This is a genomic window from Frankia sp. Hr75.2 (assembly GCF_949319125.1).
GTDB classification, from domain to species: domain Bacteria; phylum Actinomycetota; class Actinomycetes; order Frankiales; family Frankiaceae; genus Parafrankia; species Parafrankia soli.
Genome location: NZ_CASGGV010000210.1, coordinates 1 through 57671 on the forward strand (window position 1 = coordinate 1; position 57671 = coordinate 57671).

Here is a 57671-nt window from a genome sequence, read left to right on the forward strand (position 1 = left end):
TCGGCGTCCGGCCGGTTCCTCGCCCCGATCTCGCTGAAGGCCACGGTGCCGGGCGCAGTGCAACTCGTCGAGGTCGACGGCTTCGTCTGGATCAATGATCCCTACGGGCGACAGGCCGCGGTGATCGACCCAGCTGGCCGCACGACGTTGTTCGAGAAGTACCGCGACAGCAGCACGGTCCCGCCCACCCTCCCCCACAGGTCCCCCGACATGCCGATCGGTGCACCCGGCGCGCCCCCACCGACGGCAGCGCGGGAGAACACGGGCAGCGCGAGAACGTCTGCCTCTCCGTCATCTTCCCCTCCTCTCCCTCCGGCACCGCCGTCGTCTGCATCACCGCCACCGGCCACATCGCCACCGGGTACACCGCCGCCTGCCATGACACCGCCTCGCACGACACCGCCTGCCGCGGTGCCGCCGCCCTCAACCGCCCCGACACTGTCGACCACCCCGCCGGTGTCCACCACCCCGCCGGCCGGCTCGCCACCAGGCTCGCCTCCCCCGACAGAACCGCCACCTGCCGGCCCGTCCAGCGCCCCACCGGCCACGACCACACCAACGACCACGCCCCCACCCCCACCGCGAACCACAGCGCCGCCCACCACAGAGCCCCCCACCACGGAGCCGCCGGCGACGACACCCCCGTCGGCGACGACATCCCCGCCGACGACTACCGAGCCGCCGGTGACTAGTCCGCCGACCAGCCAGCCGGCGCAGCGACCGGGGGTGCCCACCGCGTCCGTCCAGGCAGGCTCGGGTGAGCTGACCGTGTCGGTGGTGCCCGGCTCCACCGGCGGGGAGGCCACGAGCTACGAGGTGGCCATGGACGGCACGGTCGTCGGGGTGCTGGCGGAAGCGGGAACCGTGACCGTGCCGGTCGACGACTGCGATCCACATTCTGTGCAGGTCGTCGCGGTCGGCCCGGGCGGCCGATCCGATGCCGTGTCCGCGAGCGGGCGGGGCTGCGTCGCGCCCGGCCCGGTAATGCACCCGAAAGCGATCAGCGCCCAGGTGCCCGACCCGTCCATGCTTCATTTCGACGTTTCCTGGGAGCCCCCGCTGGATTCCGGCGGCGGCGAGATCGAATACGAGATCACGTTCAGCTACGTCCTGGCGCTGCCTGACGGGGACGCCCCGGGCACGGATGTCTTCACCACCGACGAACTCTCCTGGCCGGTCCCCTTCAGTCATCACATTTCCACCTGGCAGCTGACGGTGGCAGCTGTCGGGCCAGCCGGCAAGGGGCCCCCGGTCGAGGTCCCGCTCGAGCAGGAGTAGTCGGAACAGGCCATTCATCGCTAACCGCGACAGCAGACGGGGGAACCATGGCGGCACCGGACCGAAAGCGGACAGAACAGTTTGCCGAGGCCTTTCACGAGCTGACTGACAATGTCAACACCGTGGTGTGCGGCAAGCGGGAGACCGTCGCCCTGGCGGTCGCCTGCCTGCTGTGCGAGGGCCACCTCCTCGTCGAGGATGTTCCCGGAGTCGGCAAGACGGTCCTGGCCCGATGTCTGGCGGCGTCGGTGGGCGGCTCGGTGCGGCGGCTCCAGTTCACCCCCGACCTGCTCCCGTCGGACATCACCGGCACGCTGGTGCTCCGGCGGCGGGACGGCTCCGACGACCTGTTCGAGTTCGAGGAAGGCCCGGTCTTCGCGAACGTCGTCATCGCCGACGAGATCAACCGCGCCGCGCCGAAGGTACAGTCGGCCCTGCTCGAGGTGATGGAGGAACGCCGCGTCAGCATCGCGGGCGTCAGCCACCCCGTCCCCCGGCCTTTCCTGGTCGTGGCCACCGAAAACCCGGTCGAGATGGACGGCACCTACCCGCTGCCGGAGGCGCAGCTCGACCGGTTCCTGATGCGGGTTCGGCTGGGATACCCGGACCACCAGGCCGAGCTCGACGTCCTCGCCCGTTGGTTGGAGGGCCGTACTCCGGAAAAGCTGGTGCCGCGGCTGTCAGCCGGCGATGTGACCAGGCTCGCCGCGGTCGCACGCGCCCAGCACATCGATGCGCAGGTGCGTTCCTATCTGGTCGAGCTGGTCGCTGCTACCCGCTCGCTGCCCGACGTCCGGCTCGGGGTGAGCCCGCGGGGCACCATCGCGCTGCTGCGCGCCGCGCAGGTCCGCGCGGCGTCCCAGGGGCGTGAGTTCGTGCTGCCCGACGACATCCAGAAGGTGGCCGATCCTGTGCTGGCCCACCGGCTGATCCTGACCACGCAGGCGGCGATGGCCGGTGTGACCGCGACCGATCTGATCGAGAAGGCCCTGTCCGACGTCCGGCCGCCATCAGCACCTGGTGGCGTGCGGTGACCGGCCCGACGCGCCGCGGGCTGACCGCGCGGGGATGGGGCGTCGCCCTGACCGGTCTCGTCGCCGCGGCCGGAACGCCGGCCACGGGCTACTCGGCGCTGGCGCTGTGGGCGGTCGTATGCCTTGGTGCGCTGGCCGCGGCGGTGCCGGTTGTCTGGCGCCCGCCGAGCATCACAGCGCGAACCGGCCGGTTTGCCCCGGAGGTCGCAAGGGGCTCGGTTGCCGCGCTACCGATCATCGTGACCCCGGCCGGCCGCGGGGCCGCACGACGAGCCACCGGCATGACGCTGACGATCCAGGTCGGCGACCAACGGTTCCAGTGCCCCGTGCCGGCGGTGCGCGGCGCAGCCGCCTCCACCAGCGCAGCCGCCTCCACAGACACGGTCGTGTCCACCGGCGAAGTCGCAGGCAGTGAGCTGGTCCTGTCGCTGATCCCGCGGCGACGCGGTGAGCACTGGATCGATGCTCCGTTGATCACAAGGCAGGACGTTCTCGGTCTGTGTCGCTGCGAGCGGGTGACCGGCGAACGCACAGGACTGACCGTTCTTCCCGCGGTGCACGGGCTGCCCTGGATGGAACGGCTTGGCGGTGACGACGGCGAGCGCCTGTGGAGCAGATTCCGGCCGTACGGCGATGCCTTCCACACTCTGCGGGGCTACCAGTGGGGTGACGACACCCGGTGCATCCACTGGCCATCCTCCGCCCGCGCCGGAACCGTTCTGGTGCGCCAGACCGTCAGCGAGAACGATGTGCGGCTGCTCGTCGTCCTCGACCAGCGGCCGGATGTCTATGTCCATCCGGCCGCGGATTTCGAGGAGGCCGTGGACGCGGCTGCCTCGGTTGTCGCCGCGCATCGGGCCGCCGACCGGATCGAGCTGCGCACGACCGGAGGGCTGCGGGTTCGATCACGTGCGGGGCATACCGCCCTGCTACGACGGCTGGCCGACCTCCCGCCGCTCGGCGGCGCCAGTCCGCGCGTCGCCGCGAGCCGCAGCCTGGGGTCCCGCCACGCCGGTGGCAACGACCCCGGCGGCAAGGACGCGGGCGGCCGTCACGCCAAAGATCATGATCTTATCGCCGTGTTGGCAGGCAGGGGGCCCGGCCCGTCCGGGGCAGCCGGTGCGCTGGTCCTGGTGACTGGGCGTGGTGAGATCGGCCAGGGCCGGCTACAGGAGATCGCGCTCACCAGGTTCCGCAGAGTCGTGGTGATCCAGGTCGGCACAGCAACGGGAACAGCGGCCACGGCGGCGGGCACGGGAGCTGGGGCAGCCACCGCGGAGATCGTCCCGCTCGGTCCGCCTGGTGTCACCCCGGTGCTCGTCGTGACCGCGGACACGGCCGCCGGCCTGTCCACGCTCGTTCCGCTGTCGGCCGCGGCCGAGACGCGCGGATGGTGAGCCGCGGTGGCCGCGAGATCGTGCCGCGCCTGGCTCTGGCCGCCGTCGCCGGGTTCGCGTCAGGGACCGTGTTCCTCGACGCCTTCCCGGCGGGAATCTGGTTGGCACACGTGGCCGCCGCGGCCCTCCTTCCCCCGGCCGTGGTCGCCGTCCTGACCATCCGGTCGGGTCGGGTGCCCGTGCGGGTGCTCGTGTCAGTTCCGTCCTGGCTGGTGGTGACACTCGGGGGCGCGGGAGTCCTGCTGTTCCGCCACGACGGCTCCTCCTGCGGCCCAGTCGGCCCGGTCTGCGCGGCTGCCGGTGCGGCGGTCGACGGCTGGGAGCGCATGCTCGACGTGACGCTGCCCGCGCCGCCCACCGCGGACCTCGTGGTCGTGCCGTTCGTGCTGACGGCACTCGCCGCCGGGCTGTCCGCCGAACTGGCTGTGCGCACGACGGCGCGACTTGTGGATCTCCTTCCTCCGGCGATCGCGCTGGTGGCAGCGGTGTTCGTCGTGGAGCCCGACAGGTCGACCGGTGTTGCCGGCGCCGCGGCGATCGCCACCGCCGGGCTGCTGGGCACGGTGGCACGACCCCGGCGCCAGCGGTGGAACCCGCCGCAGCCCGCGGACGGGGTGACCTCCACCGAGGCCTGGACCGCCGTCAGTCCCGACGCGACGGCGGGCAGTGGCGTGCGTCCCGGCGGTATGCGCGCGGTCCGGTCGGTCGCGCCGGCCGTCTCGCTGCTTGCCCTGGCGGTCGTGCTGGCTCCGTTCCTCGCCGGCGCGGCCGACCGCACACCTCTCGACCCGCGGGACGGACGCCGCCGTCCGGCGCACCTCTCCACTGCCGCGGATCCCCTGGCCTATGTGCCGCGGTGGCTCGCCGACCCGCGTCATGTCCTGTTCGAGCTGGTCACCGAGTCGGCCGACCCGGTGGCGGCCCCGGTTCGCCTCGCCGCGTTGGATCAGTACGACGGCAGGGCATGGTCCTCCGGGGACGAGGGCTTCCTGCGGGTCGGCATCGGCATCCCCGAGCCGGGCGGCTTCGCGGCGGCCGGCGGGCGTGATGAGTTCGAGGCCGGGGCGGAGGCCGAGTTCGGGGCCGGGACCGGGACCGTGGTGCAGCACATCACCATCAGGGGTCTTGAAGGCCCGTACCTGCCGGCGATCGACCGCCCGGTGCGCGTCGAGCGCAGCGGCGGGCCGCTCTGGGTGGAGCCGACAACCGGCATGCTCGGCGTCGACGGCGCGGCGCTCGGCGCGGTCACAGATGATCCCAGCTACAGCGTCGTGTCGGTGCCGGGACCGTCGCCGCGCGCGTATGCCGGCGGTCTGGCGCTGCTGACGGCCGCCACGACCGGGGAGGTCGCCCCGTTGATCCAGCCCGCCCCGCCGACACCGAGCGTGCTCGTCGACATCGCCCGGACGGTCACCGCCACCGCCCGCAGTCCGTACGAGGTCGCCTACCAGCTCTCCCAACATCTCAGGTCGAGCTACGGGCTGAGCCGTCCGCTGCCCGAAGGGCGGTCCCTGGGCTACGCGTCCGGCCAGATCGAGGCCTTCCTGACCGACGGCGGATGCGGCGGGCCCGAACAGTTCGCCACCGCGTTCGTGCTGGGTGCCCGCGCACTCGGCCTTCCGGCGCGGCTCATCGTCGGCTTCGCGGTGCCACCGGCGGACCACGACGGTGTGCGGCGGGTCCGGGGAGAAGACCTCCTGGTCTGGGGTGAGGTGGCGTTCACCGGCGCCGGATGGCTGCCTTTCCATCCCACGCCGGGCGTCGCCAGCTGTGAGGTCCGCGAGGCCGCCGCGCACGGCAGCGGTGCGCCACCCGCCACCAGCCCCGCCGAGCGGCCGGTACCCGACGATCCGCCGCCTCCGCCGCGCGACCAGCCGCCGGACGAGATCGTCCCGGTCACCCCGCTCCGGCCAGCGCCCAACCCGTGGCCGTGGTGGCAGGTCCTCATCGCGGCCGCCGGAGGGGTGATCGCCGGGTACCTTCTGGTGGTCATGGCGGCGCCGGCGGTCCGGCGCCGGCACCGCCACCGGCACGGGGTCGGCTCCCAGCGACGCCGGCTCGTCGCCGTGTGGGAGGACTTCCTCGACGACCTCGACATCCGCGCGGCCGCGGTGCCCCGCAGGGCGACACACCACCGCGTCGCCATGATCGGCGGCACGATCGCGGGCAGTCCGCGCAGCGCCCGTGCGGCCGACGGGCTCGCGGACGCGGTCACCGCAGCACTGTTCAGTACCCGCGACGTCGGCGCGGACGAGGTCGCCGCGGCGCACCGGCACCTCGCCGACTACCGGCGTGCCTCAGCCCGGGGCGATGGGAGGACCCGGCTCCGCCGGCTGCGCAGCCGGCTGGCACCGCGCCGGATACCCGGCCGCCGTCTCCTCTACCAGCGCTTCGACCAGCGATCGGCTCAGTCGGCGCAGACGCCGCGGTAGTCCATCCGGATCTTCCCGCTCTCCTGGGTCGGGGCCCAGTCCGGGTGGTCCAGAACGGGGCGCAGCACCTCGCACGCCCGCGTCCGCCAAGGGCCGAGATCGACGGACCAGATCGCTGCGCCGGACTTCGTGGCCGTCACGACAGATCTGGTGCCGAAGAAGCCGAAGGCGACCGTATCGACAGTGTCCTCCGGTACCGAGAACCGCATCATTCTGGACAGTGCAGTTCCGTCCACCGCAAGCACCGCGACCGACGCCTGCCCGACCAGTGCGGCCAGCATCGACCCGTCGCCGCTGAACGCCAGCGCGCCCAGTCCCGCGGTTTCGACCTCCATGCCTTCCAGCTGCGGCCCACCATCGAACTCGTCGATCACCAGTCTGCCTGAGCCACCGCCAACGACCGCGAACCCCTCCCCGTCCGGCTGGGCGACCACGGCACCCGCGTCGGGCAGGTCGACTGCCGGGCCGTCCGTCCTCCCTTCTGCCACGTTCACCCGCTGAACCCAGCGCGGTGGCAACCGATAGATGAAGTCCCTCGCCAGCAGATGGCTGCCATCCGCGCTAAACGCCATAGCCTGGACCGAGATGAAATCCGTGTCGACCTCGACCGTGCGCACCTGTTGGTCGGCGAGCCGGCACAGATGCACGGCGCGCCCGTCAGCAACCGCGAGGACGTCCCCGCCCGGTGCCAGCGCCGCCGGTCCGTCGAGGATGTCCTGGCCCGCGATCCGGCACTCGCGCCGCTTATCGCCATCCCAGACCGCGTGGATCCGATTACGGGAGGTCACGAATGCCCGGCCGGAAGCACTGAACGCCGGCATCACGTCCGCGTCGCCGCGCCAGATGACCTCGGCGCCGCCCGGCCCGACCTCGAGTACCGCATAGGGACGCGGACCGCCCGGAGGACTGTCCCCGGCCAGCTCGACGGCGGCCCGCGAGCCGTCCGGGCTGAGCGCGACCTTCTCGACGGCCGCCCCCAGCCCCGATGGCCAGGCGACCGGCGTGGCCGGCCCGAAGGTCCCGGTGACGTCGAGGACGAAGATGTCACTCCCCGTGACGACGAGGGTGTCCGGGTCCGCGAAGATGGTCCTGCCCACCTCGGGCAGTCTGATCCCCGATCTGATGCTCGTGGGTTCGGCGGAGGTGTCCCACACCTCGATGGTGTTGTCGTCCGTCGTCACCACCAGGCGGTCGCCGGCCGGGGCGAACTCGACATCCCGCAGACTGCCCGGCTCGAACGACCCGAAGGTGGCGAGCCGCTGGCCACTGACCGGGTCCCACAGCACCAGCTCGGTCTCGCCGGCTGACACGACCCTGGTTCCGGCCGCGTTGAGAGTCCGTTGAGCTCCACACCGTCCTGTTCCACACCACGCGGCCGGGAGCGGAAAAGGAAGCGGAAGAGAAAGGTCACGCTGCTGCTTTGACAGCGGGTCGAGCGCGATGAATCCGTTGGGCGTGCCGACCATTATCTCCCCGCCGGGCAGCGGATCGATACCCCTGATCTTCTCTCGCACCTCAAACCGCGCCACAAGGGAGAAGGTCGCCACGTCCACTACGTCGATCGCCTCGCCATACGCATCGATTCCCGACACGATTAGCTGGGTGCCGTCGCGGCTCAGCTGGGCCGTCCCCCCGCTGCTCACCTGCCCCTTCTGTTCCTCGATCTCACGGCTCTCGATGATCTTCCCGGTGGCCGCGTCGATGCGCCACAGCATCCGGTTGCTGTCCATCGCGAACAGCTGTCTGCCATCGCGCGAGAACACGACCGACGACGCGATCTGAAGCTCCTCGGCCAGTTCCAGCGGCCCCCAGACCGCCGCTCCGGTCTCGAGGTTCCACAGGTAGAGATCGCGTTCGGCGGTGACGGCCAGCAGGCTGCCATCCGGGCTCGCGGCCACGTGCCTGGCCCCCGTGCTCGGCAGGATGCGCCGCACGCCGGCCGCGTCGAAGGCGTCGACCAGCGCCGCCCTGGCGACTGGCAGGTCGGCCTTCCGCACCGCGCCGAGCGCGAGAAGCAGGCTGCCGGCGAGGTCGGTGCCCAGCGTGTCGCGGGCCCGTTCAGCCAGCGTCGCAGCCTCCTGAGCGCGCCGGTTGGCCGCCGCATCCTGCGTTCGCCGCAGGCCGTACACCCCCAGCCCGGCGAGCAGGATCGTCACCATGGCCGCGGAGATGCCCGCAAGTACGCGGCTGCGGCGGACGACGCGCTGGCTTTCGGCCACGTACGCCCGCTGGTGGTCGCTGGCGGCGAGCACCAAGTGGCGGTCGAGCTCGGCGAGCAGTTCGACGGCCTCCCGCAGCTCACGGCCGCGCAGATGCCGGCCCCGGCCGCCGTCGGGCCAACCCATCGCCCGGCCGTTGAGCTCGGCCTGCCGGTGGCTCAGCTTCCAGTCGACCATGACGGCGGTACACATCGCGCCCTCCCAGCCGTCCCGCGGGACCCACATGCCGGTGATCCCCGCGACCGGATCGAACTCGCCGGTCAGCAGGGCAAGGTCCGGGTCGCGGTAAAACAGCGGCACGATCCGTTTCTTCTGGGCGACGGCCTGCGCGATCTCCCAGCGGCAGTGGCGGGACTCCAACGAGGCTGGGCTGACCAGGAAAACCACAGCATCGAGCGTGATCATTTCGGCCTGGACGACCTTCTTCCACTGCTCAGCAGGTGGCAGGCTGCGCGTGTCGAGCCACACCTTCTGGCAGTACTGCTCGAGCTCGTCGACGACGGTCCGGAGAAATTCCGCGTCCGCACGCGCATACGAAATGAACACCGACGGCCCGCTGGACTCCGCGGCGACGTTCCCCCGCACCGATACCCCCCGCTCTCATCGCATCGCCCGTGACAGTGCCTCGCTCGGCCGGCCGGGCGGGATGGATTTCCAGCCGACCTCACGAGCGGCGATCCGGCGGCCGAACTGACGAAATAATCAGGCTCTTCGCAGTTGACCGGAACCTGTAGTCGGACGACTACAGGGCTGGCGCTTGCAGGGTGACGATCTGCGGCCCGGCTACGTCGCTGGGAGTGCGGTCGGCGTGGCGCTCGTCGCCGAAGAGCTAGGTCAGGGCGTTGCCGATACCCAAGCCGCGAGGCTGCCATACGGCTTGCGGCCACACTGCCTCATCGCCGACCGCAACTGCTAGTGATCGACCGAACACGACTTCCGGCGTACTGCGAAGAGCCAATAATCAGCGGCATGGCGGCGCCAGCAGTGCCCCTCGCGCGGAGGCCCGCTGAGCTCAAGCGCCTCGAGTCGGGACGTGATAACGTTGCGCGCTCATGGCGTTACAGAAAGTCACTCGACGTTCTCAGGCCGGAAGCTGAAACACGTCCTCAACGCGGCAGGTGAACCCCGGCACCGGGTCCTCGTAGGAGAAGGCCCTCTGCTCGGACTTCTGACCAGGGGCGAGTGCCTGAACAGTGACCATTCCGATATCGATCTGCCGCCCATCGGCCGCATCAAACGCGATCGTGATGACGTAGTCGCCCTTCTGCGAGCCGTGGTTGGTCACGGTGACCTCGACGCTCATCCACCCGGTCGCCGAATCGACCGTGCAGGCGGTAATGGCCACGTCGTCGCTGCCGTCGATATCGGTAACCGCGGCGCTTGACGCCGCCGTGCCCGCCGTCCTGGTGCCAGCCGTCTCGCTTCTCGTGCTGGAAGCCGCGCCAGAAGTGCCTTCCTTGGCGGAGCAGCCAGCAAACGCGACGGCGAACCCAAGCAGGCCAGTCACCGCGAGACCACGCAAACGACACATTCTCATCTCCTGGGCTACAGTTGACCGGCACCTGGCTTCGAGTAGACCCTCCTCAACCCGCCACGGGCACCGTCAGCAGGTCCGCTGGTAGGAAAGGTCGGAAATGAAATGCCGCCATTCCGTCTCGGTAAGACCTCGCCCTGCCTTCCGGCATGCGAGCGCGACGGCGTCCGTGTTCGAGAGTCGAACATCTCCGGTGTTCCACAGCGACACGTCACCATTCTCCCCGCCGGTCGCCAACGTGTCGCCCGACCTGTCGAACTGAAGAGTTTCGACTCCGGAGCCTCCTAGTTCGAGTGGACCTCCGAGCCGGTTGGGGGCCACGGGATCAGTGACATCCCAGAAAGCGACCGTCCCACCAGAGCTTCCGACAGCCAACACGTCGGTAGCGGGATCGAACGCTATCGCGGAAGCCTGCCCGTCTCCGCCGATGATCAGGTCACCGATCTGCCTTGGCCGACGCGGATCGCCGATGTCCCACAGAACGACGTCGCCATCGATCGTTCCGACAGCCAGAATGTGCCGAGTGTCGTCGAGAGCGAGTGAGCTGACCCAGACCTTGGGGTCCAGGTCAGCCCCACCCACCCGGGCCGCACGCTCCGGATCCTCAAGACTCCAGAGGGTCGTGGAACCGTCGGCGCTTCCGGTTATGAGGAGTTTTCCGTCCGAGCTGAAGACGAGTGCGTTGACGAAATCGCTCTCCTGGACATGGCTGCCCACCAGGAGCCTCGGGTGTCTCGGCTCACGCATGTCCCACAGATGCACGACGCCATCGTCTCCTCCGGCCGCCAGCAGCGTTCCCGAATCGTTGAACGTCATCGACAGAACCGCCGCCGGCAGGGCAGCCTCCAGGACTGCCTGCGGATTATTCGCCATCACGACGTCACTCATGCGGCGCGGATGCGCGGGGTCCGACACGTCCCAGAAGGCAATAGACCCGTCGATCCCGCCTGTCGCCAGTATCGGTCGTGAGCCATCGAAGGCTACAGTCGTCACGGCACCCGGCTGCCCCATGCTGAAGCTGCTCAGCCGACGCGGATGCGCCCGGTCAGTCACGTCCAGAAGGACGACCATGCCATCGCCGCCCCCAGAGGCGAGAACGGTGTCACCGGCGTTGTACGCAACCGAATAGATCTTCTTCGTACTACTGGCGATCGGGCCGGCACGACGTCGGGGATCGTGGACATCCCAGAGAATGGCGGAGCCGTCGTCTCCCCCGGATACCAGCCTCGTGCCGTCGGGACTGAAAGCCAGCACGTTGAGGGCGCCTACCTGACCCACGAACGAGTCTCCCAGACGACGCGGGTGCGCCAGATCACCGATATCCCAAAGAACAGCAGCCCCGTCAGCGCCGCCCATCGCGAGCACCGAACCGTCGGAGCTGAAAGCCAGCACGTTGGGGGCGCCTACCTGACCCACGAACGAGTCTCCCAGACGACGCGGGTGCGCCAGATCACCGATATCCCAAAGAACAGCAGCCCCGTCAGCGCCCCCCGTCGCGAGCACCGAACCGTCGGAACTCATGGCTATCGTGCTGCTGCCACCCTCCTGCCCCGGGAGCGCATCGGCCACGCGGCGCGGGTGCACCAGATCGTGAACGTCCCAGAGCGATATCTGGCCCTTCGCGCCGACCATAACCAGGTGCGATTGCCTGAACGCGATCGACGATGGGCCGCCAGACTCCTCCGGCGAAATCTTTCCGACCTCTCTGATGTGAGCCGGGTCGCCGATGTCGAGAAACGCGACAGTGCCATCCAGGCTGTCAGCGGCCAGTCGCGTCCCGTCGTCGCTGACGGCTATCGAGATGACCATGCTCGTGAGGGACCGAAACGGGTCGTTCTCGTCCCCGATGAACAACGGCTGCCCGAGGACGCGAGGATGAAGCGGGTCCGAGATCCCCCACATGGTGATGGTCCCGTCCTGGCCTCCCGCGACCAGTGTTCCACTGTCGTTGCCGAACGCGACTTCGGAGACACCACCCGTGTGATTGTCGAGGGGCCCGGCGACCTGCCTCGGGTCGTCCGGGTCGCTAATGTCCCACAGGAATGCGGATCCCCCGTCAGAGCTGGTCGCGAGGGTGTGGAGATCGTCGCTTAACGCGAGCGACCGGAGTCGCCCCGCGTGACCGACAAGGCTCGAATGCAGGAGAGGCACGCCTGCCAGGCCACTCAGGAGTTCAGACCGCGTCCGTTGGCTCGGGGAGATCTTGTCTGCCGCGACCTCCAGGCGGAGCGCCGCCCTCGGGTCGGTCGTCTTGGTAGTGTCCGCGCGAGCGAGCAGACCATCGGCGATCGCCGCCAGCCGCGCCTTTCTGATCGCCGACTCGCGGTCTGCCGCGCTTCTCCAGAGGACAAGGCCGGTACTGCCGAGTATAATCAACGAGGCGAGAGCGACCAGAGACGCCTGCGTCCGTCTACGACGCCATTTCCCACGTCGCACGCCAGCTTCAAGAAATTGTCGTCCAGCCGCGCTCAGGTCGGCTGTCCGGACGCTTCGAGCAGCAGTGGAAGCCCGGTCCAGGTTCCACAGGAAGCTGGCCGACTCATCGTTTTCGACCCATTCCGTGGCCGCGTCCTCGACACTCGCCTGCATCTTTACGCGGGCCGCCGCCTCCGTGAGAGCCGTCGCGAGCGGAGGCCAGTCCGTGAGGATCTTGGCATGGGTTATTTTGGCCCGTGGCGGACCATCGTCCGCGCTGACCGTCACCAAGCGTTCGTGCACGAACTGGTCTAACTCGACGCGGGCCGTGGACGAGAAGTCCGCCAGGTCGACGGAACGGCGGGTAAACCGCCCGCCGACATCCACCGAAGCCATACGCAAGAGATTGGTGAGCACCTGCTCGGCCGAGCGGCCACTGGCGGCGCGAGCGGCCGACAGGGCACGGTCGGCCTGTCGCGACAACGCTCCCCGGACACCACCGAGCAGCTCGTATCTGTCGGCTGACAACGTCTGGCCCTGACCAACACCGTCCGCGAGCCGTTCGAGTACGAACGCAAGAAGTGGGAGCGCGTCGCCGCTTCCGGTGTCCTCGACGATCCGCGCGACCAAGCCGTCGGATATCGACATGCCAGCTACTCTCGCCGGCTCCGTGACGACCAGAGGCAGCTGCTCTGTCGAAAGAGGTCCCAGGAGCGACGTGGCAACCGGTACTCCCACGCTGGAGGCCAGGCTCGAAAGCTGGTCGAGGTACTCGGAGCGCAGGGTGATGACAACATGCAACTGTCCGCTCGACATTGCGCTCCCGAGGACGGCGGCAAAGCGTTCCAGCTCGACTCCGGGACGCTGCAGCAGCACCTCTTCCGCCTGGTCGACGAGGACCAGGAGCCGGCGAGCTGGCACGGTGGCCGCGAGAAGCTCGTCGACGAGCCCGTCGAGCCCAGTTCCGGCGTCCAGAGACTCGGCCACCGTGTCGAAGGTCCAGGGAAGACCGTGCTCCTGCCCCTCCGCCGCGAGCACCCTCGCCAGTGAGGTGCGAGGGTCCGCTCCTGCGGCGAGCGACGGAAGAACCCGCCACGCGCTGTCGGAGGCCAGCGTGGGAACCAGGCCCGCGTGCATCAGGGAGGATTTCCCGCACCCCGAGGGCCCGATCACGGCGAGAAGGATGCCGCGACCGGTCTCCGCGGCCGCGCGGAGCCGCTCCGCGAGTTCCCGGGTCTCGGCACCACGCCCGAAGAACACTCTCTCGTAGCCGGCGTCGAAGGCACGCAGGCCAGGATAGGGAGAGCGCCCCGGTGACCATCTGGCCGCTCCGCCGGGCGTGAGACCGCGCAGTGCCTCGACGAGGTGGGAGCGCGCCTTGACGGGATCCGCGTCCAGATCGGCCCACTGTGTTCCGGAGGAGATCAGACGGTGGCTGGCGTTCTTCGCCGCGCGCACCGGAAGAATTCGTACGCCGTACGCGCCGGCTATTCCGAGCTCGGCCGCGCACCATGGCGACGAGACAAAGGCCGGAGTTACGAGGCAGACAAGCGCGTCCGCGCGACGGATCTCGGCGTAGAGGCGCTCACGCCATGCCTCGCCGACCCGCAGCCCGACCTCCAGATCGTGCGCGAGGAAGGCGGTGTTGCCTGACACGCGCAACCATCTGAGGACTTCCTCGGCAGTTTGCCGGTCTTCGAAGGCATAGCTGATGAAGACGTGTGCCATCTGCAGGATCCCCCGTAGCTGCGAGAACGCCCCGGCCGTTCACCCAGCACTCAACATAGGCATCTCACTGTCAGTATGGCATGGTGTGACTTCGTATGGCGAGCACTCGACGGGATTTGCCGTCCAGGCGCGGTGGCCCGGCGGGTCCGCTGACTCTGGGGCAAGCTGGGCTTCCAGCAGCCGTGCAGCAGCGTTCACCCGCTCGGCATACTCGCTTGCACCCACCCGAGAGTGGTCACCCACAGGCAGATAACTACTACTATCTACGTCGCTAGGTCACGTCGAGGCCGCTCCAGGCGCCGGTAGCTCAGCGTCACGTCGAACTCGAAGTTGCCAACTGCGTTGGGGGCGTAGTCACTCGGCGATACGCGAAGCCAAGCCGCGGCAGGGTCGTCGACCATGCGAAACGGAGTCACTTCAGGCTGCGGGCGTGGCGACGTCCACAAACTAACCATAACGTAACGGTAGAGTTGACCGACCTGTCGGATGGCCACTCCCGTCATATGGGCGCGGGAACAGGTCAGCGGGTCCGTGGCGCGTCGATCGCGGGGCGGATGGATCGCAGAGTCACCGCGTGGTAGTCCTGATCGACGACTCGCGCCAGTGCCCACGCTGACCGGGATGTCGACCATGACAGTCCTGTGAACCCGCCCGAGCCGGAGCACGCCGCCTCCACAACGTGACGGCGCCACAGTTCTGACAGCCCTCGCCGGGCCGCCGGGCTCGAGGCAACCGTCCAGACACCGCCCAGGATGACGGGCACGTAGATCGTGATCTCCTTGGCGACGGCCTTCACGCCGTGTTTCGTCGCGGGGACTCCTATGCGGCGATGGCCTCGGCGGCGACCTTCAACGCGGCGAGGCGGTCGGCCCGGGACTCGCCGAGGACGGCGCGGACCTCGGCCAGCCGGGTGGGGTCAAGCGGGTAGCTCCGGGTGGTCTTCTCGGCGCGCATCGTGAGCAGGCCGGCTTCACGCAGAACCTTGAAGTGCCGGCTGGCATCCGGCGCGGATGTTCCGGCGATCTCGGCAAGTTCACCGGCGGTGCGTTCGCCGCCGAGCGCGAGTCGGAGCATCGCCCGGCGGCGGGGGCGGGCCAGGACGCGTAACGCGGCGTCAACCTGGCCCGGCTCCAGCTCCGGGCCAGGTGGGCTGCCAGGAGTCACGGCTGTCGACCCAGCACGCCGAGGAGCCGGTCCTGCAACGGGGCGTCGTTGGGTATCGCGACCTGCGGACCGATCAGACCGAACGCGGTCGCGGACGACGTGCCCTACCGGTGAGTGCCTGGCGTTGGGCGGGGGAGTTGGTGGTCACGGCTCCAGGTCTGGGCGGCGATTTGTGTGGCGTCCCAGGGTGAGCCGAGGGGCGGGGTGTAGGAGAGGTCGTCGACGGTCATGCTGTGGAAGATCGCAGTGGCGTAGGTATCGACGCGTTTGGCTTGTCGATGCTGGCCATGATCGCGTGGGTGTCACCCATGGAGTGCAGCAGATGCACCCCGTCAGCCGGACCGAGACTGTCGGACGGGGCGGCGGGGGTGAGCAGGTCGCCAGGGTCGGCAAGGCCCGCGATCGGGGAGACGGCGGGCAACGCCCCCGTTCCGATGATCAGTTTGTCGTAGGGCAGGTGTTCTTCCTGCCCTACGGGGCCACGCAGTGCGAGGCGGTGGCCGGTGACGTCGATGCCGGTGGCCCCCGTGTTGACGCGTAGTTGCATGCCGGTGGCCTGCAGGTCGGCGTGGGCGCGGTGGGCGAGGTTCGACCACTGCCTGACTTCGCCCGGGGCGGTTCAGTCGGAGGGTGCGCAGGCCGAGGGGCGGGCCGTGGAGTACCAGAACCTCGCCGTGGAGCTGGGCTGCGGCGGTCCGCGCGCAGCCAACCAAGGCATGGCGGAGTGCCGGCCACTCGGCGAGCCTCCGCTGGGAACTACACCCCTGGCCGCCGAGCGGCTCAATCTCTCTGAACCGTAATGCACCTTCGGCGGGGAGGCCAGCGATGGTGGCTCTCAGGAACGTCCGCCGCTGCAGCGGACGGTCATCGGCCTCGACTTCGCACATCGCCGCAGGTCAGGGATACTTTTCCCGCCCGGCAGAGCGTGCCGAGCTACGACTGACGCTAACCCTGTAGCAACGTCCGCGGACGGCGGCAGAACAGAGGATCGCCGGATATCTAGATCGGCGACCCGAAGCCGCAGGTCATCGGGCTGTCGCAGTGCCCGCAGGCCATTCGCCAACGCCTGCTCGATATCCAAAAGCGGACGGTCATAAATCGGCATCTGCGCAGGTCGACGGGGGTATACCCTGGACCGTCCGCCGTTTTTGCATCACGGTCGGTTGCTACACCCGTTGCTACATAACGATCTTCAGGCGACCTAATTGATCTCAACGGAGAGGCAAAAGGCCTGGTCAGAGGTGGTGGGCAGGGGCGGGGTCGAACCGCCGACCTTCCGCTTTTCAGACGGCCGGTCGTGCGGGTGGCCGGCGCGGCGCCGCAGCGGGACAGCCAGTACAGGCCCGCTACGAGCGGCTCATGGCGTCGACGACGGCAACATCGGCCAGCCGCCGGATCCGCCGGACCTTGCCACCTCCCAAGGAGCGACGGACCAACTACGTGCTCAAGCCCACGCCGAAGCAAGTTGCGGCACCAGCGCATGGAGTGGCTGCGACAACTCACATCGGCTCGGTGGGCACGCCGGCCCGGGGCCTGTGCTGGCGCGGGATCCGGGCCGGCGTCGGGGGTCAGCGCGAGCGGGACATGCGGTCGGGGCGCAGAACCAGCTCGACGCCGAGCAGCTCGATGCGCGGGGCGCCGTCGCCGTCGAGCACCGCGACGTCGCAGTGGGTGTGGACGCCGTCGATCCCGCGGGCGTGCACCACCCCGCGCGCCGGCTCGCGCAGCAGGCCGGGCCGGTGGATCCGGCACTCGCGCACGGCGACGGGGATGGCGCCGCCGAGCGCCCGCCACGCCCAGAGGCCGGCGAGCTGCATCCCGCCGTCGAGCGCGGCGACGTCGAAGTACCAGCCGTCGCCGCCCCACGCCAGCTCGTCGACGCCGACCACGGTCCCCTCGGCGCCGTCGGGCGACATGCCCATCAGCCAGGTGATGGCGTGGAAACGCGGGCCGTGGAAGAGCGCGCCCTGGCCGTAGATGCGGTCGCGGTGGCGCGCCGACTCCTCGGGGTGGTCCACCAGGCCGGCGGGCGTCGGCCACCGCTCGCCGGACGTCGGCGGCGACCGGTCGGGCCCGAACCTCGCCGAGTAATGCGGGACGCCGCCCTCGCCGTCCACTCGGAGCAGGGTTTCCCCCGGCTGGCGGCCGGGCGCCGCTACGACGGCGAACCGGTGGCCGCCGCGGGCCAGCTCGGGTAGCGCGATCTTGCGCAGGACCCGCAGGTCCCGCAGTGTCACGCCGGCGGCGGCGGCGGGGCTCAGCGCGAGCGCGCCGCGGGCCAGCCAGTCGAGCGCCATCGCCAGCGGGAGGACGGCCGTCCCGGCCGGGCTGTGGTCGACGAGCCAGGGCTGCGCGCCCGCGTGCACCGCGAGCTCACCGAGGACGCCCGCGGCCGGGCCCCGCCCGGCCCCGCCGATCACGCTCGCGTCACAGCTGGCGATCATGACGCGAGTCGACCCGGCGGCCGTGGCGGGAGCGCCGTCCGGTGCGCCCGTCAGCTCGTCGGCGAATGCCTGTGCCCCGCGGGGCAACGGGATCGGCGGGATGCCGCGCCGGGTGAACGCCTCGGCGAGCAGGGAACCGACCATGCCGCCGGCCCACGGTCCCCAGGCGATCGACCGCACCAGGCAGTCGGGATGAGCGGCCTGGTACGCCGAGGCCACGTGGTCGAGGGTCGCGTTGGCCATCGCGTAGTCGCTCTGGCCCGGGTTGCCGAACCAGCCGGCGACCGAGGTGAACAGGCAGAGCAGCCGCAGCGGGTCGCCGGCGAGCTCCGCGAGCAGGACGCGCAGCCCACCGACCTTGGTGTCGAAGACCCGGGCGAAGTCGTCGTCCGTCTTGTCGACGATCAGCCTGTCCGCGAGCGCCCCGGCGCCGTGGACGAGCCCGTGCACGGGACCCCACTCGCGCCGCACCTCGTCGAACGCGGCCGCGACGGCACGCTCGTCGCGGACATCCAGGCAGTGGTAGCGGACGGGCGCGCCGATCTCGGCCAGCGCCGCGAGCGTGGCCCGGACCTCCCGGACCGCGAGGATCTCGCGGGCCCGCGCCCGCAGCCGCGCCGGGCCGCCCGCGGTGCCCGACACCCGGGCCAGCTCGCGGACGAGTGCCCGTTCGTCGCGCGCCCCCGCCAGCCCCGGCGGCTCGTCGGCCAGCGCCGTCCGGCCCAGCAGAACGAACCTGGGCCGGTGCCGGCGCGCCAGCTCGACGACGCCGGCGGCCGTCACCCCCCGGGCCCCACCGGTCACGGCGATCACCGTCTCCGGGCCGATCTCCAGCTCCGTGCGCGCGGCGTCCGCGGGGAGCATGACCGGTACCAGGCGCGTCCCGTCGCCGCGCAGTGCCACGACGGGCGTGTCGCCGCCGCGGAGCAGTTCGGCGGCGACGACGGCGGCGACCGCCGCCGGCGACCGCCCCGCACGCTCGCAGTCGAGGGCCTTCACCGCCACCGAGGGCCACTCCGCGGCCGCGGTGGTGGCGAGCGCGGCCAGGCCGCCCAGCCACGCCCGGTCGCCACGCGCCCCGCCGAGCCCGAGATCACCGCCGGTGTCCTGCACCGTGACGAACACGGCCGCGCCCCGGCCGCCCGGGTTGGCGTCCTCGGTGAGGCCGGAGCCCGCGACGGCGCGGGCCCAGTTGAAGGCGTCCCGCTGGACCTCAAGCATGGCGCCGGTGGGAGATCCGTCGGTGGCGGCGGTGTCCGGGCCGGCCAGACCACCGAGCAGGACCACGCCGCCGCGGGCGCGGGTGAGAACGGCCGCGGGCCGCCTGCCGACCGCGAGCTCCGCGGCGACGCCCGCGTGGGTGAGCTCGTCCACCAGGGCCGCGCCGACCCCGCTGCCGCCGTCGACGACTGTCAGTGGACGCCCGCGCAGCCCGCGCATGGCCAGGCCGGGTGCCGACGCCTTCTCGAGGCCGGCGACGAACCTGCTCAGGCGAAAGGGGGCACCACCGGCCGTCCCGGGGGCGGCGGTGGCCAGCTCGGGGCCAGCGCCAGATGAGTCCGGGCCCGCGCCGGGCGAGCCGGGATCGGCGTCCGGCGAGGCGGGGCCGGTGCCGGGTGACTCCGGGTCGGCGCCGGGTGTGTCGCCGCCGCCCGGTGAGCCCAGGCGCTGCCGGATCAGCTCCACGACCTCGCCGAGGGTGCGCAGCGAGGCGAGTTCGGCGATCGCGTCGGTCTCGCTGACGTCGACCGCGACGTCGCCGACCTGCTGACGCAGCGCGGAGAGGATCTCGACCTTCTTGAGCGAGTCGATGCCGAGATCGCCCTCGAGCTCCATGTCGATGTTGAGGACTTCCTTCGGGTAGCCCGTGCGCTCCGAGACCACGTCGAACAGGAGGTCCGTCACCTCCTCCGGGGTCATCCCGGCCGGCGCCGGCCCGCCCTCGGGTTCCGCCGCGGGCGCAGGCCCAGTAGCCGGTGCGGTCGGGGCGGCACCTGCCGGTTCCGCCGGCGCAGGACCGCCAGTCGGTGCGGGCGTGGCGAGTGCCGGTTCCGCCGGCACCGTCGGTGCCGGCCCGCCCGCGGTCGGGGTCGGCGGTGCGGCCGTGGCCCAGCCCCCTGTCTCCGCCGGCGCCGGCGTGGCCGGTGCTGGCGGCGGTGTCGGCATGGGAGGAGGCGGAGCCGGCGTGGGCGGCGGTGCCGTGACGGCGAAGGCAGCGGCCGTGGAGGGGCCGCGCGGCGCGGCAGAGGGTGGCGCGACAGTGTGCGGCGCGGAGGACTCGGCCGGTCCGAAGCTCACGCCGTCCACGACCCGCGGGTGGCTGTGGGGGCCGTCGGTGGGCGGTGCGCCGGCCAGCCAGGAGCACACCGCGCCGGTCACGCGCAGAAACTCCAGGTGCGCCTCGGTCATGAGCTGCTGGTAGGAAGTGTGGGCCGCCGCGGTCTGCCGGTGGGTCTGCTCGACCGCCTCCGGCCACCCGGGCGCCAGCCGGAGCGTGGGCGGCTCCCCCGGACCGGCGGCCAGGGCCGGCGGAGCCGCCGACCCCAGTGCCGATGTCGGGCCCGATGTCGGACCCGGTGCCGGCGGCGACTCCGGTGCCGGCGGCGGCGGTGCCGACTCCGGTGCCGGTGCCGGACTCGGGAAGGGGGCCGCGCTCATCACTCCGGGCGTGTCGCCGTCGGGTGGCGCCATTGCCTCGGCAACCTCCGCTCCCCCGCCCGCCGCACTCCGGCCCGCGGTGTCCGCACCTTTCACAGCCCCGGGATCGACCCCGCCCCCGGACCCGGCCCCGGCCCCGGCGTCCGCCTCCGGGTGCACCCCGGTCGGCCCGGTCTCGGCCGCCAGCCCGGTCTCAACCGTCGGCGGCGCGGGCTCGGTCGCCGGTGCCGGAGCGGCGGAGGTCACGTGCCCGTTGGAACTGACGTCCGGATGTACGGTGCCGGGCTCGTTCCAGACGAAGCCGTTGGACGAGCGGGCGTCCCCGGACGTCTCCTGGACAGCCGGGGTGGCCAGCAGCTCGGGCGACGGGTAGTAGCGCCCGTAGTTCGATCCGTCGATCTTCACGGTCATCACCGGCTCCCGTCGCTCGGGTACGCCCCGGGCCGCCCAGAGGCGGTCGAGGTCGAGATCCAGGCCCAGGGCGGCCAGCCGTCCCAGCGCCGACATCAGCGTCGCGTCGCCGTCCTGGCCGCGGCGTTCCAGGCTGATCGCCGCGTGCTCCCGGCCGTCGAGGATCTGGTCGACCAGGCCGGTGAGCGTGCCGCCGGGGCCGACCTCGACGAAGGTCCGGACGCCGTCGGCGTACATGGCCTCGATCTGGTCGACGAACCGGACCGGGGTGGTGAGCTGGTCGACGATGCGCTCGCGGACGGCCCACGGGTCGCTCGGGTAGGGACGTCCATCGGCGCCGGCGTAGACGCCGAACCGGGGGGCCCGGATCTCGAGGTCGTCGACGAAGCGGCGCAGCGGATCCCGCGCGCCGTCGAGCAGGGGGCTGTGGAAGCCGGCGGCCGTGTCGAGGCGGCGGGTGGTGATCCCGGTGGCCGCCAGCCGCCGGGCGGCGGCCACCACTCCGTCCGCCGTGCCGGAGAGGACGACCTGGCGCGGCGCGTTCAGATTGGTCATCCAGACGTCCCGGCCCAGCTCACCCTGGGCCGCCTCGCCGGCCCCGGCCCCGGCCCCGGGCTCGGGCTCGGGTGCGCCGAGGGCAGCTGTGACCTCGGCGGGCGTTGCCACAGCGGCGAGCATTCCGCCGGGTGCCGTGGCGGCGGCGTCGCGGACGAGCTCGCCCCGGCGGCGCGCGAGCGCGACCAGGGACGCGGCGTCCAGGACGCCGGCGGCGCACAGCGCGGCCAGCTCGCCGAAGCTGTGCCCGGCGGCTGCGCGGGGCCGCACGCCGACGTCGGTGAGGGCCGCGAGCAGGGCGAGCTCGTGCACCGCGAGTGCCGGCTGCGCCCATTCGGACGCGGTGAGCGCGTCGCGCTGGGCGGCCTGCTCCGCTTCGCTGAACACCGGCGGTGGGAACACCATGTCGGCGACAGTGCCTCCGACGGCAGCGCCTCCGGCGGCAGCGCCCCCGGCGGCAGCGCCGTCACCGAGCCGCAGGACGCCGAAGCGGTCCCACACCTGGCGGGCGGCGGGATGGCGTAGTGCCAGGTCCCGGCCCATCCCGAGATACTGGCTGCCCTGCCCGGGGAAGAGGAACGCCAGCCGGTCGCCGGCATCGTCGGCGGGCCGGCCCGCGTCGACCTGGTAGTGGACGCCGACGGGGTTCGTGAACGACTCGTCCGGACGCCGCGCCACCAGGGCGGCCGCCTGGTCGAGCCGGGCCGCGAGCTGCCTGGTGCCGACGGCCGCGACGGCGAGCCGGACCGGCTGACCGGGGTCGAAGCGGTGCTGGCTGGCCCAGGCGAGCGCCGCCGTGCGGCCGGAGTCGAGGGACCGGTCGTCCTCGTCGGGCAGGTCGACCGCGCGCAGCGCGTCGAGGATCTCCTGCGCGTTGGCACCGCTGAACAGCACCAGCTCGCTGCCCGCCGCCACCGGTCCGGCCGCCTCGACGGGCCCGGCGCCGTTCAGCGCCGCACCGGTCGCGACGGACCCGGTCGCGACGGACCGCGTCAGTGCCCCGGCGGCCGGCGGGGAGCCGACCATCACCGGGGCCGGGGAGCGCGGGGCCTCCTCCAGCGCGATGTGGAAGTTGATCCCGCCGAACCCGAAGCTGGAGACCGAAGCCCGGCGCGGATGATCCGCGGGCTCGGCCCACGGACGTCCCACCGTGTTCAGGTAGAACGGGCTGGTCTCCAGGCCCAGGTCCGGATTCGGCTCGGTCACCTTGATCGTCGGGGGCAGGGCATGGTGGTGCAGCGCGAGGACCGCCTTGACCAGCCCGGCCGCGCCGGCCGCCGACTTGGTGTGCCCGACCTGCGACTTCACCGAGCCGAGCGCGCACCAGCGGTGGTCGCTGCGGCGGGCGTCCCCGAAGACCTCGGTCAGCGCGGTGACCTCCGTGCGGTCGCCGACGACGGTGCCCGTGCCGTGCGCCTCGAGGAGCTCGACGGTCGCGGGGCTGTAGCCGGCGTCGAGGTAGGCGGCGTGCAGCGCCCGGATCTGGCCGCCCGGTGTCGGTGCGTAGATCGCGGAGCCGTGGCCGTCCGAGGACGCGCCGATGCCCCTGATCACCGCGTAGATCCGGTCGCCGTCCCGCTCGGCGTCGGCGAGCCGCTTGAGCGCGACCATCGCCACGCCCTCGCCGAGCAGCGTGCCGTCGGCGTCCGCGGCGAAGGGACGGCAGTCCTGGGTGGGCGAGAGCGCGGGCGTCCGGCAGAAGCTGACGAAGGTGCACGGGTTGTTCAGGGCGTCGACGCCACCCGAGATGATCATGTCGGCGCGGCCGAGGGCGAGCTCGTTGACCGCGGCGGAGACGGCCGCGAGCGAACTGGCGCAGGCGGCGTCCACCGTGTAGTTCACGCCGTGCAGGTCGAGCCGGTTGGCGACCCGCCCGGCGACGATGTTGCCGAGGCCGCCGGGGAGCGTCGCCTCCTGCCAGCGCGGATAGTCCTTCATCATGTAGTCGCAGATGTGGTCCGCGTCCGGGTGGGAGAAGCCGAGGTCGCGCAGCGAGCGGTACCACATCGGCCGGCCGAGCCGGATGTAGATCTCGCTGAGGAGCTCGAGGTTGCCGCTGCCGAGGATGATCCCGAACCGGCCGCGGTCCGCCTGCTCGTAGCGGTCGCCGAGAGCGTCGCGCAGCGTCTGGTCGGCCACCTTGAGCGCGAACAGCTGGGCGGTGTCGGTGGCGGGGATGATGCTCGGCGGGATGCCGAACTCGGTCGGGTCGAAGTCGACGAGCGGCAGGAAGGACCCGCGGCGCACGTAGGTCTTGTCGAGCACGGACGGATCGGGGTCGAAGTAGTCCTCGGGGAGCCAGTGGGAACGCGGGACGTCGGTGATCAGGTCCTCGCCGCGCAGGATCGAGTCCCAGAACCCGGGCGCGTCGGTCGAGCCCGGCATGATCGCGCCGACGCCGACGACGGCCACAGGCACCTGCGGCGACGTCCGCACCGCGGTGGTGGTTGTCATGTCTGGTGTGCTCCTCTCGTCACGGGCGCGAGGCTCAGCTGGGCTCGGGCGCGAGGCGCCGCGGCGGGAACACCGGCTCGCCCACCGGCAGCCCGCAGGTGCGGAACTGGTGGGCCCGGGTCACCACCGCGGCGCCTTCCAGCAGGTTCAGCGCGATCTGCACGACCGTGCGGTTGGCGGGCTCGGCGAGGAAGCTGCCGGCGACCCAGCGGTTGAACGCCCCCATCGCCGGGCCGCACCAGATCTGGTAGTCGGTGCGCCGGCTGCCGTCCCCGGCCAGCGCCCACCGGCCCGAATTGCCCAGGTACCAGCGGAACACCAGCGCCATCCGGTGCTTGGGATCGCGCCGCGCGCGGTCGACCTGGCCGGGGTCGCGGGTCTGCCAGTACTCGGCCGTGCGCCGCCAGACGTCGTCCAGCGCCATGCCGAAGACGTCCCGTTCGAGCTTCGCCCGCTCGGCGCCGACGATGTCGTCGAGGCCCGCGTGCCGGCGGTAGGCCTCGTAGAGGGTGCCCGCCCGGTTGGCGAACATGGTGCCCCGGTGCAGGACCTGCACCTTCGCCCCGAGCTCGAACATGTCGGCCGCGGGCGCCATCGCCACGTCGGCGATGTCCGCGCCGGCCAGCATCGCCTTGGCGTCGTCGGACTGCCCCGACTCGGCACTGAGCTGATTGACCGACCCGGTCAGCACGTAGGCGGCGCCGAGCGCGAACGCCCCCGCGACGCCCCGCGGCGTGCCCAGGCCACCGGCCGCGCCGATCCGGGGGGTGGTGCGCAGCCCGAACCGCTCGACCACCCTGTCCCGCGCGGCCTGCACCGCCGGCAGCAGCACGGCCAGCGGACGTCTGTCGGTGTGCCCGGCGCTGTCGGCCTCGACGGTGATGTCCTCGGCGACGGGCAGCCCGGCCGCGAGCTCGGCCTCCTCGGCGCTGAGCTGGCCGGCGTCCACCAGGACGCGCAGCAGCGGCGCGGGCGGCGGCGACATGAACAGCTCGGCGACCTCCGGGCGGGAGATCTTCGCGAAGACCCTCGTCCGGCGCACGACGCTGCCGTCGGGCGCGCGCCGCAGCCCGGCCGCCGCGCACCGCACCACCGCCGGGGTGAGGGTCATGAACGCCGACGCCGACACGCACGGGACGCCGTGGCGCAGCAGCATCTCGGCGGTGCCGTTCTCCAGGCGTGCGTCGCCCGGCGAATGCAGCAGGTTGACACCCCAGTTGGGACGGCCGCCGAGCGCCCGGGCCAGGGTGGTCACCGCCTGCTCGACCCGGTCGAGGGGCAGGCCGCCGGAGCCGAAGAAGCCGAGCATGCCCGCCCGGGCCATGGCGATCACCAGGTCGGTGGTGGCGATGCCGGTCGCCATCTCGCCCGCGATGTAGGGGAAGCGGACCTGGTGCGCCTGGGTGAACGCCCGGTCACCGAGCCACTCCGGGTACACCGGCGGCAGCATCCCGACGACCGTGGACGTGGCCGGTCCCCCGCCGGCGACCTGGCCACCCAGCCCGGCGCCGAGCCCGCGGCCCGGCACCGACAGCACGTGCACGGGCTGCCGGATCTGGCGGGCGCAGGCGAGCAGCCCCGGTCGGTCGAACGCGGCCGGGTACGGGCCGGGGATCCAGACCAGCTCGGCCTCGGCCGGCGCGACCACGGTCATCGGGACGGCGGTCATCGGGACGTCCTCGTGACCGGCTCGCGGACGGACCGCCGCTCGCGTTCCCGACGGGCCCGGGCCAGTGCCTCGAGCCCGTCGCCGGTCGCGGTGGACGGCCGGGCGTCGGCCAGCTCGGGCTCTACCAGGTCACCGACACCGAGGGCGGCGAGCAGGTAGTCGCGGTCGATCCGGCGCCCACACGGGCGCTCGCCCAGGACGGTGCGGGCCCGGGTGTCGTCGAAGGTGTGCCGGTGCCGCAGATAGGAGGAGAAGCCGGGCAGCAGGTCGACCATCCGCTCGACGCGCGTCTGGTCCGCGGGCGGCTCCGGGACGGCGACCAGGTGCGCGGGGAAGAAGCCCTCGAACAGGTCGATGATCTCCGGCAGCGTGACCTCGGTGTCGCCGACGATGTGGTAGGTCGCGACACCGGCGGGCCGCGCGACGGCGGCGGGCTGCGCGTGGTCGGCGATCCGCACCATGTCACGGGCCGCGTCCTCCACCGCCATCACGTTGAGTCGCGCCAGCGGGTCACCGACCACCCGCACGGTCGGGCGCGGGGCGCCGTCCAGCTCCTCGGGGGTGAGCGTGACCTCGGCGGCCATCGAGACGATCATCATGACGGCCCGCGCGACCACGTCCAGGGTGTGCGGCGGGAGATCGGGGCTCGGCGGGAGGTCGGTGAGCAGCAGGCTCGGGCGGAACACCACCGCCGGCCGGCCGTGCCGGGCCGCCCACTCCCGCACGAGGACCTCGCCGTCGTGCTTCGACCGCTCGTAGGCGTTCTCGAAGCCCTCCGACGCGTCCAGGTCGTCCTCGTAGACGACCCGGGCGGACCGCGCACCGGCCACGAACGCGGTGCTGACATGGAACAGCGACGGGCGGCGCGGGCCGGCGGTGACCAGGTCCAGCACGTGCCGGGTGCCGTCGACGTTGGCGCGGTGCAACTGGCCGGGATCGCCGGCGAGCGCGGTGTCCGCCGCACTGTGCCACACCGCGTGGACGTTCTCGGCCAGCTCGCGGAACGCCCGGGCGTCGAGTCCGAGCGCGGGCTGCGCGACGTCGACCTCGACGACCCGGATCCGGCGCGGGAGGTCGGCGAGCAGCGCCGGGCCGGCGCCGGTCGCGATGAGGAAGCGCCGGACCCGGTCGAGCGCGTCGGGCGAGCCGGCGTGCGCGAGCAGGATCAGCCGGCGCCCCCGGTCGAGCAGCTCGCGGACGAGGCGCACGCCGAGGAAGCCGGTACCTCCCGTGATCGCGACCGCGCCACCGGCCGCCCGCGGGACCGTGCCGCCCGGCGCCTGTGCCGCCTCGTCCGCTCCCTCGTCACCCGCCGCCCGCGGGTCCGCGCCGCCGGTCGCATCCATACCGGTCACCCCCTGCCGGTTTGACCACCCGACGGGCACCGGGTCGTCGACCGACCCCACCCCGCCGCCAAAGGCACCGTCACGCACCGCTGCATTTTCCTTACGAGCAGTACCCACTCCGGCCTCGTGCGTACCCGCGCGGGCGGAAGGGACGGTTCGCCCGCGCGGGTCGACGGGGCGGGTCAGGGACTAACGCCGGGCGGCGGCGTGGGCCGGGGCTGGCGGGGGCGGCGGGGTGTGCGCCAAGGGTCGGCGCGGGGCGCGCGGGCGGATCAGCGGCGCGCCGCCTCGGCGCGGGCGACGACGCCGACGTCCGCCTGATCGGTGAACAGCCCGTCGATGCCCGCCCGCAGGTAGGTCACCTGCTCGTCGATGCCCCGGCCGAAGTCGCTCGGGCTGGTGCCCCGCCGCAGCTCCCCCGGCAGGAACGAGTTCTCGGCGCGGAACGTGTACGGGTGCACCAGCAGGCCGGCGGCGTGCGCGTTCGCGACGAGCGGTGTCGGTGCGCCGAGTTTCCCGTCGGTGCCGACCGGGATGACCTGGCCCTTCTCCGGCCCGATGCCGTTGGCGTAGGCCGCGATCGCCTTCAGGCCGGCGGGCGTCACCAGGTCGGCGTACGTCCGCGGGTCACCGGCGGCGACAAGGTCGTAGGGCGCCCCGCTCGCGCTCAGCAGCTGGACGGCGGACGTCCGCAGCCCGAGGCGGCGCAGCTCCGCCAGGTTCGTCGTCTCGAAGGACTGGACGAACACCGGCGCGTTGCGCGTGTTCAGGCCGTAGCGGTTCAGCAGGTCCAGCAGCCGCTTCTCCAGCGGGAGTCCGGCCTTCTGGAAGTACGTGGGGTGCTTGGTCTCCGGGTAGACGCCGATCTCGCGGCCGAGCTCCGCCGAGAGCCGCTTACGCAGGTCGAGAACCTCGATGAGGGTGGGGATCTCGAACCGCCCGTCGTACATCGTGTTCTCCTGCCGGATCGCCGGCAGCCGCTCCTTGGCGCGCAGCGTCCTGAGCTCCGCAAGGGTGAAGTCCTCGGTGAACCAGCCGGTGACCGGGATGCCGTCGAGCGTCTTCGTGGCCTTGCGGGCGGCGAACTCGGGCCGGTCGGCGACGTTCGTCGTGCCGCCGATCTCCGGCTCGTGCCGGCAGACGAGCTGGCCGTCCTTCGTCGCGACGAGGTCCGGCTCGACGAAGTCGGCGCCCAGGCGGGCGGCGAGCTCGTAGGAGGCCAGGGTGTGCTCGGGCCGGTAGCCCGAGGCGCCGCGGTGCCCGATCACCAGGATCCGGTTCCCCCGGCCCTGAGCCGCCGCGGACGGTGCCGCCGCCGGCGCGGCCACCGCCGCCGCTGACGCGGCCGGCGCCGTGGCCGCGACCAGCGGCGCGGCGGCGAGCCCGGCTATGAGACCACGCCGGCCCACGCCGCGCCGGCCGTTCCCGGTGCTCGTGCCCGTCCCAGCGCTCGTGCCGGTACCGGTGCTCGTGCCTGTCTCAGTGCTCGTGCCGGGCCCGTCCGGGCCGGGGAGATCCACCCCGCGAGACGCCACAGATCCTCCAACGCGGCGGCGGCGGCTCTCGCCGACGGCGCGTGCACCCAGCGAAGCAATCACCGCGAACGGCGGCATAGATCGAACATTGACCGGCGTGGTCGAACTCCGGTCCAGCCCGCGAACCATCGGGGTGGGTCAGGCCACGCGAGGGCGACATTCTGGTGAACTCCCGGTGCCGTGTCGCACGAACGACACGGCCGCGCCGCCTGATCCATGACGATCACCCCGTGCGCCCGATCCGTGACGATCACCCCGTGCGCCCGGCCCGCGTTCTCGGAATCGCGCTCGCCGTGCTGCTACTGCTGGCGGGGGTCGTCGTGCTCGCCGTCGTGCCGCGGCTCGGCGGGTCCGGCGGCGAGCTCACCACCGTCCGTGCCCTGGTGGGATCGGAGAAGCGGTCGTTCCTGAACGATCCCGACGTCACCAAGGCTCTCGCCGACGCCGGGTACCGGCTCGAGGTCGACGTCGCCGGCAGCCGGGACATCGCCACCAACCGGGACCTGACCGGCTACGACCTCGTCTTCCCCGCCAACACCCCGCAGGCCGACCGCATCCGCCGCGACCACGGCGTCACCCGGTCCAGCATGCCGTTCTCCTCGCCGATGGCGATCGCGACGTTCCGGCCGATCGCCGACCTGCTGACCCGCGCCGGGGTGGTGCGGGCCGAAGGCGGCACGTCCTACTTCGACATGCGCGCCTACCTGGATCTGGTGGCCGCGGGAACCCGCTGGTCCGACCTGCCGGGCGCCGACGCCGTCTACCGGACGGACCGCTCGGTGCTCATCGGGTCGACGGACGTCCGCACGTCGAACTCGGCCGCGCTCTACCTCGCACTCGTCTCCTACGTCGCGAACGGCGACGAGGTCGTCACCGACGCGCGCACCGCCGACCGGATGGCGGATCTCGCCGCCGGCCTGTTCCTGCGCCAGGGCTACCTGGACGCGACGACCGCCGAGCCGTTCGACGACTTCCTCTCCATCGGGATGGGCAAGGCCCCACTCGTGATGATCTACGAGGCGCAGTTCCTGGAACGGGTCCGGGCCGCGGACGGCTCGATCACCCCGGACATGCGTCTTCTCTATCCCACCCCGACGATCTACGCCCGGCACACGGTCGTCCCGCTCACCGACGCCGGGAACGCGGTCGGGACGCTGCTCACCACCGACCCCGAGCTGACCCGGCTGGCCGTCCGGCACGGGTTCCGGCCGAGCGACCCCGCCGCCGCCGGCGCGGAGCGCGAAGCGCGCGCCTCGAGCGCGGCGACCGGCCCCGCCGAGCTCGTCGACGTCGTCGAGCCACCCAGTCAGGAGATCTCCGAACGCATGATCGACCGCATCGAGGCCCGGTACGAGGAGGGGGCCGGATGATCCGGCGGGGCCGGATCATCCGGCGGGCCGCAGCCGGGCTGGCCGCACTGCTCGTGGCCGGGGCGATCGCCACCGCCTGCTCGGGCGGCGGTGACGGCGGTGACCCACCGCCGGGACGTCCTGGCGGCACCCCCGGGGCGCTGCGGGTGCTCGCGGGCTCGGAGCTGCGCGATCTCGAACCGCTGCTCGACGAGTTCAACGAGCAGACCGGCATCGAGGTCACGATGGAGTACACCGGAACCCTTGACGGCGTCGACCGGATCGCCGCGCGCGACCCGGCGGTCGACGCGGCCTGGTTCGCCTCCGACCGGTACCTGCGACTGGCCCCCGAGGGCAGGAACGCGGTCATCGACCGCATGACGACGATGATGTCCCCGGTGGTCATCGGCGTGCGCCCCGAGCTGGCGCGCCGCTTCGGCTGGGTCGGGAACCAGTCCGTCACCTGGGCCGACGTCGCTGCCAGGGTCTCGTCGGGCGAGCTGACCTACGCGATGACGAACCCGTCGGCGTCGAACTCGGGCTTCTCCGCCCTCGTCGGCGTCGCCGCCGCGCTCGCCGGCACGTCCGACGCGCTGACCCTGGACGACATCCGCCCGGCGGAGCTCACCGCGTTCTTCGGCGGCCAGGTGCTCACCGCCGGCAGCTCCGCCTGGCTGACGGACGCCTTCGCGACCACCGGCACACAGGCCGGGGCACAGCCCGGCGCACAGCCCGGGGGCCGGGCTGGCACACAGGGCGGGGGCCAGATCGGGGGAATGATCAACTACGAGTCGGAGCTGCTGACGCTGAACGCCGGCCGGCTGCGCTCGACGCCGCTCACCCTCGTCTACCCACGGGACGGGATCATCACCGCCGACTACCCTCTGCAGCTGCTGCGCGGCGAGCGGCGCACCGAGTACGAGCGGCTGGCCGGCTGGCTGCGCACGCCGGAGATACAGCGGCGCATCACCGCGCTGACCCACCGCCGCCCCGTGACACCGGGAGTACGCATCGACCCGGCCCCGTGGCCGGTGCGTGACCTTCCCGCCGAACTGCCGTTCCCGGCGACCCGCGCCGTCGCCGACCACCTGCTGAGCTCCTACCTGGACGAGTACCGCCGCCCCAGCCACGCGATCTTCGTCCTGGACGTCTCACCGTCCATGGAGGGCGAACGACTGGCGCTGCTGCGCACCACCCTCAAGGGGCTCGCCGGGACGGACGACAGCCTCTCCGGGCGGTTCACCCGGTTCCGCGGCCGCGAACGCGTCACCCTGATCACGTTCAGCGGCGCCGTGCATGACACCCTCGAGTTCACCGTCGACGACCCCGAGCCGGGTTCGGCCGGCCTGACGGCGATCTCCGCCGCGGCCGACGGGCTGACCCTGGGCTCCGGCACGGCGATCTACACCGCGATGACCTCGGCCTACTCCTACGCCGAGACCGCGGTACGCCGCGAACCGGACTTCCTGACCTCGATCGTGCTGATGACCGACGGGGAGAACAACCAGGGGGTCGACGCGGACGCCTTCCACTCCTCCTATACGGCCCTGCCCGGGACTGCACGGGCGGTGCGGACGTTCACCGTGGTGTTCGGCGACGCCCGGGTCGAGGAGATGCGCGACATCGCGCAGTGGACCGGCGGCGAGATGTTCGACGCGCGGTCGTCGTCGCTGCCCGAGGCGTTCCGCGAGATTCGCGGGTACCAGTAGCGGCGCCCCGGGGGGCGGCCCCGTACCGCGTCCACGCGGACTTCAGCGAAGGCCGGCTTGATTGTTCCGGCCCGCCTGCGCTTCGGCGGGTGGTCGCCGACGGGATGTCGCCTGCGCCGATCCGGGCACGAGCAGCACGGCGTGCGCGGCGCTCAGCGTTCGACCCCGTCGGCCTTCTCGCGGTAGTCGGTCGGCACGGCGCGGGCCGCCGGGTGCGCCCGCCCGGCGGTGCCGGCGGCGAAGGCCCGGAGCAGGTTCGCCGTGACCTGGGTGGTGAAGGCCCGGGGCGCCGGGCCGTGGACGCCGGGACCGCAGACGTCGTTGAGGGCGCACACCCAGGCGCTGGTGCCGGCGTCGAAGACACCGGCACCGGAGGGCGCCGTGTAGTAGGTGACGTCGGCGAAGTCGGGATCGTCCCGGCAGGTCACCGGCGAGTGACCGAGCACCTCGATCTGGCCGGGGGTTGGCACCGATGCGTCGACCCGGTCGTACTCGGGCCCGATCATCCCGGGGATGCGGTCGCCGGTCGCGGTGCCGGTGCCGGCCAGGAGCCAGTGCCGGGGGTTCCACACCGTCATGTCCGCGTGGGCCGGATTGCACTGGTACATGCCGCCGGTCAGTGAGCTCTCCGGGTCGGCGTTCGGTGGGGAGGGCCGGTTGGCGGTGATCCGTGAGTTGTCGACCCCGTACAGTGGGTCCTCGGCGGCGATCTTGTATCCGGCCTGGGTCCGGTTCGGCCCGGTTGGCGACGCCGACAGGCGGATACGGCGGTACACCGCGTTCGCGCCGAGGAACGCGATGTTCACCCCGCGGTCGCGTGCCGCCGTCAGCGCCGCGCGCATCTCCCGGCTGTAGTACTCGTCATGACCCAGGGAGATCACCGCGCGGGCCCCGTCGAGCAGGTGCGGGTCGGCGTGCAGGTCGATGTCCGTCGCGTACCGGACGGGCAGGCCCAGCCGCTCGGCGAGCATCACCAGCGGCTGCTCGTTGCCGGTGAAGTCCGCGGCGCCGTCCCCGAAGTCGTAGGGCCGGTCGAAGGAGACCACCCTGGCACGGTCGGTGAACCGCCCGGACGGTCCATGGTAGAGGCTGTAGCCTCCCCCAGGCGTTGTAGGCCTGCCAGGTGGTGACCGCGTTGAGGATCACGATCCGGCCCGGCTGCGCCGGGCCGCGGACGGTCAGCGGGACGTAGGCCTGCCAGCCGTCGGCGTCGTCCAGCCGGATCAGGTAGTCGCCCGCCGGCCAGGACGACGTCGCGAACGTCGTCGTCTGCCGCCATGACGTGGCGATCGTGTTCGTTCCCGGTGCCGGGCCCGGCACCGGCTGCCGGACGCCCGGCAACGGGCCCCGATGCTCGACCAGCCGGCACCCGTGACCGTCGTACCAGCCGACCCGGAAGACCGACACCGTGAGCGTCTGCGCCGTGGTCGACGAGAACAGCCGCACCGGCTCGCCGGGCGCGACGCTGGTCCGGTCAAACCAGCCCTCGACCTGGTGGGCGGTTCCCAGCCGCGCGAGCCCGCAGTCTCCCGGCAGCTTCGCGTTCTCCGCGCGCACGTCCAGACCGCCACCGGCATCCGCGCCGGATGGCCGGGCGGCTCCGCAGGCTGTGAACGCACCGCACAACCCCGCAACCGCCGCAGCGGCCGCGAACATCGCCACACCGAGCCGCGGCCGGCGACGTCCCGGTCGGCAATCGACGACAGCCCGCACGGGCCAGATCTCACCAAGCGTGGCCGGCGGTCACCGACAGCGACACGCGTTCGCCAGGCCGTTCGTTCTTCTCCTCGACCAGGGAGAGCGGCTCGGGGCGGAAGCCGTGACGGGCGCTGATCGCAGTCCCTGGCCGCGTGACCATCCGTTCGCCGCTGGTGTGCGAACCGGGGCTGGACGGGGCATCTCTGTCTGGTCCGGGGCGCCGGCGGAAGCGCACAAGGAGCGACGGACGGGGACAGCGATGGAATTCGGACCGCACGCCAGACATGGCCGGGCAGCGGAACTGCTCGTCTGCCTGCTCGCGCTGATCTCGTTCCTGGTGGCAGGCGCGTCGAGACAGGCCGGGGCGGCGTCCGGGGCGGTCGCGGCGGGATCGGTGGACGTTCCCGACGTCGTGTCCCGGGTCGAGCCGTCGGTCGTCACGATCATCGCCGGGTCGGAGCTGGGCAGCGGCGTCGTCTACCGGCAGGACGGCGTGATCGTCACCAACCAGCACGTCGTCGCGTCGGCCTCGAACGGGTCGGTGCAGGTGGCGTTCGCCGACGGCCGGCGGATGGCCGGGGACGTCCAGGCCGCGGACGAGATCAGCGACATCGCGGTGGTCCGGGTCGATCGGACCAGACTGCCGGCGGCGACATTCCGCCAGCAGCTTCCGCGGGTCGGCGAGCTGGCCGTCGTCATCGGCAGCCCGCTGGGGCTGGAGAACAGCGTGACCGCCGGTATCGTTTCGGGGCTCAACCGCATCCTGCCCGCCTCCGGCGGTGGCGGGGGCAGCCCGGCGGTCGACCTGATCCAGACGGATGCCGCGATCTCCCCGGGCAACTCCGGCGGGGCGCTGTTGGACGGTCAGGGACGCGTGGTCGGCATCAGCGAGGCGTACGTACCGCCGCAGAGCGGCGCCGTCTCCCTCGGATTCGCCATCCCGTCGGCGACGGTGGTCGACGCGGTCCGACAGCTCCTCGCTACCGGCAAGGTGCGGCACGCCTTCGTCGGCGTCCAGCTCACCACCCTCCAACCCCAGATCGCCGCGACCCTGGGGCTGGACGTCGACAGCGGGGCGCTTGTCCTGGACGTCACCGACAACAGCCCCGGGCAGAAGGCGGGGCTGCGTCCCGGGGACGTGATCCTGTCCTTCGACGGCAAACCGGTCTCCTCCGCGGAGGACTTCAGCGCGCGGCTGCGGGCGGTCGCCCCCGGGGACACGGTGGCCCTGGGGATCGACCGCGACGGGAACAACCGGCAGATCCAGGTCACGGTGACGGACCAGCCGACCTGAGCGTGCGCCGATCTCGCGGAGGTGGCCGCGGCATTTCCGCGAGCCGCCCAGCACCCGCCCGGACTCAGCGCCGCGTGGATGCCGCACGTGCCCCGACCGGGTCCGCTCACGGAGGAGGGCCGCTCGCCCAGAGGTGCCGGTCGCGACAGCGTGAGCTGGGCCGCCGCGCACCGTCGACGGGGGGCGCGACCTCGGCTCCCGCGTGGCCGTGGGTCGGGGGGCCGTCCCATACTGTTGCCTCCGGCGTGGCCTGCGGGCCCTCACCTCCGCGTGCGTCGGCGGTCAGAAACGCGAAGAGACCACCAACCGGACACGGCTGGATCAACCACCTGTATCCGGTGGTGATCCTCCGGAAGGCGCCTGCCACGGTGTTCCGTGGATCGGGCAGGATGTTCACAGACAGCGCCGCCCGGCGCGGGACGAGACTAGAGATGGTGACGACCTACCTGCTGGGCCTGGTATCCGCGGTGTGCTTCGGCGTATCCGCGGTGATCCAGCAGCGTGTCGCGTTCCACGCGCCGCCCGAGAACGTGCTGCGGCTGAGGCTGCTGCTCTGGCTGGTCCGCCGTCCGCTCTGGGACGTCGGCGTGTGCCTCTCGGCGATCGGCACGTTCGCGGCGGCGGCCGCGCTGGCCCGCTCGACGATCGCGTTCGTCGCCCCACTTCAGGTGTGCCAGCTGCTGTTCGCGCTGCCACTGGCGGCCGTCTGGGCCCGAAGACGGGTTCCGCGGCGCGACTGGGCCGCCGCGACCGCGACAGCGCTCGGCCTGGCGACCTTCCTGCTGGCCGGGGATCCGCACCAGGGTGATGTCGACGCGGCGACGACCGTGGGCTGGATCCTCACCGGCGCGTCGGTGGGCGGCCTGGCCATGTGGGCGGTGCTCGGCACCCGCCGGCTGGACCCGGCCCGCCGCGCCACCATGCTCGCCGGCGGGGCCGGCCTGCTCTCCGCGCTGCAGGGGGCCCTCGTCGGCGGGGTCGGCAGGCTCGTGGAGACGTCCGGGATCGGCGCGCTGCCGACCTCGTGGCAGACGTACGCGGTGGTCGTGGTGGCGCTGACCAGCGGCCTGCTCCTGCAGAGCGCCTACGAGATGGCCCCGCTGCCCGCCTCGCTGCCGGCCGCCGTGAGCATGGAGCCCCTCGCCGGCGTCGCCATCGGCGTGTTCCTGCTCGGCGGGATGCTGCGGGTCGGGCCGCTCGCCGTCGCCGGGCAGATCGCCGGCCTGATGATCATGATCTTCGGGGTGCGGACGCTCGCGACCTCGCCGCTGGTGACCGGGCAGCTGTCCCGGCTGCGGGCCCGTCAGTCGCAGGGCCAGCTCTCCCGGCTCGAGGACCTGCTCCACCGCGACCTGGAGACGCTGCGCACCGACCTGAGCCGGGGGCGCCGCGCCAGCACCGACCGCGCGCAGCGCCGGCAGTGCCGCCGCCTGCACAACGACCTCGACCGCATCCACTGCGAGCTCGCGAAGCTGGTCGACGACCGCGACCGGCTCGACGCCCGCATCCACTCGCTGCACACCGCCAGCGCGAAAGCGGCCACGATCTCCGGGCACGCGGCCGGCAAGGGCTCGGTTGACCCGGACTCGCCCGGGAAGCGCCCGGCCGGCAAGAGCCCGGCCAGCAAGAGCCCGGCCAGGAAGGGCTCGGGCGGCGGGGGCGCGGCCGGCGCCAGCAAGAAGGCGGCCGACCGGAGCGCGGCCCGCGGCCGACGCGGGCCCGGCGGAACACATGAGGCCAACGGCCACTCCGGGCATCCTGGCCTCGGGCAGCCAGGTCACCCTGGGCAGCCGGAGCTCGCCGGGCATGCCACCGCGGGGCGGCCGGAGGCCGGACCGCCCCGGGGGACGGCGCCGCGGCCCCGGCGTGCCCCCGGGATGGAGTCACGCCCGCGGCGGGCGGCGACCACCGCCCGCCTGCCCCGGGAGGGCCGGCCACTGGCGCGGGCCGCCGGCCCCGGCGGCGTGCAGGGTCAGCCGGGCGGCGCACCGGGCAACGGGCCCGGCCCGAACACGGGAAACGGCCCGAACACGGGAAACGGCGCGAGCAGGGGAACCGGCCCGAATGCGGGCGCCGGCCCGCGTACGGGTACTGGTGCCGGCCTGGGCGACGCGGCGGACGTCCTGACCGATCACGAGCTCACCGAGTCGCAGCGTTCCCTGGACGCGCGGGCTGATGCGCTCCTCTCCCAGGCCGAGCAGCTCTCACTGAAGGCCGACACGGTGCTGCGCTCCATGGTCCACTGATCACCAGGCCCTCTGACCAGACCTATCCTTGAGACACTGTGAGTCGGATCACGTAAACGCGGCGTGATGCGGGGTCGCCATTCGCCGGGGCGTTAATTGTATGCTGCAGCCAATTGCCGACCACGTTAGCCGTCGCCGGTCGACGCCGGCGGTTCACGAGACACCGCGGCCACCGACGGCAGGGAGAGCTCCGCGAGCATGGACGAGACAGCGACCACAGACAGCAAGGCACCCGGCGGCAGGGCGCCCACGATCGCCACCGCCCCACACGACACCCCGATCGAACGTGAAGAGCAGGTCGCGCAGCTCGCGGATGATCTGGCCCGACTGATGCGCGGGCTCACCCGCGCCCGGGCCCAACTCCTCGCCAAGGCGCGCCACGACGTGGAGTGGGCGGCGCAGATCCTCATCTCGCACCTGGCCGCGGGCGGCCCGATGCGCCTCGGCGCCCTCGCGACCTCGGTCCAGTCCGACCCGTCGACCGTCAGCAGGCAGATCGCCGCGCTGGTACGCACCGGCTACGTCGAGCGGCGCGCCGACCCCGACGACGGCCGGGCGGTGGTGCTGTATGTCACCGAGGCCGGCGAGCAGGTCTACCGGGATCATCTCCAGGTTCGCAACGAGCGCTACCAGGGCATGCTCGCCCGCTGGAGCAGCGAGGACCTCGTCACCTTCGCCACCATGCTGCGCCGGTTCGGTGACGACATGGAGGCCCACCAGCCCGCCTGGACGACGAAGCCGACCAGCGCGCTGTCCGGAATGACAAGGACCCAGGACGCCCACGACGCACCCTCGGGCCACACCGGCACGGGTCCTTCGACCAGGGAGGACTGCCGATGACCGCCGAGACCGTGGCGCCGACGCCCGCGGCACCGAGCGGGGGGATGACCCACCGGCAGATCATGACGATCGTCACCGCGCTGCTGCTCGGGACGTTCCTCGCCGCGCTCGACCAGACGGTGGTCGCGACGGCCATCCGAAGCATCGGGGACGACCTGCACGGCCTGTCCGCGCAGGCCTGGGTGACGACCGCCTTCCTCATCACCTCCACCGTCACGACGCCGCTGTACGGCAAGCTGTCCGACATCTACGGCCGCAAGCCGTTGTTCATGCTCGCGATCTCGATCTTCATCGTCGGCTCGGTGCTGTGCGGGATCGCGTCCAACATGTACGTGCTCGCCGGGTTCCGAGCCCTGCAGGGCCTCGGCGCCGGCGGGCTCTTCGCGCTCGCGATGTCGATCATGGCGGACATCGTGTCGCCGCAGCAGCGTCCCAAGTACATGGCGTACTTCATGGCGACGTTCGCGACCTCCAGCGTGGCCGGTCCGGTCATCGGCGGCTTCCTGTCGGGCCGCGACAGCGTGCTCGGCCTCGCCGGCTGGCGATGGATCTTCTGGGTGAACGTCCCGATCGGCCTGATCGCCCTGGTCGTCGTCAACAGGGTGCTGCGCCCGACCACCCAACGGGGGTCGACGAAGATCGACTGGTGGGGTACGGGCGCGATCGTGGCCGCGGTCGTCCCGCTGCTCCTGGTCGCCGAGCGCGGCCGCGAGTGGGGCTGGGTCTCGATCGCCTCGATCGCCTGTTATGTGATCGGCGTCGCCGGCCTGGCCGGCTTCGTCTGGGCCGAGCAGCGGATGGGTGACGACGCGCTGATCCCCCTGCGGCTGTTCCGCATCCACACGTTCTCGGTGAGCTCGGCGCTCTCGATCGTCGTCGGTATCGGAATGTTCGGCGGGCTGGCCGCGCTCCCGCTGTACCTGCAGATCGTCAAGGGCGCGTCGCCGACCAAGGCGGGCCTCCTGCTGCTCCCGCTCATGCTCGGGGTCATGGCCGCGTCGATGACGTCCGGACGGCTGACGGCGCGCAGCGGCCGGTACCGCCGCTACCCGATCATCGGATGCGTGGCGCTGCTCGTCGCACTCGGCCTGCTGTCGTTCGTCGGCGCCGACACCCCCCTGTGGCAGACCGACCTGTACATGCTGCTGTTCGGCGCCGGGCTCGGGCTGAACATGCAGACCCTCGTCCTGGCCATGCAGAACTGCGTCGCGCCGCGCGACATCGGCGTCGCGACCGCCTCGGCGACCTTCTTCCGGCAGATGGGCGGCACGCTCGGGACGGCGATGTTCCTCTCGATCCTCTTCGGTGCCGCACCGTCCAGGATCGCCGACGCCTACTCGGCGGCGGAGGGCACCCCGGAATTCGCCGCGGCGGTCGCGGCGCACCCGGACCAGCTCCAGCAGGTCACGTCGAGTGGCTCGCTGGACGACACCGGTTTCCTCCAGTCCATCGAGAAGGCCATCGCCCACCCGTTCATGGTCGGTTTCTCCGACGCGATGGACGTGATGTTCCTGGTCGGCGTCGGCGTGCTCCTGCTCGGTCTGGTGCTGGCGCTGATGCTGCGCGAGGTCCCGCTGCGCACCATGTCCGGCCTCGAGGCCGCGAAGGCCGAAGCGGCGAAGAACGAGGCCGCCAGGCTGGCCGAGACACCTCGGCCGGCGGGGCCCGCGGGCACCACCGACTCGGCCGGCCTGGCGGAGTCGGCGGGTATGGCCGAGTTGGCCGACGTGGCCGAGCCAGCCGGTGTGGCCGGCCCGAGGCCCGCGGCCGGGGCACCTCAGGGCGAGACAGCCTCCTGATCGCGGCGTAGCCTGCCCCGCCGCAGCCCCTCCGCGAAGGCGGTGGTGCTGAACCACTCCGGGAACGCCCGCACGAGTCGGGCGGGACCATGCAGGCGCACGTGCCCGTCCACCGTGAGCTCGCGGAAGGACGCGACCCCCACCAGCCAACGGTGCATGTGCGCGGTCTCGGCCTCGAGGGTCAGATCGACGTCCCGGCCCGGGTCCTCCCGGCACACGGTCACGGTGCGCTCGTCGATGTCGAGCCACCCCTCGGCCGCTCCTGCGCCGCTGAGGACAAGATGCACGATGGTCCGCCGGTCGGGCAGCGAGCTACCGACGGCGCACTGGTGCATGCGCCACATCAGGGCCAGGCCATCGCAGTCTTCGTCGCTCGGGTCTGCGAACATCCACTCCGCCGCCCGCTGGCCGAGTGCCCAGACCACGGACGCCAGCGCCGTTCCGGCCGGAGTCAGCGAGTACCGGACCTGCCGCCCCGACACGGCCGCGGCGCGGTGCACCAGGCCACGCCGTTCGAGCGTCCGCAGCCGCTACGCAAGCAGGGTCCGACTCAGCCTCGGCAGGCCGCGGTGGATCTCGTTGAACCCGCTCGCGCCGATAATGAGCTCGCGGAGGGCGAGGGGCGTCCATCGGTCCCCTACGACGGCGACGGCGACGGCGATCGGACAGTACTCGGCGTGGCGGGCCATACCCGGATGGTCGCACCTGGGTGGACGCCGGCGGTAGTACAGATCCCGTACCGGTCCGCACCCCTGGCCCGCACTCACGGTCCCGCTCCCGCCTCGCCTTCGCCCGCACCGCCTCGCCTTCGCCCGCACCGCCCCGCCCCGCCCGGCCCGTGCCCGTACCTGGCCTGGCCTGGCCTGGATGCGGGCGGCAGGCAGGCAGGCATCACAACACAGCAGGACAGGACCAGTACGGGATCGGTACTCGTCGGCTGGATCGTGCGCGACGCATCCTCGTGGCCGACGACGTCGTGCCCACACGGCGCCCCGCGGGAGGAGCACCTTCATGGCCACCACACAGACCCCACCGGCCCGACCGGACCTGGCCGACATCACGACCCGGCAGCAACGGGTCTGGTCCAGCGGCAACTTCGCGATGGTCGCGTCCCGCATCGTGCTCACGAGTGAGCTGCTCGCGGACGCGCGGACGCGCGCCGGCGCCGAGGGTCTCGACGTCGAGTTCCGCGTCGGCGACGCCCAGGACCTGCCGGTCGACGACGACTCGTTCGACGCGGTCCTCAGTGCCTTCGGCGCGATGTTCGCTCCCGACCACGAGCGCACCGTCCACGAGATCGTGCGTGCCGCGCGCCCGGGCGGGACGGTGGCACTCGCGTCATGGCGACCAGACGGGTTCATCGGCGACATGTTCCGGGTCATCACCGCACGCGTCCCAGGCCCGCCCGGGGTGCCGCCCCCGCTGCTGTGGGGAACCGAGCCGCACCTCGCCGATCTCTTCGGCGGTGCGATCGCCGACGCCCGCTCGACCGAACGGATCTGCACCTTCCGGTTCTCGGCCGCGGAGGAGTTCGCGGAGTTCTTCCGACGCTGGTACGGGCCGACTCACGTGGCGTTCGAGTCGCTCGACCCGGCGGAGCGGAGAAACCTCGCGGCCGATCTCACGGACCTCGCGCGACGTTGGGACCGGTACCGCGGCGATCAGGACGCGGTCGCACTGCCGGCCACCTACCTCGAAACCGTGATCACCCTCCGCTAGGCCCGGAGCAACTCTCCACGCACGAGCAATGGAGGCACGGTAGGAATCAACCATGACCGCATCATTGTCAACCCGATAGATGATCGGACTCTGTTCACACCGCAAGATGACGCACCTACCCCCGAATCCGCGCACACTGAGGGCTGGCGCCGGTTCCCGGCCTGCCCGCGAGCCGGCGAACACCCGGACCGCGGGCACGGCGGGACGGCGGCCAGCAGGCGCGCAGGCAATACGAGGAGGCCAGGTGTCGCAGTCCCCGCTCTCAGGAGAAGCGAAGTCACAGCCCTCGCCGGGTGAACCGGTCGCCGTTCTCCCGTCCGCACCCGACTCGCGCCTCGCGCGGCAGCTCGCGTTCATCCTGGAGATCGACAAGCTCAAGTCGGTGCTGCGGCGAAGCGTGCTCGCCGACGGATCACGCCAGGAGAACGACGCCGAGCACTCCTGGCACCTGGCCATGATGGCCATCGTGCTCGGCGAGTACGCCGACGAGGAGGTCGACACCGGCCGCGTCCTGCGGATGCTGCTCGTCCACGACCTGGTCGAGATCTACGCGGGGGACACGTTTCTCTACGATCCCGCCGGGGCGGCCGAGCAGGAGGCGCGGGAGCGAGCGGCCGCCGACCAGCTGTTCCCCCGCCTGCCGCGGGATCAGGCCGTACAGCTGCGCAGCCTGTGGGAGGAGTTCGAGGCCCGGCGCACCCCCGACGCGCGTTTCGCCCGCGCCCTGGACCGGGTCCAGCCGCTGATCCTGAACTACGCGACGGGCGGCGGGAGCTGGCAGACCCACGGCGTGCGGGCCGAGGACGTCCTGGCCCACCAGCGCGTGATCTCCGAGGGCTCGCACGCCCTGTGGGAGTACGTCGGCCAGCTCGTGGGTGACGCCGTCCGCCGCGGCTATCTGGCGGCGTAAGCCGCGCCGCCGGCCTGGACGCTCCTGGAAGCGAGGTGGGCCAGGACGGCCTGGTTCGCGGCCCAGCCGTCCGGGAACTTCACCGGCTCCCCCAGGTGCACCGGGTCACTGGTCGGATGGGTGTCGAGCAGGTCCCGGATGCCGGCCCGGGCGACCACCACACACGCCTGCCGGTGCCGGGAGGCGAGGACGCACAGCCGGCCGGCCTCAAGGTGGAACGCGGTCGCGTCCCGCCGCCCGGAAAGCGGGTGCAGCACCACGGTGACGTCGTACTCCCGCCCCTGCAGGCGGTTGGCCGTGTCGACAACGACCTGCCCCGGCCCGGAGCCGTCGGCGAGGTCACCGAGCGCCGCGCGGATGGCGACGACCTGGTCGCGATGGGCGGCTCCCACCGCGACCCGGTCGGGGGTGACGACCCGTTCGTCGGTGCCCGATCGCGCGCTCGCCCCGCGTTCGACGAGCCGCCGGGCGACGTCGGCCACCGCGCTCACCGCTTCGGCGTCCGTGCGGACGGTGTGCCGGGCCGGCAACTCGAGCAGCCCCCATCCGGTCGCGGCGGCGAGGTCGAGCACCTCGTCGGCGGGGCCGCGGGCGTGGCCCGGGATCGTCAGGGCGCGTTCGCCGGGGCCGGTGCCCGTCCGGAAGCCGACGAACGGGTAGAAGGCGTCCGCGACGACCGACTGGGCGGTGTGCGGCAGGCGCCAGGAGACGGGCAGGCGGTGCACGGGCAGGTCGGGGTTCGCCCGCTGGAGCACCGCCACCGCGCTCTGGGTGGGGTTCCAGACCAGGCCGTGCCAGCGGTCGTTCGCGACCGTCGAGAACGGGTCGAGCTGGCCCGGGTCACCGACGAACAGCGCCCGCTCGAAGCGGGAGGCGATGGCCAGAAGGGTGTCCGAGCGCATCTGGTACGCCTCGTCGACGATGGCCCACGGCCAGGTCCCCTCCCGGACGTACGCCCACTTCGCCGCGGTGGAGATCGTCACTTCGGGATCACCGAGGCCGGCGATGTCGCTGGCGGTGACGATGTTCGGCAGGTTCGCGATGCGGGCCGAAGGCGCGTATCCCGCCCGGCCGAGCCGGCCGACCCGGGCGTGGGGAACCTCGTCGGCGAGCCGCGCGGCGAGCCGTTCCACCAGGTCGTCGACCTGCTCGTTGGTCTGCGCGACGATCATCAGCGGCTCGCCGGACCCGGCGATGACCGCGGCCGCCCGGACGACGAGGGTCGACTTCCCCGCGCCGGGCGGCGAGTCGACGATGACCCCGCGGCTGTGGCCGCGCCGCAGGTCGCCCAGAATCGCCTGGATGACCCGCTCGGCCTCCTCCGCCGCCGAAGCCGACGAGGTCACCGAAGCCGCGCTCACTCCCAGGCCTCCGCCGTGTCCTGCTCGCTCGGTTCGTAGGGCTGCGGCGGGCCGCCGTGCGTCCACGGGGTGTCCTCCGCCTCCGGCATGGTGGCGGAGCGGACGCCGTCCGCCAGCACGCTGCTGTAGCAGAGGCTTTCGCCGACCTCCGGGACGGAACCGGGGGCCGGCGCCGCCGACCGGCCCATCCCGTTCTGCGCCTCCAGGGTGACCAGGATGCCGGCGTCGCACGGCTCGAGGGCGGTGACGACGCACTCCTGCCGGCGGCGTCGGGTGGCGACGACCTTCATGCCGAGCGCCAGCCGGACCGGGTCCTCGGTGCCCAGCGTCACCAGCGGGCGGGTGACCAGCCGGCCCTTGCCGCGTCCGTTGGGCACCCTGCGATCACGGTCGACGGCGACGACCGAGCCGAGGAACGCCTCGCCGGTGACCCGGTGGTCGGCCATGACGAGCGGGTCGTCGAAGGCGCGTTCGGCGTCGTAGGAGGCCTGGGCCCGCTCCATCCGGTTCAGGCGGCGCGCGGCGGCGACCGCGCCGTCCCGCCGGGCCTGCGGCAGGCCCTCCTCGATCATGTAGGTGTGGAATCCGGTGTACCGGGAGCGGTCGACCTCCCACCGCCCCGGCACCGACGCGCCGCCGGGCAGCGCGCGGAGCCGGTCGAGGGCGCGCCACACGAGGTCCCAGGTCGGCCGGAGCTGGCTGTGCAGCGCCTCTTCCAGCCGCTTCACGGCGTCGGGCAGCTGGGACGGGTCCGTCACGGCGTCGTAGGCCGCGATCGCTGGGGCGAGCACCTCGTTGTCGAACCCGGGGTCGGTCGTCGGGCCGGCCGGCGGGCAGTGTCGAGGGTCCTCGGCCAGGCGGGCCGCGGCCGGGCCGTCGGCGCCCGCGGGCGGGTCGATCCAGCCCATGAGCGCGGCGAGGTTCGCGTCCTCCAGCGCGCTCTGCCCGGTCGCCCAGTGCAGGGAGAGCATCTCCGTGGCCGCCGGCATCAGGGACGAGCCGGGCACTTCGGCCCGCTCCGCGAAGAAGGTGAGCCACCGGCCGAGCAGTGGCACGCTCGGTTCCACGGCGTAGTCGCCGGTGGTCGCGCGGAACCGGGTGGAACGTCCGAAGAGCCGCACGAACGCGACCCCGGCCTGGTTCGGGACGATCAGCTGCGGCGCGTCGACGCTCCGTGGCCCGTTCGTGAGCTCCTCGATGTCAGCGGCGAAGCCGAGCACGTAGGGGAGGAAAATCTCGGCCAGGCGGGCGGCGAAGGTGAACCGCAGGTCGCGGTTGCGGGGCTGGGGCACGACGAGCAGCTCCGGGCGCTCGCGTTCGGTGCCCACCATGGCGGCCAGCGGCGCGTTCGCCTCACCGGCCATCGCCAGCGGCACGAGAATCAGCGGGCGCGCGGCGAGGTGCACGTGCCGGACGGTGGCGGTCGGCACCGCGGTTCCGGAGGCCGCCGCCAGCGCACGGGCGTACGAGCTGATCGCCGTCATGGGGTCGGGCCGCGATCCCCCGCCGCGTGCTCGGTGGCGGGTCCCGCCGCGAGTCCCGCGGCGTACATCCGGGCTGTCGTGCGCAGCCGGTCGGCCGCCTCGGCCTGGTCCGCGGTGGGTGCACGGGTGCCGGCGGCGAGCTCGAGCACCTCGGTGACGGTCTCGACACCGCCCAGCTCCTCGCGCACGCTCGCGCCGAGCGCGGCGGTCCGGCCCGCGGCCTCGTGCCGGCATCGGAACGCCAGCTCGCACATGGAGAGGCAGTCCGGCGTGTACCGGGCGTCGAGACGACTGAGCCCGGCGGCGAGCTCGGCCGCGGGGCGGGTCGGCCGGCCGTCGGGCCCCGGCGCGAGATCGAAGGTCAGGTCCGGCGGGAGCGCGGCGACCAGCGCGTCGACGGCGCTGAGCCGGGCGAGCTGATGGTCGAGGACGAGAAGTTGGCGCCGGACGTCGATCCTGGTCGCCATCGGGGCGTTCGAGAAGTCCCTGGGGCACACCAGGACCACGTCATGGGACACCGCGTCCGGCCGGCCGAGCAGCCGACGCAGCGCCAGGACGTAGACCGCGGCCTGGATGGCGGCCGCCGCGACCTTCTCGCCCTCCGCCTGGCCGTCGATGACGGGAAAGGACTTGATCTCGATCACGTGGAACAGCCCGCCGGGACGGACGAGGACGAGGTCCGGTTCGAGGTGGACGTCCTGGCCGCCGACGGCGAGACGCAGCAGCGGGTGGGTGATCAGGACGGGCCGGTCGGTACCGCTGGCCGTGCGCAGCGCGGCGACGGTGCGTTCGTGGCGCGCGGCCAGGGTCTCGTCGGGCTCGGCGTCGCCGGTGACGAGCAGCGGCTCGCCCGCCGCTGTTCCCCCGGGCTCGGTCCCCCCGGGCTCGCTCCCGAGGCACTCATGGAACATGCGGAGCAGGTCGGCGCAGCCGTCGGCCTTGACCCGGGCCTCGAAGACGTTGCCACGGACGATCGCGAAGCGCGACTGGCCGAAGGCGGCCGGGAAGCCCACCTGGCGGGCGAGGAGGTCCTTGTCGACGCCGGCGGCGTCGAGCACCCCGCGGCGCGCGCAACCCGGATTGCGGGTCAGCGCCGCGATGGTCCGCGCGTCGTGCCGCCTGGGCGGGGCGGAGCCGCGGATGCGGTCAAGGCGTGACTCGGTCCGGTCCTGCACTGACTCACCCGGATGCACTGACCCACCCTCATGACGGCCGTCGTCGCGGAGCAACCGCGGGCAACGATGCCGCCGGCGGGGGCATCCGTCCAGTCTTGCGCCGGCATGTCGGTCAATGGGTTCGACGGACTGGTCGGCCGGAGCCGCGGGCGGGCGGTCCGACTCCCCGCCCGCCCGCGCCCGGGTCACCGCGCGATGCGGTCGATGACCCACCTACCGAGCTGCTCGGTCATCGCCGAATGCGCCGTGGCACGCGACGAGCACAGGAACTCGTCCAGCTCGCTCTCGGACGGGGACAGGGCGTTGATGTCGGTGTAGAGGTCGTCGTTCGTCTCGACGCCGCGAACCGCGACCGCGCTGACGGACGGCACGAAGCACACGATCCGGTGTGCGACGTCCACGCCCTCGCCGGCGTCCTTGAGCGCGTCCGCGAGAATGCCGAACGAGTCCAGGGTGCCGCCGGGCGCCCCGTCGATGTCGGGGAAGTCGTTCGTGGTGATGTCCTTCTCCCCGAGCAGCCCACGGAGCTCGGCGACGACCCGGTCGCGGCCACCGGCCTGCGTGTACAGGACGCTGTCCTTGAAGAACGGCCCGGTACAGCGCAGCGCCTCGACGCCCGGCGGGATGCCGTTGCGCCGGGCGTCGCCCACACCGTTGGCGACCCCGATCTTGCGGGGCCGCTGCGGCCAGCCGCCGACCCGCTCCAGGGCCTTCAGGAACTCCGCGCGAAGGGGATCGACGCGCGGCTGGTCGTCGGCGTTCTCGATGTGCCGCCAGACCAGCTGCCGGGAGGCAGGGCTGTTGACCTGCTTCGAGAAGGCGTCGTGGATCGGGGCGAGGATGTGCGCGATCGCCTGCAGCGAGATCGGCACGGACGCACCACGGTGCGGGCTGTCGAAGGACAGGTAGAGGGCCGTCTGGTGGTCCATCCGCTCCATCTCGAGCTTGGCGAGGGCGTAGCGGGTGACCAGGCCACCCATGCTGAACCCGCCGACCGTCAGCGGCTGGTCGCCCTGCCGCTCCCCGATGGCACGGAGAATGATCTCGGCGACGACCCTGGCGTTGTCGAGAATCGACGCGCTGCGCTCGTCGAAACCGATCAGGACGACGTCCTGGCCGCGCTCACGCAGCTCGGTCAGGAAACGGAACGGATCGCCGTCGAGCCCCTCCCACAGCCAGTCGAAATCCGTCGGCCCCATGTTGAAGCCGTCGGCGAGCAGGACGGGGCGAACCAGTCCCTTGTTCCCGGCCCCGAGCCAGACCCGGGCCGTACCGCCTTGGACCTTCCATTCCATGTCGGGCTTTGGCGCACGCACACCGGCCTGTGCTCCGGCCGGGGTGACCAGCCCGACCGGACCCATCGCCTTCTTTATCTTGTTCAGATCCTTGGCAGCCACCGATGAATCTCCTCCCCGTACGGCGGACAAGTACGCGAGGAGTATTACCGGAAACCCGGGAGATCGCCGCCCCGAGACAATTCGCCCCGGGGACAGTTCGCCCCAGGGAAGTTCGCCCCGGGAACGATTATGAAACGACTACCGATGGGCGGCGGACGCCTTGGCCACGGTCGCCGCCTCGGGCTCGGCGGCCCTGGCGGCGGCGCCCTGTCTGCGGCGCAGCGCGCGATCACCCTGCCACCGCTGCCCCAGGTGCACCGACGCGGGCAGGATGGCGGCGCGCAGCACGACGGCGTCCACGGCGACCCCGATCGCCAGGCCGCACCCGAGCATCTTCAGCGTTCTGGACGGCTGCGCCGCGATCGCGAGGAACACGAACAGCATCACGAAATTCATCGTCAGCACCACATGCCCCAGGTCGGCGTGGCCCCGGCGGACGGCGTCCCGGCCGTCGCGGATCGGGTCGGGCCGGGCGCCGTCCCGGCGCCGGGCGAAGGCCCGGCCGATGCCCCGCAGCGCTCCCCCACGGCCGGTGCCGGTGCCGGAGCCGGCCGGATCGGTGCCGCCGCCCGCACGCAGCCGGGTGAGCAGGACCAGGTTCATCCCCGGGGCCAGCCCGAAGACCGCGAGCATGATCGGCACGAGCACGAACGGCTCGGCGGGGCTGGTCATGACGCCGAGGCGGCGCGCGATCTCCTCGTCCTGGAAGAACACGCGCAGCATGCCGGCGGAGGCCAGCACGCTCAGCACGGCGGCCGCGCCGAGCACGGAGGCGAGCGGTATCGACCCGGCGACCGCGAACGTCACGAGGCCGATGGTGAGCAGCACGACGGCCAGGAACAGCGGCAGGGTCGAGCGGAAGCTGCTCGCAGCGTCGTCGAACATCGCGGTGGGCCCGCCGACGGCGGCGTTGGTGACACTGCCGCGCAGCGCCGTGGGCAGCACGTCATCGCGCATCCGTCGCACCAGGTCGCTGGCCTGCGGGCTGCGCGGAGCGGCGGCGGGCAGCACGCGCACGATGGCCGGCCCGAGGCGGGGGTCGTCCAGTGACACCGCGGCGGTGCGCACGCCCGGGGTCGCGCGCAGCACCGCGGCGACCTCCCCGGGCTGGACGATCCGTCCCCCGCCCGGCACGCTCCTGGGGTCACCGCGGTCGACGGCCACCAGGATCGGGCCGTTCAGACCGGGAAAGAAGCCCTCGCTGATCAGGTCGTAGGCGCGCCGGGTGGTCATCGAGGTCGGGTCGGTGCCCGCGTCGCCCCCGCCGACGCGCAGCCCGTCGGTCTGGTTGGCCAGCGACATCAGCAGGACCCCGGCCGCGACGACGACCGGGGCGGGATACCGGCCGACCTGCGCGGCCCACCAGGAGCGCACACCGGGCCGCCGGGCCAGGCCGGCGCCGGCCATCGCCAGATAGTGCCGTTCGGCCCAGCTGAGCAGCCGTACGCCGCCGGCGGCGACCAGCGCCGGCAGCAGGGTGAGGACGACCAGGACGGCCAGCGCGGCGGACCCCGCCGCGGCGAGCGCCAGGCCGCCGAAACCGCTCAGTCCGAGCGCGGCGACCGCGAGCAGGGCGAGGCTCACCCCCAGGCCGCCGACGGCCACCGCCGCACCCGTGGACGTCGTCGCCGACGCGGCGGCCTGCAGCCGGTTCTGCCCGTTCAGCAGGGCCGACTGGGCCCGGTGCACGACCACCACCGCGCTGCCCAGGCACGTCCCGAACGCCAGGACCGCGGCAGTGACGGGAGCGAACGGCGGCAGCTGGGTGGTGTGCGACAGGCGCGCGGTGACGGCGACCGCCAGCAGGGTGCAGACCGCCGCCGGCAGCAGGCACACCAGCATGCCCAGTCGGGACCGCAGCGTGACACCGAGCAGGACGAGCGCGGCGAACGCGGCGACGACGAGCGGGGCCAACGAGAGCTGCGCTGACCCGATCATGGTGGCCCCCGACCCGGACGCCTCGACCTGCAACTCCGGGCCGTCGTAGGCACGGGAGGCCTCGATGACCCGGTGCACGTCGTCGAGGTCGGGCTCGAGCGCGCCGCCGTCCATCAGGACGGAGATCAGCGCGGTGCGCCGGTCGGCGCTGATCGGATCCACTCCGGCGGTGGCGGCGCCCAGCGGCCCCGCCGGGTCGGCGACGAACGTGACGCCGGGCAGCCGGCCGACCTCCGCGACCAGGGCGGTGATCCGGTCGCGGGCGCGGCCGCCGTCAACTGTGCCGCGGCGGGCCCGGACGACGATCGTCTCGACGTCGGGGAGATGCCGGCCGGGTGAGGCCCGCGCGACACCATCCATTGCCCGCGCGGATTCCGAACCGGCGGGGGCGACTTCCTGGGTGTACCGGGCGCCCCCGTCCCGGATGTAGTGGACGGCGGGAACGAGGGCGACCAACCAGGCCGCCAGGACGAGCCATCGGTAGCGGGCACAGCAACGCGCGAGAAGTCCCACGAACCCGGCGAGCTTCTCGGGCCTGTCGGTCATTTGAACACCCTAGAACGGCAGATAATCGACCAATCCGCCGTTAGTGGGGTCGTCCACAATAATCCGGACACTCATCTTTTCCGGTGCGCAGACAACCGAGACACCGGGCGCCGCCCGAAACACCGATAAACAAGACGAAAGTGTAATCCTGGCGGCCGGTGGCGGGGGAGAGATCGTCCCGGGCGCGTAACCATGCGCCTCGCCGGTGGCTGGGCGGCGTGATGCTGTGGCGTCGCTCGCCCGTGAGAAGGCCCACCCGGCACCGCCGACGCCCGGCGCGACGCCGGCGGGTGCCATCGCGATGATGGACCCGGGCCACCCGGTCCCGTGGCGCCAGGCCACGGGCGTGCGGGCAGCCACGGGGACGGAGGCAGTGCGGTGGAGACGACAGCGCCGTCCGGGCGCCAGCTCGAGCTGGTCCACGGCGAGAGCCGCGCGGTGGTCACCGAGGTCGGCGGCGGCCTGCGCGACTACCGGGTCGGCGCCGTCACGGTGCTCGACGGCTACGGCCCCGGGGAGATGGCCGGCCGCGGCCGGGGGCAGCTCCTGCTGCCGTGGCCGAACCGGGTCGCCGCCGGCCGCTACACCTTCCGCGGGACGAGCCACCAGCTCCCGGTGAACGAGGTGGCGCTGGGCAACGCCAGCCACGGCCTGACCCGCTGGCTCGGCTGGGAGCTCGAACGCCTGGACGCAGGCGCGGCGCGGGCCCAGGTCGTACTGCGCGCCCAGTCGGGGTACCCGTTCACCGTCGCCTTCTCCGCCCTGTACCGGCTGGACGGCGACGGGCTGACCGTCTCACTCACCGCGACGAACCTGGGCGACACCGCGGCGCCGGTAGGCATGGGCGCCCACCCGTACTTCGTCCTCGCCGGCGCGGACGGATCACCCGCACCGGCCGACGACATGACGGTCACGGTGCCCGCGGCGACCCGCCTGCTGACCGACGAGCGCCTCATCCCCGTCGGCGCCGAGGACGTCGCCGGCGGGCCGTTCGACCTGCGCGACCCCCGCCCGCTGGGCGGGCTGATCCTCGACACCTGCTTCACCGATCTCGAGCGGGCGGCGGACGGCCGGGCCCGCGTTACGCTCGCCGCGGCCGGTGGCACCCTGACGATCTGGCAGGACGCCGCCTGGCCCTACGTCCAGTTGTTCACCGGGGACACCTTCCCCCCCGGCCAGCGGCGGCGCAGCATCGCCGTCGAGCCGATGACCTGCCCGGCGAACGCGTTCAACAGCGGCGACGGGCTGCGGGTACTCGAGCCGGGCGAGTCGTTCGCCGGTTCCTGGGGGGTGCGCCCCGACCTGTGCTGAGCGCGGGCCGGGCCAGGCCCGGCTGGGTCTGGCGCGGCCAGGGCTGCTCGGCCGGGGCCGGCGCGGCTGGTTGCCGAACCCGTCAGCGGGCGAGCAGCAGGTCGAACTGAGCCTGCGCGGCCTCCGGCGAGTCACGCAGCAGCCGGACGAAGCGGCGGACGGCCTCGACCCCCTCGGCCTCGTAGCGCTCCTCCAGTACGTCGGCCCCGCGGTACGGCCAGGACCGCAGCGAGCCCGACCGGATGTAGCGGGCGCACTCGTCCCACATCCGCGGGTCACGGCGGTAGAAGTGCCGCTGCGTCCACGCCGCCAGGGCCTCGTTCAGCCGGGAGGCCGCCGTCCACGCGGGTGTGCCGGCCGCACCGGCCCGGGCACCGTGGTCGTCCAGGCCGGTGGCGATCGCCGCGTGGGCGTGCTCGTGCACCAGCGCCATCTCGCAGAACGCGGCGGCCCGGTCCCAGGTCGGCTCGTCCACGACCGCGTCGCCACGCAGCGAGGCCGCGATCCGGCCGAAGGCACCGGCCCCCATGAGCACGGCCGGCGCGGACGTCGGCACAAGCATGCCGGAGCGCCCGAACCGCCCCGCCCCGCCGGTATGCCGGAAGACACCGAAGGCGGGCGCGCCGGAGCGCAGGTAGTCGGAGACGACCCGCTCCCGGGTGTCGACCAGCAGCCGGAGATCCTCCAGCGCGGCGACGAGCCGGGCCCGGAAGGCGTGGTCGACCGGCGGGTCGACGACCACGCCGCCCACCGAACGCTCGATCGCCCCCGCGGCGCGCGGCCCCAGCTCGGCGACCAGCCTGGCGCGTACCTCGGGGTCGATGCGATTACGCGAGTTCGCCCGGATGTGCCGGTCGACGTAGCGGGTGACCAGCTCGCAGTACAGACCGGCGAAGCTGGGGAAGTCCTCGGCGCAACGCTGGCGCCAGATCAGGGGCGGCTCGGGGCCGGCCGGGGGCTCGGGGCCGTCGCTGAGGTCCGTGGGCTGCCCCGCCAGGTAGCGGCGGGCGTTACGGACGAAGCCGCCCGCCGCCTCCCGCCGAACGTGCTCAAGGTCGGTGCCGGGCCCGACGTCCAACACGTGGGAGTGGAAGATCAGCAGAAGCTCGCGGACGCGGCCGGTCACCGCCTCGTCCTCGACGTCGAGCACGCCGGGCAGGATGTCACCGGTGTTCTCGTCCGCGAGGTGCCGCGCGTCCGGCTCGCAGTTGCGGCGCAGGCTGGTGACCGTCGTGTCGTCTGTGACGTAGGTCGGCGGCGGGTAGTAGCGCAGGCCGGTGAGATCCTCCAGGAACGGCACGACCGTGCGCAGCGACTCCCCGATCCGTTCGACGTTGCCGCCCGACAGCGCCGGGACGAGCGAGAAGACCGGGAAGGTGACGTCCACCCGCCGCGGCACCGTGCCCGCGTCGCGCCGATCGGCCGCCTCGCCGCCGGGACCGCTCGCGTGGCCCGGGCCGCTCGGGCCGCTCGGGCCGCCCGAGCCGCTCGGGCCCTGCGGACCGCCGGACGCGGTCGGGCCCGGCGGGACGGGAGCGGCGTCCGCGGCGGCGCCGGCACGGGCACCCGCGGCGCCAGGGCCCGCGCCTGCGCCCGCCCGGGCGAGGTTCGCGAGGCGGTCCAGCGCGGTGGACCAGCGATCGACCTGCCGGAACGGGAGATCCACGAGCGGCAGCGGCGGCTCGGGTACCGGCCGGGACCACTGGAACGGGAAGACGAACGCGCCCTCCGGTCGGCGGTTCGCGGCGACCTCCAACGCCCGGCGCCATTCCTTCTCCACGTAGTCCGTCGCCGCGGAGGCCGGGGACCAGAAGAGCGCGAAAAGGTCGGCGCGCTCGATCGCCGCCTCGAGTTCGGGTTTCCACTCCCGGGCCCCGTCGACGTCGAGGACGTCCATGAACAGGGTGATGCCCAGCGCCCGGTAGATCTCCCGGAATCGGCGGGCGATGTCGATGTCGGCCCACGCGTAGGAACCGTAGATCTCGCGGAACATCGGCGCCGAGCCTGTCACCGTCACCGGCGTTGTCGACGGGTCCGCGGCGGTGGAGACGGCGAGATCCAGCGGAATCCGTGCGACGGGAAGGCCGTCGAGGCTGATCTGGACATGCCCGTGACAGCGCTCATCGCCGCCGTCGCCCGGCGCGTGGATGACCTCGAACGAGGCCGTCTCCGGCTCCGGCCCCCATACGACGGGAATCCGCGGTGGCCGGAAACGCAGATGGGGAACCGCGGGGGTGATTTCGAGCTCGGTCCCGGCCGGAATCGATCCGGGCGCCGCGGGCACCCCGACGGTGACCGGCCGCCACCCGAGCGCGGAGGCGGCCGCGGGATGACGCGCGGTGAACCGCACCGCCGACGGCTCGGCCGGAACGACCGGCGGAACCGGCTCGCCCGGCGCCACCGGGACGGGCGCCGTCGGCTCGGCGGGCACCGTCGGCTCGGCCGCAGCGGTTCCGGCCGCCGCGGCGCCAGCCGCTGCCGTACCGGAGGCCGCGGTGGAGGCGGGCCGCGCACCGGGCTCCGCCGCCGCTACCGGATCGGCGGGCGCGACCGACTCCGCCGGCACGGTAGGCTCCGCCGTCACTACCGGCTCCGCGGGCGCGGTGGGCACGGCTGGTCGTGGGCGACCGAAGGTGTTCCGGCGCCGGGTGGCCGGCCGGCCGGACTCCGCCTCGGCCTGCCGGAGCTGCCACGCGGCGCGCCGGCCGGCGGCGGCGACGGCGCTCGCCAGGCCACCCTCGCCCATCGCGGCCTCCCAGGCGCCTCCGGTGACACCGACGATCGCACCGGCCATCTCACTCACCCTCCGCGACGGGTCGAGCACGACGACGTCGACCGTGATGCGGGCACGCGCGCAGTCGTAGGCGGCCTGGAGCAGGTCCCCTGGTGCCGTGAGGTCGTCGGTGACCAGCAGCAGGCGGACGAACAGCGGCTTCTCGGTCAGCTCGGCGACGTGTAGCCGGGCCCGTTCCAGCGCGGCGGCGAGATCGGTGGCACCGGTCGGGGCCGCAGTGCGCAGCGTGCGCTCGAAGGCTGCCCGCTCGCCGGCCAAACCCTGGTAGACCACGTCGGCGGAGTCGACGAATCCGACCAGGACGGTCGGCATGTCCGGCGGCAGGGTGGCCAGCGTGTTCGCGACGCTCTCCACCGCGACATCGAGCTTGCGCCGGCCGACCACTCCGTGCTGATCGGAGCCTGGTCGCTCGCCACCATGCTTACCGGAAACTGAATTTTCGGGAACAGCCTGGTCAGGGCCCTGATCGGGGGTAGCTGAGCCGGCTGGAGAGCGCCCGTGGCGACGTCCGGCGAGGTGTGGGAAAGTCCGTGGACCGGCGCCGCTCCGCGCACTTCCGCGGCGGCCGAACAGTGGCCGGGCGGAATCGACGGCGAACGGCTCGGTCATGGACGCCGAATGGTCTAGCAGAACAATCCACACCGCGCCGACTCCCCCCTGACCGACGGCAACCGGAACGGGACCTCGGGTATGTGGATCAGCGTACGCGAGCGGTGCGACGGCGGCGGTTACGGGCTGTCGGCCGTAACCGAAACTGTCGCTCCGTCTCCGGCCGTCAATCGTTACGGGCCACCGGCCGTCAGCGGGGTTTCTTCGCGCGGCTCGGCTGCACGCGCCGTGGCTCACCCGCCATCTTCGGGTGGTCGGGCGGATAGGGCATGTCCTCGAGGCCGTGCTCGCGCAGGTCGCGCTCCCACCACTCGAGCAGCGGCGTGAGATCGTGCGCCGTCTCGTCGATGCCCGCCCAGCGGTCACCGAGGCGCGCGAAGCGCTCGGGCACCGTGCGGACGGTGAAGTCACGCGGCTCGGCGTCGGCGAGCTCGTCCCAGCCGAGCGGGGTGGAGACCGGTGCCCAGGCACGCGCCCGCGCCGAGTAGGCCGAGGCGATCGTGCGGTCGCGGGCATTTTGATTGAAGTCGACGAACACCTTCTCGCCGCGCTGCTCCTTCCACCACGCGGTGGTCACCAGGTCGGGGCGGCGTCGCTCCAGCTCCCGGGCGAGCGCGATGGCCGCCTGGCGCACCTCGGTGAACGTCCACCGTGGCTGGAGCCGGACGTACACGTGCACGCCACGGCCACCGCTCGTCTTGGGCCAGCCCACCCAGCCCAGTTCGTCGAGCAGCGCGTGGGTCTCGGTGGCGACGGTCACCGCGTCGGCGAAGTCGGTGCCCGGCTGCGGGTCCAGGTCGATGCGCAGCTCGTCGGGATGGTCGACGTCGCCGCGCCGCACCGGCCACGGGTGGAACGTGATGGTGCCCAGGTTCGCCGCCCAGGCCACGACAGCCGGTTCGGTCACGCAGATCTCGTCGGCCGTGCGCCCGCTGGGGAACGTGATCCGCGCCGTTTCCACATAGGACGGCGCGTTCTTCGGGACGCGCTTCTGGTAGAACGCGTCGCCCGGTGCCCCGTCGCGCTGGGTGAGCTGGGCGCCCTCGACCACGCCGCCGGGCCACCGCTCCAGCGTCGTCGGCCGCAGGTGCAGGGCCCGGACAAGCCCGTCGGCGACCGCAATGTAGTAGCGGACAAGTTCGATCTTGGTGACGCCGGCCTCGGGGAAGTACACCCGGTCGGGATTCGTCACCCGCACCGACTGGTCACCGACCACCAGCTCGACCGGCTCACCGTGCCTGGACACCGCCATGGGGGGACGGTAACCCCGAGGTCCGACGAGACACGGCCTGGCGGACCGCAATCCGCGGAGACGGTCGCGGCCGGCGGTGGCGGCGCAGTGGCCGGCGGTGGCGGTGGCGGCGCCTCGGGCGAGGCCGGGCCGCACCCGCCGACCTGTGCGCCCGGCGGAGATGTCCCGGCTCTGGCTGCCCCGGCCCGATCGTCCGCCGTGCTCCGCCGGCCGCACCGGCCGCGACGATACGGGCGACCTCCGCCGCCAGCCGGGAACCGGGCTGGAGGTCGCTGACAGCACGGGACAGCGCGGCGAGCCCGCCCGGCTCCTCGGCGAGCTCGTCCACAAGCGCGATGAACCACAGGCGCGTCATGTCGTACTCGACGAGGTGCAGCCGGCGGCCCGGACCAAGGCGCCGAGCGATCCTGTCCCGCAGCAGGCGCCGCGCGGACGTCCCGGCAAAGCCGGGCGCCGCGTCGAGGACGTCCACCAGAGTGCCGCGGAACGAACAGCTGAGGTCGGCCGGAGCGGTCGTCCCCTCCGGCGGCTGCGTGCTCAATGTGCGTTCTTCACCGAAGGGCACTCCCGCCAAGGGCATCGGACGACCCCCGTTCTGAAGGGCGCTGGTTTCCGAACGGGCCGTCGGTACCGGCGAATGGTTTGCGTGTCCGCCGGAGACAGTTGATAAAGCAACGCGCGACGGGAGCCGAGCACGGGGCCGGTCAGGGTATCGACCACAGCCGCACGGTGGCGTCCGTGCTCGCGCTGGCCAGCACGGCGCTGTCCGGGGAGAACCGCACGGACAGGACCCAGTCGGCATGCCCGGTGAGTGGCCCGCCCCGGGACCGGACGTCGGAGAGGTCGGCGACGTCCCACAGCCGGACGGTGTTGTCGTGGCTGCCGCTGGCCAGCGTGTGGCCATCGGGTGCGAACGACAGGGACCACACGCGGCTCTTGTGCCCCGCCAGGTCCCTGCCGACGGGGCGCGGGTCGCTGGGGATCGCGAGATCCCACAGACGGATCACGCCGTCGGCACCACCCAGGGCGAGCACCCGGCCGCGCGGGGAGAAGGCCGCCGCGGCCGTCCTGCTGGGCCCGACCAGCCCCCGCTCCAACCTGCGCGGGGCGGCACGGCCGTCCAGCTGCCAGAGCACGACGGTGCTGTCGTCTCCGGCGGCGGCCAGGACGAGCCCGTCCCGGGAGAACACCACGGATGAGACGTAGCCGCGGTGGCCGGTGAGCGACCCGAGCGGCTTCGGCGCCGTTCGGTCGGCCACGTCCCACAGGCGCACCGTGCTGTCCTCGCCCCCGCTGGCGAGCGTCTTCCCGTCCGGCGAGAACGCGACCGACCACGCGTTCCCGACATGACCGGTCAGCGGCGTGCCGGGCGCGGATTTCGGATCGTGGCCGGTCACGTCCCACAGCCAGACGGTCCCGTTCCAGTCGCTGCCGGCCAGAGTCCGGCCGTCCGGGGAGAACGCCAGCGAGGTGACCCCGTCCTCCGGTCCGGGGAGCGGGCGGCCGAGACGCTCAGGAGCGGCTCGGTCCCGCAGGTCCCAGAGCCACACCTCGCCCTTCTTGTCACTGCTGGCCATGATCTGCCCGTCCGGGGAGAACACCGCCGACAGCGCCCAGTCCGTGTGCCCGCTCAGCGGGTGGCCGAGCAGCCGGGCACCGTCCGGGCGGCCCAGGACGACGGCGAGCCCGGTGCCGACCGCTCCGAGCAGAACCACCAGGACGGCGGCCGTCACGATGAGCCGCCGGCCAGGCGAACGGCGTGCGCCACGCCGGGCTCGCCCGCGCGAGCCGGCTTCCGGTTCGGCCGGGTCGCGGCCCGCCCCGCTCGGGGTGTTCCCGTCCGCCGGCGCCTTCCCGGGCGCACGGTCGTCGGGTGCGGGATCCGCTCGTTTCCCCTCCGGCACCTTCCCCGGCGGCTGGGGCGGTGTCCCGGGTTCCACCGGCAGCGGCGTCACGTGAATCCCGCC

33 protein-coding genes and 1 pseudogene (1 of these 34 running past the window's edge) are annotated in these 57671 nt (G+C 72.6%); 13 read left to right on the top strand and 21 right to left on the bottom strand.

What is annotated here, in order from left to right; translation table 11 throughout:
* The first annotated feature begins 684 nt into the window (after window positions 1-684).
* From AC559T_RS15050 to AC559T_RS15065, 4 genes are read left to right on the top strand one after another with little or no spacing between them, the layout of a single operon-like run.
* Window positions 685-1278, top strand: a complete 594-nt coding sequence (locus AC559T_RS15050) for a hypothetical protein (RefSeq protein ID WP_498869128.1) — start codon at window positions 685-687, stop codon at window positions 1276-1278.
* 47 nt (window positions 1279-1325) lie between these two features.
* Window positions 1326-2312 carry an AAA family ATPase gene (locus tag AC559T_RS15055; protein WP_498869129.1) on the top strand — a complete coding sequence of 329 codons (987 nt, stop codon included), beginning with the start codon at window positions 1326-1328 and terminating at the stop codon, window positions 2310-2312.
* Window positions 2309-3709, top strand: a complete 1401-nt coding sequence (locus tag AC559T_RS15060) for a DUF58 domain-containing protein (RefSeq protein ID WP_498869130.1) — start codon at window positions 2309-2311, stop codon at window positions 3707-3709. The genes AC559T_RS15055 and AC559T_RS15060 overlap by 4 nt, the downstream gene beginning before the upstream one ends.
* Before the next feature lie 20 nt (window positions 3710-3729).
* Complete coding sequence (locus tag AC559T_RS15065; RefSeq protein WP_498869131.1) at window positions 3730-6141, top strand: transglutaminaseTgpA domain-containing protein; 2412 nt, start codon at window positions 3730-3732, stop codon at window positions 6139-6141.
* On the opposite strand, the gene AC559T_RS15070 is transcribed toward AC559T_RS15065, so the two are convergent.
* The 9 genes from AC559T_RS15070 to AC559T_RS15110 all read right to left on the bottom strand — a co-directional run bounded on the left by AC559T_RS15070 (window position 6117) and on the right by AC559T_RS15110 (window position 28147).
* Entirely contained in the window at window positions 6117-8945 is a 2829-nt protein-coding gene (locus tag AC559T_RS15070) for a toll/interleukin-1 receptor domain-containing protein (RefSeq protein ID WP_498869132.1), read from the bottom strand. The genes AC559T_RS15065 and AC559T_RS15070 overlap by 25 nt on opposite strands.
* 496 nt (window positions 8946-9441) lie before the next feature.
* A complete protein-coding gene (locus tag AC559T_RS15075) occupies window positions 9442-9867 on the bottom strand; it encodes a hypothetical protein (RefSeq protein ID WP_498869133.1) in 426 nt (141 codons plus the stop codon).
* Window positions 9868-9963: 96 nt separating this feature from the next.
* Window positions 9964-14037, bottom strand: a complete 4074-nt coding sequence (locus tag AC559T_RS15080) for an nSTAND1 domain-containing NTPase (RefSeq protein ID WP_498869134.1) — start codon at window positions 14035-14037, stop codon at window positions 9964-9966.
* Window positions 14038-14856: 819 nt separating this feature from the next.
* Window positions 14857-15201, bottom strand: a complete 345-nt coding sequence (locus AC559T_RS15085) for an ArsR/SmtB family transcription factor (protein WP_498869135.1) — start codon at window positions 15199-15201, stop codon at window positions 14857-14859.
* A gap of 226 nt (window positions 15202-15427) precedes the next feature.
* Window positions 15428-15748: a hypothetical protein gene (locus tag AC559T_RS15090; RefSeq protein ID WP_498869136.1), complete on the bottom strand. Its 321-nt coding sequence runs from the start codon at window positions 15746-15748 to the stop codon at window positions 15428-15430.
* Window positions 15749-16769: 1021 nt separating this feature from the next.
* On the bottom strand, window positions 16770-23723 hold the full coding sequence (locus AC559T_RS15095; RefSeq protein WP_498869137.1) for an SDR family oxidoreductase: 6954 nt from the start codon (window positions 23721-23723) through the stop codon (window positions 16770-16772).
* A gap of 34 nt (window positions 23724-23757) precedes the next feature.
* The gene (locus tag AC559T_RS15100; RefSeq protein WP_198541434.1) at window positions 23758-25392 is read right to left on the bottom strand and encodes a PfaD family polyunsaturated fatty acid/polyketide biosynthesis protein; all 1635 of its coding nucleotides are present in this window, start codon (window positions 25390-25392) and stop codon (window positions 23758-23760) included.
* Entirely contained in the window at window positions 25389-26738 is a 1350-nt protein-coding gene (locus tag AC559T_RS15105; protein WP_498869138.1) for an SDR family oxidoreductase, read from the bottom strand. Before AC559T_RS15105 ends, AC559T_RS15100 begins: the two co-directional genes overlap by 4 nt.
* 272 nt (window positions 26739-27010) lie before the next feature.
* Complete coding sequence (locus AC559T_RS15110; RefSeq protein WP_112105207.1) at window positions 27011-28147, bottom strand: glycerophosphodiester phosphodiesterase; 1137 nt, start codon at window positions 28145-28147, stop codon at window positions 27011-27013.
* Between the two features lie 356 nt (window positions 28148-28503).
* On the opposite strand from AC559T_RS15110, the gene AC559T_RS15115 reads away from it, so the two are divergent.
* A complete protein-coding gene (locus tag AC559T_RS15115) occupies window positions 28504-29643 on the top strand; it encodes a hypothetical protein (protein ID WP_498869139.1) in 1140 nt (379 codons plus the stop codon).
* Entirely contained in the window at window positions 29640-31331 is a 1692-nt protein-coding gene (locus AC559T_RS15120) for a vWA domain-containing protein (protein WP_498869140.1), read from the top strand. Before AC559T_RS15115 ends, AC559T_RS15120 begins: the two co-directional genes overlap by 4 nt.
* 152 nt (window positions 31332-31483) lie before the next feature.
* Here AC559T_RS15120 and AC559T_RS15125 read toward each other — a convergent pair whose 3' ends face one another.
* Window positions 31484-32377, bottom strand: a complete 894-nt coding sequence (locus AC559T_RS15125; protein ID WP_498869141.1) for a N,N-dimethylformamidase beta subunit family domain-containing protein — start codon at window positions 32375-32377, stop codon at window positions 31484-31486.
* A 112-nt stretch (window positions 32378-32489) separates the two neighbouring features.
* Window positions 32490-32987 (bottom strand): annotated as a pseudogene (locus tag AC559T_RS15130) (N,N-dimethylformamidase beta subunit family domain-containing protein); the annotation flags it as partial.
* Window positions 32988-33288: 301 nt separating this feature from the next.
* Between AC559T_RS15130 and AC559T_RS15135 the strand changes: the two are divergent.
* The 4 genes from AC559T_RS15135 to AC559T_RS15150 all read left to right on the top strand — a co-directional run bounded on the left by AC559T_RS15135 (window position 33289) and on the right by AC559T_RS15150 (window position 39208).
* Window positions 33289-34323, top strand: coding sequence for a S1C family serine protease (locus AC559T_RS15135; protein ID WP_498869142.1), 1035 nt, complete (start codon window positions 33289-33291; stop codon window positions 34321-34323).
* A gap of 389 nt (window positions 34324-34712) precedes the next feature.
* On the top strand, window positions 34713-36569 hold the full coding sequence (locus AC559T_RS15140) for a DMT family transporter (RefSeq protein ID WP_498869143.1): 1857 nt from the start codon (window positions 34713-34715) through the stop codon (window positions 36567-36569).
* A 198-nt stretch (window positions 36570-36767) separates the two neighbouring features.
* Entirely contained in the window at window positions 36768-37409 is a 642-nt protein-coding gene (locus AC559T_RS15145) for a MarR family winged helix-turn-helix transcriptional regulator (protein ID WP_071065755.1), read from the top strand.
* A complete protein-coding gene (locus AC559T_RS15150; RefSeq protein ID WP_498869144.1) occupies window positions 37406-39208 on the top strand; it encodes an MDR family MFS transporter in 1803 nt (600 codons plus the stop codon). The genes AC559T_RS15145 and AC559T_RS15150 overlap by 4 nt, the downstream gene beginning before the upstream one ends.
* On the opposite strand, the gene AC559T_RS15155 is transcribed toward AC559T_RS15150, so the two are convergent.
* Entirely contained in the window at window positions 39187-39735 is a 549-nt protein-coding gene (locus tag AC559T_RS15155) for a winged helix-turn-helix transcriptional regulator (protein WP_498869169.1), read from the bottom strand. The two genes, AC559T_RS15150 and AC559T_RS15155, sit on opposite strands and share 22 nt — an antisense overlap.
* 484 nt (window positions 39736-40219) lie before the next feature.
* Between AC559T_RS15155 and AC559T_RS15160 the strand changes: the two genes are divergently transcribed.
* Together AC559T_RS15160 and AC559T_RS15165 are read left to right on the top strand one after the other, a co-directional pair.
* Window positions 40220-40927, top strand: coding sequence for a class I SAM-dependent methyltransferase (locus AC559T_RS15160; protein WP_498869145.1), 708 nt, complete (start codon window positions 40220-40222; stop codon window positions 40925-40927).
* 244 nt (window positions 40928-41171) lie between these two features.
* Window positions 41172-41837, top strand: a complete 666-nt coding sequence (locus AC559T_RS15165; RefSeq protein WP_498869146.1) for an HD domain-containing protein — start codon at window positions 41172-41174, stop codon at window positions 41835-41837.
* Here the strand turns inward: AC559T_RS15165 and AC559T_RS15170 are convergent.
* The 5 genes from AC559T_RS15170 to AC559T_RS15190 form a co-directional block, all read right to left on the bottom strand.
* Window positions 41822-43198 carry an AAA domain-containing protein gene (locus AC559T_RS15170; protein WP_498869147.1) on the bottom strand — a complete coding sequence of 459 codons (1377 nt, stop codon included), beginning with the start codon at window positions 43196-43198 and terminating at the stop codon, window positions 41822-41824. The two genes, AC559T_RS15165 and AC559T_RS15170, sit on opposite strands and share 16 nt — an antisense overlap.
* A complete protein-coding gene (locus AC559T_RS15175; protein ID WP_498869148.1) occupies window positions 43195-44682 on the bottom strand; it encodes a hypothetical protein in 1488 nt (495 codons plus the stop codon). The genes AC559T_RS15170 and AC559T_RS15175 overlap by 4 nt, the downstream gene beginning before the upstream one ends.
* The gene (locus AC559T_RS15180) at window positions 44679-45857 is read right to left on the bottom strand and encodes a hypothetical protein (RefSeq protein ID WP_498869149.1); all 1179 of its coding nucleotides are present in this window, start codon (window positions 45855-45857) and stop codon (window positions 44679-44681) included. The genes AC559T_RS15175 and AC559T_RS15180 overlap by 4 nt, the downstream gene beginning before the upstream one ends.
* 185 nt (window positions 45858-46042) lie before the next feature.
* The gene (locus tag AC559T_RS15185) at window positions 46043-47254 is read right to left on the bottom strand and encodes an esterase/lipase family protein (RefSeq protein WP_498869150.1); all 1212 of its coding nucleotides are present in this window, start codon (window positions 47252-47254) and stop codon (window positions 46043-46045) included.
* A gap of 138 nt (window positions 47255-47392) precedes the next feature.
* Window positions 47393-49738, bottom strand: a complete 2346-nt coding sequence (locus tag AC559T_RS15190; RefSeq protein WP_498869151.1) for an MMPL family transporter — start codon at window positions 49736-49738, stop codon at window positions 47393-47395.
* A gap of 378 nt (window positions 49739-50116) precedes the next feature.
* Between AC559T_RS15190 and AC559T_RS15195 the strand changes: the two genes are divergently transcribed.
* The gene (locus tag AC559T_RS15195) at window positions 50117-51049 is read left to right on the top strand and encodes an aldose 1-epimerase family protein (RefSeq protein ID WP_498869152.1); all 933 of its coding nucleotides are present in this window, start codon (window positions 50117-50119) and stop codon (window positions 51047-51049) included.
* Window positions 51050-51131: 82 nt separating this feature from the next.
* On the opposite strand, the gene AC559T_RS15200 is transcribed toward AC559T_RS15195, so the two are convergent.
* The 4 genes from AC559T_RS15200 to AC559T_RS15215 all read right to left on the bottom strand — a co-directional run.
* Complete coding sequence (locus AC559T_RS15200) at window positions 51132-54197, bottom strand: TIR domain-containing protein (protein WP_498869153.1); 3066 nt, start codon at window positions 54195-54197, stop codon at window positions 51132-51134.
* A gap of 445 nt (window positions 54198-54642) precedes the next feature.
* Window positions 54643-55704, bottom strand: a complete 1062-nt coding sequence (gene ligD / locus AC559T_RS15205) for a non-homologous end-joining DNA ligase (RefSeq protein ID WP_498869154.1) — start codon at window positions 55702-55704, stop codon at window positions 54643-54645.
* Window positions 55682-56245: an effector-associated domain 2-containing protein gene (locus AC559T_RS15210; protein WP_498869155.1), complete on the bottom strand. Its 564-nt coding sequence runs from the start codon at window positions 56243-56245 to the stop codon at window positions 55682-55684. Before AC559T_RS15210 ends, ligD begins: the two co-directional genes overlap by 23 nt.
* Window positions 56246-56408: 163 nt before the next feature.
* A protein-coding gene (locus AC559T_RS15215) for a WD40 repeat domain-containing serine/threonine protein kinase (RefSeq protein ID WP_165938769.1) crosses the window boundary here: on the bottom strand, window positions 56409-57671 show its 3' portion. Its footprint extends 897 nt past the window's final position; 1263 of the gene's 2160 nt are visible here — the last part of the coding sequence; its start codon lies off the right edge, out of view — the gene reads right to left on this strand; the stop codon is at window positions 56409-56411.

What these genes read in the sequence shown, in the direction of transcription:
- AC559T_RS15055 (WP_498869129.1), top strand. Translation starts at nt 1,326, where the DNA reads ATGGCGGCACCGGACCGAAAGCGGACAGAACAGTTTGCCGAGGCCTTT.
- AC559T_RS15080 (WP_498869134.1), bottom strand. Translation starts at nt 14,037, where the DNA reads ATGGCACACGTCTTCATCAGCTATGCCTTCGAAGACCGGCAAACTGCC.
- AC559T_RS15090 (WP_498869136.1), bottom strand. Translation starts at nt 15,748, where the DNA reads ATGCAACTACGCGTCAACACGGGGGCCACCGGCATCGACGTCACCGGC.
- AC559T_RS15095 (WP_498869137.1), bottom strand. Translation starts at nt 23,723, where the DNA reads ATGACAACCACCACCGCGGTGCGGACGTCGCCGCAGGTGCCTGTGGCC.
- AC559T_RS15100 (WP_198541434.1), bottom strand. Translation starts at nt 25,392, where the DNA reads ATGACCGCCGTCCCGATGACCGTGGTCGCGCCGGCCGAGGCCGAGCTG.
- AC559T_RS15105 (WP_498869138.1), bottom strand. Translation starts at nt 26,738, where the DNA reads ATGGATGCGACCGGCGGCGCGGACCCGCGGGCGGCGGGTGACGAGGGA.
- AC559T_RS15120 (WP_498869140.1), top strand. Translation starts at nt 29,640, where the DNA reads ATGATCCGGCGGGGCCGGATCATCCGGCGGGCCGCAGCCGGGCTGGCC.
- AC559T_RS15135 (WP_498869142.1), top strand. Translation starts at nt 33,289, where the DNA reads ATGGAATTCGGACCGCACGCCAGACATGGCCGGGCAGCGGAACTGCTC.
- AC559T_RS15140 (WP_498869143.1), top strand. Translation starts at nt 34,713, where the DNA reads ATGTTCACAGACAGCGCCGCCCGGCGCGGGACGAGACTAGAGATGGTG.
- AC559T_RS15145 (WP_071065755.1), top strand. Translation starts at nt 36,768, where the DNA reads ATGGACGAGACAGCGACCACAGACAGCAAGGCACCCGGCGGCAGGGCG.
- AC559T_RS15150 (WP_498869144.1), top strand. Translation starts at nt 37,406, where the DNA reads ATGACCGCCGAGACCGTGGCGCCGACGCCCGCGGCACCGAGCGGGGGG.
- AC559T_RS15160 (WP_498869145.1), top strand. Translation starts at nt 40,220, where the DNA reads ATGGCCACCACACAGACCCCACCGGCCCGACCGGACCTGGCCGACATC.
- AC559T_RS15175 (WP_498869148.1), bottom strand. Translation starts at nt 44,682, where the DNA reads ATGACGGCGATCAGCTCGTACGCCCGTGCGCTGGCGGCGGCCTCCGGA.
- AC559T_RS15190 (WP_498869151.1), bottom strand. Translation starts at nt 49,738, where the DNA reads ATGACCGACAGGCCCGAGAAGCTCGCCGGGTTCGTGGGACTTCTCGCG.
- ligD (WP_498869154.1), bottom strand. Translation starts at nt 55,704, where the DNA reads ATGGCGGTGTCCAGGCACGGTGAGCCGGTCGAGCTGGTGGTCGGTGAC.